Origin of the sequence: Aeribacillus sp. FSL K6-8210, from assembly GCF_037963925.1 — a bacterium.
GTDB lineage: Bacteria > Bacillota > Bacilli > Bacillales > Aeribacillaceae > Aeribacillus > Aeribacillus composti.
On sequence record NZ_CP150172.1, the window covers coordinates 2,182,816 to 2,240,486 of the forward strand.

Here is a 57,671-nt window from a genome sequence, read left to right on the forward strand (position 1 = left end):
GAAGTCGAATCTAGAACTTCGCCCGATGTACCATCGAGTGGAATCTCGTATTCGAGGCCATATCATGGTTTGTTTCCTTGCGCTTGTCATGGAATCCTTTTTGGCCTATAAGCTAAAAGAAATAGGATGCCAAACAAGTGTAAAGGATATTTTGCATGATGTAAGCCAGATGAAGGCCTCGAAAATACGCGTGAATGGTGAAGAGCAAATCGTTCGTACAGAATTACAAGGTCAAGCAAATCTAGCATTTGAAGCACTTGTCACACAAGCGCCTCCTAGAGTATTAGAAAAAAACACGTGCCACTAACAAGTGTAGTGGTACGGTGTTGTGGGTAAAGTCCAAAACACCAGTATTTTCGGGCTTTTCTTTAGTGTACTCTGTCAAACTTGAGTGTCGATTTCCTGCCAAAAAAAGAAAAACACCCGAAAGAGTGTTCATATTGGTATATCTAATCCTGTTTTTCATTTGTTGGACTAATCATTGTGCAAAATAAAAAAAGTGTGGTCGTCCAAATGCAACCACATTTTTTTAATGCCAAAAACAAAATAAACATGTTGTTATTTCAGTATTAATATTGTGTGTTCTTGTTCCCAAGAGTGTACTTTAGTGTTGATTCTGTACTTGCTTTTATTTTTGCTTTTCAAAAGAAAATCCTTATATATTTGTAAATATCAATGCTTTTTATAGTTTTAACTTTCATTCCAAAAATATTGGAAGAACTAAGTAAAATTCTTTTATTATTTTTATCTTTACAAAATTTAAAGTTCTGTTTGCTTAACTGTTCCGCCCTCAAACACACGATATTCCTTGTGTTTATTGTTTTTATCAATATAATAAGTTAGAAAAATAATTTATAATTCCTTCATCTGTCCATAATATGAACAATTGCATCCGCAAATCTCCATTTTTAGACCTTTTTCATCCACCGTATCGAATCCCCATTTCTTGAAAATCCTTCTGTTCCCCAAAAACATAGCCTTCTTTGATTACATAATCATATCTCCATACTTTATGACTTTCCAAAGCACTAGTACCAATAGCATTTGGTTCCTCTAATAAATTCTTTACTTTTTCTTGAGTCATCCCTATCTTTAAGTTATTCTTTATAAAATCGTTATCAATTTGGTTTTCAGCTTTTTTTAAAAGGTTTCTCCTCTTGTCTTTCTTCTTTTTCACTATTTTCTTTTGTTGCTTTCTCATTTTGAACTGCATTTCTGGTTCCTTTTCTTTCTCATTCGTTTCATTAGTTACATTTTCTTTTAAAACTTCTTCCCCTTTTTCTTGATCATCACTTTCCTCAGTTACATTTTCTTTTACATCGCTTTCCGTTTAGAGTCATTTTTGATATTAGGTCAATAAAGTAGACACAAAAATTTATAGATTTTTTTTCGCAGCTACCGCGCTATCGCTTGGTGGCCTTTTAAAAATAATTACGACGTTGTCCTAATTATTTTTAAAAGGTAAATTTTCGGGTCTAACTATTCTATTAATATGTTCATTAAGCTCCCTTTTTATAGTACATACGTTCGTATTCAGATGGCGAAAAATACTCTGTTGCGGAGTGAATACGTTTATTATTGTAAAATATTTCTATATACTCAAATATGCTCTTTTTTGCTTCCTCCCTTGTTTTATAACGAGTCTGATAGATTAGTTCTTTTTTTATAACCCCATGAAATGATTCAATACAAGCGTTGTCATAACAATTTCCTTTGCGGCTCATGCTACATTTCATTCCGTATTCCATTAGCTTAGCTTGATAGTCATTTGAAGCATATTGACTCCCTCGATCAGAATGATGGAGGATAGAACCCTGTGGTTGTTGACGCTGATAGGCTTGCTTTAAAGCACTTAACACTAGCTCCTTTTTCATGGAACAGTCTATATGCCAGCCGACTATTTTCCTTGAATACAAATCCATCATACTAGCTAGATAAAGCCAACCTTCATCCGTTGGAATGTATGTGATATCAGCTACCCATACTTCATTTGGTTTCGTAACAGTAAAATGTTGGTTTAAGACATTTTCGTGGACCGGATGGTTATGTTTTGAGTTAGTAGTTGCCTTATGCTTTTTCACGGTACGAGACTTCATTCCCTCTTCATTCATTATGCGGGAAACCGTCTTCTGTGAAACCTTAATTCCTCCATGATTAAGCTTTTTGGTAACCTTGGGACTCCCATACAGTTGGCGGGATTCGATATACACACGACGCACTTCCTGCGTCAATTCTTCTCGACGCTCTTGTCTAGCACTTTTGGGACGATCACGCCATTTATAATAACCGCTTCGAGAAACTTTCAATACTTCGCACATCTTCTCCAATCGGTAATCGAAGCGATGTTTATGGATAAATGAATATTTTACCGATGGTCTTTCGCGAAGAAGTGCATCGCCTTTTTTAAGATGGAGTTTTCCTCCTCCAGATCCCGAATACGTTTCTTCAGTTCACGAACTTCGTGGTCTTCGGATCGAAACGTTTGGGTTTCTGATATTTCAGGTTCTTGCTTATATTTTTTCATCCAGCCGTGAAGAGTATTTTCGTTAATTTTGAGCTCACGAGCCACTTGTGCAACGGATTTCGCTTCCTCCAAAATATAACGAACAGTTTGACGCTTAAAGTCTTCCTCGTACCGCCTTTGTTTTTTTGTCATGTAGACACCTCATTTTTCAGTCTATTATTACTATAATAATCTGTGTCTACTTTTTAGTCTAACATCATTTTTTTGCTTTTCACCATCATTGTTTTCAATAACCTCTTTTCCCTCTTCTTCCTCAGCTACCTTAAAAGAAGTGGATGATGATTCATCAGCATCAGCCGTTACATCCTTGTTGCTCGTACTGCATCCCCCAAGAATACTAATAAAAAAACGAATAAAATGTTTTTCAATTAAAATGATCCCCTTAAAAAATTTGATTCATCACCACTTTTTGTGATTTTGGCAAAAAAGAAGAAAGCACTTTCGAAAACTTGGCAATAATGTTAGCTACCACATATTCGTCTGTCATGGCAAGGGATGAGAGTCCGAAAGCGCTCACGGATGAAATTCAAAAAAATGGTTCGCTAACCTATGACTTACATCTGTTTTCAGCGAATCAAAAAGTTCCCACAAAGTCTTGACTGACTCTGTTTTAATCTGGTGCTTCCATACACATGCAATATGTGATATTATTACGAATGTATGTTCTTATTGGTGATTATGATGAAAAATTGAAAAAAAGAGGTGTGTTTTATGATTTTAGGAGTTCATGCTTATTTAAGAATGGATGGTAATGGAAAAGAAGCAGTGAAATTTTATGAAAATGCACTAGATGCAGAAGTTCTGGGAGTTCAAACTTACGGTGAATTGCCTGAAAACCCAGAATTCGCTCTTCCTGCTGAAGCAAAAGATCGAGTAATACATGCACAATTAAGAGTCGGAAATACGTTTCTTATGCTATCTGATACATTTCCAGGTCAACCATATCAACTTGGTTCACAAGTTGAAGTAGCGATCACTTTAAATGATGTAGAAAAATCAAAAGAAGTATTTGGAAAACTTCAGGAAGGTGGCGAAGTAATCATGCCACTTCAAGAAACTCACTGGAGTCCATCATATGGACAAGTTAGAGATAAATTCGGCATAACCTGGCAGATTTCAACAATAGTAGAATAATTTTTGTACTTTGGAAGATACATCCCCCTATTCTATTCTTTATTTTCTTACTATAAACGATTAAAGAACAATTGTTGAAATTAACTTATATTTCAAATACTTGGAAGCACCATTTAACTTATGCATAAATGGGTGCTTTTTTATTTTCAATTCTTATTTTACTCAACTAACTGCTTCTTCCTCTTTCAATTGTTTTTTAGACTTTTTACTAAACAAAAGAGTAAAAGAAGAAAAGGTACTTGTTCAAACGGTAAGATTTAAAAAGATTGTGATAAATTTACTTCAACTATCGTGTTCAATAGTTGAACAATACTGACAGAAAAGACCGATTTATTCATCTGGCCCGATCCATTAAGTCCTGGTTGACACCGATGTATTTTTAATGTTATGGCAAGCGATAAATGGTTAAATATCAACTACTCAAAATTCATGACTTGTACACCTCGATTCGCTGAGCAAAGGCAAGCTTATAAAAATGCCCTTGCTTTTAAACGATAGTACTTACTCTCGCTCTTTCCCATCTCATTATTATGATTTTTATATTATCCTAGATACCTAATATTCCCATAACCGTCGCTCGGCTTATTTCCAGAGCGTCGCTCGTTTCCTGCAAATTCCTTATCACTACAAACATCTTCCGTTCAGATCCTTGAGTGAAGCTAACCGCTACTTCTACTATCACAGATCAGGACTTTTACCCTAGCGCACAAAAAAAGGAATCGGACATCCGTCCGACTCTTTTACCATAAAATTTCTACATTTATTTTACTAACCGCTCAACTTGATTAACAACATTTTCAACCGTAAAGCCGTATTCTTCAATGATTTTATTGCCGTTTCCGGATGCACCAAATGTGTCGATTGCCATTACGATGCCGTGGTCGCCGACATATTTTTTCCACCCGAGCGGAGAAGCCATTTCAATTGCGACTCTTGCTTTTATCGTTGTTGGTAACACTTCATTTTTATAAGCCTCATCTTGTTTTTCAAATCGATCCCAAGACGGCATACTGATCACATTAACTTCAATTCCTTTTTCTTTCAATGCTTTTTGTGCGTGAACAGCCAGCTGCACTTCAGAACCAGTCGCAATCAACAATGCATCAGGTACTTCTTTTTCTCCTTTACTTATTACGTAAGCACCGCGTTTTACCCCTTCATAAGCAAGCTCTTTCGTACCTTCCAATGTCGGCAAGTTTTGTCTTGTTAAAATTAATGCGGTTGGCTGATCTTTACTTTCAAGGGCAAGGCGCCATGCCGCTTGGACTTCGTTACCGTCTGCAGGGCGTATAACCAGAAGATTTGGAATGGAACGCAATCCGGCTAATTGTTCAATCGGTTCATGCGTCGGACCGTCTTCACCGACAGCAATGGAATCATGGGTAAACACATACGTAACCGGTACGTTCATAAGAGCTGCCAAACGAATGGCCGGTTTTAAATAGTCACTGAATACTAAGAATGTTCCTCCGTACACTTTCACCCCGCCGTGAAGTGCCATTCCGTTTAATACCGCACCCATACCGAATTCGCGAACACCAAACCAAATGTTCCGTCCGGCATAATTTTCGGCAGAAAAGTCACCTTCTCCGTTTAAGTAAGTTTTGTTTGATTCTGCAAGGTCCGCACTGCCGCCAAATAGGTATGGTACGTTTTTCGCAAGGGCGTTTAACACTTTTCCGGAAGACGCACGTGTTGCAAGAGTATCAAAACCTGGTGTAAATTCCGGCAATTTTTGATCCCAATCGTCCGGAAGCTCTCCGTTTATTGCTGCTTCCAATTCTACGGCAAGTTCCGGGTACTTTTCTTTATAAGTGGCAAACAATTGATTCCAAGTATCCTCAGTAGCTTTGCCCGGCTCAATTATTTTCTTATGAAAATCTGCATAAACTTCTTCCGGCACATGGAAATCCGGATGATTCCAACCGTAAAATTTTTTCGTTAATTGTATTTCCTCTTTACCTAACGGTGCACCATGAACTTTGGACGTACCGGCTTTATTCGGTGAACCGTAACCGATCACGGTTTTTACTTCAATTAATGTCGGTTGTTCCGTATTTTCCCGGGCTTTTTTAATCGCATCATAAATCTCTTTCGTATCATTTCCGTCTTCTACTCGTAAAACTTGCCATCCGTATGCTTCAAAACGTTTTGCCGTTTGATCGGAAAAAGAGCGGTTTAAGTCACCGTCAAGGGAAATATCATTGGAATCATATAAAACAATAAGTTTGCCTAATTTTAAATGACCAGCAAGCGACGCGGCTTCGTGAGAGATCCCTTCCATCAAGTCGCCGTCACTGACAAGGGCATATGTATTATGATCAATAACCGACAAATCTTCTTTATTATACTTACTTGCCAAAAATCTTTCTGCCATCGCCATTCCAACAGCCATCGCAATTCCTTGTCCCAATGGGCCTGTTGTTGCTTCCACGCCGTCTGTATGATGCACTTCGGGGTGACCCGGTGTTTTTGAACCGTATTGACGGAAGTTTTTCAAATCATCCATTGTTACGTTATAACCGGAAAGATGAAGTAAGCTGTACAAAAGTGCCGAACCGTGACCTGCTGATAAAACAAAGCGATCTCTATTGAACCATTTTGAATTTTTCGGGTTATGTTTCATAAATTCCGTCCAAAGAACGTAAGCCAACGGAGCCGCCCCCATCGGTAATCCGGGATGTCCGGAGTTGGCTTTTTCGATCATGTCAATGGACAAAGTACGAATTGTATTAATGGATAATTGTTCTATGGAAACTGTGTTGACCATTGGTGTTCCTCCTTACATTTTATAAATGCCTAAGAGCAATCGGTCAACTTCCGATTGCCCTTTTCTTTCAAATAAAATTAACCCTTTATCGGAACGTTCTTCCAATCCTCTAAAAATTGTTCAATTCCTTTATCTGTTAATGGATGTCCCCATAGTTTGGGGAATAGGTTACCCGGGATTGTTACAATATCAGCACCGACAACTGCTGCTTCTTCGACATGTTCAAGGCTACGAACACTTGCCGTAATAATTTCTGTTTTAAAATTGTAATTGGAAAGTACGACTTTTAAGCTTCTAATTAATTGAAGACCATCTGTACCGATATCATCAAGTCTCCCTACGAATGGGCTTACATAAGTGGCACCGGCTTTAGCAGCCATTAAGCCTTGGGCAACTGTGAAAATTAAAGTAACATTTGTTTTGATTCCTTCTTTTGAAAGAATATTAACCGCTTCCAATCCCGCTTCAGTCATCGGAATTTTTACAACAACATTAGGCGCCCAACCGGCCAATACGCGTGCTTCCTTCACCATTTCTTCGGTAGTCAACTCGATAACTTCAGCACTAACTGGTCCGTCCACAATACTACAAATCTCTTTAATAACTTCCTCAAAATCTCTTCCTTCGCGGGCAATAATTGTCGGATTTGTCGTTACACCGTCGACTAATCCAAGACTTGCTACTCGTTTTATCTCTTCAATATTAGCTGTGTCAAGGAAAAATTTCATGTTACTACCTCCTCGTATACTAAGTTTCAGAAAGTTTTTTTATCGAATTTCCAGTCCGATACGCTCCTTGACAATCGCATATCTTGGGTGGTTGCCTTTGTGGGAGGGGCGCGCCCCTCCCACAAAGGGTTGAGCGTACCGGGGTTGGACTTTTCGCAATGTTCCTGGATAATGGTCTTAGGATCATCGGGGATACTCTTCTCACTCCTGTAGCTTTGACTACTTGTAAAGTCTGTCTCCTCGGCCCCTGTTTGGACGTCTAACCCGCAGGCTGTTCCCGTTGGTTTTCCCCATGCTGGAAGGAGCAGCTTCCAGGGCAGCCCATGGTCCAACGTGAGTTCTCATATGCGAGGGTGACTGGTCAACAGGCGCGATCCGGGGGCATCCCGAAGAGTCCTACCCCTCGATCCTACAACAATAGGAGGTGATCTCATGAAACTCTACGTCGGGATCGACGTGAGCTCACGCGACTTAGCCACCTGCATTATGGATCATGAAGGAAATACGTGCGCACGCTTCAAAGTGGATAATCATCTTCTGGGCGCCACCTTCCTTCGGGATCAAATCCTCCTGTGGGCTAACAAGCGAAAGCCAACCGAAATTCTGATCGGGATGGAAGCCACCTCGGTCTACAGTTGGCATCCAGCTATGTTTTTCCACCAGCAGGAGGCCTTGCAGGCTTGGAACGTCAAGGTGTTTACGATCAATCCAAAGCTCATTCGCAAGTTTAAAGAAGCCTATGTCGACTTGGAGAAAACGGATGACATCGATGCTTGGATCATTGCGGATCGGCTTCGCTTCGGCCGTCTGAAGATGACGGCTGTCCTCAAGGAGCAGTTTCTCGCGCTTCAGCGACTGACACGCATGCGATATCATCTCGTCCACCAGTTAACCCGTGAGAAACAGTATTTTCTCCAGCACTTGTTTTACAAATGCAGTTCCTTTACCCAAGAGGTGGACAGTTCGATCTTCGGACATGCCATTCTCGAACTGCTGCTTGAGTCGTGGAGCCTCGATGACATCTGCCAAATGGATGTCAAGCAGTTGGCCGACTTCCTGCGCCAAAAAGGGCGCAATCGCTTTGCCGATCCGGAATGCATCGCCAAGTCGATTCAAAAGGCGGCCCGTTCGTCGTATCGGTTGTCCAAGTGTGTCGAGGATTCCATCGACTTGCTGTTAGGGCTGTCGATTCAATCAATCCGCAGCCTGCAATCGCAGCTCAAAGAGCTCGATAAAGCCATTACCCGCCATCTTGAAGGCATTCCGAACACACTGCAAACCATCCCAGGCATCGGACCGGTTTATACCGCAGGCATCCTGGCCGAAATCGGGCAAATCGAGCGGTTTCACAACCAGGCCGCCTTGGCAAAATATGCCGGCTTGACATGGTCCAAGCACCAATCGGGCCGTTTTCAAGCCGAGGACACCTCCCTCATTCGTTCCGGCAATCGCTATCTCCGTTACTACCTAGTGGAGGCTGCCAACTCGGTGCAACGGCATGATGCGACGTTTCGTGCGTACTACCGGAAGAAGTATGAGGAAGTGCCCAAACACCAACATAAACGAGCCCTCGTCCTCACCGCTAGAAAACTCGTGCGTGTGATCGATGCGCTGCTACGCAACGGTCAAATCTACACGCCAAGAAAGGGGGAAGATCGATAAGAGGATCGATCTGGTATACCAATATCAACCTTTAGACCCAGTTTATTACATGTACCAATACTGGGTTTCTTCAGTATTGCCTTTTTTCGGATCATCGGACAAGGGAATTTCCAATTTCTATGATTTTTCACCTTGACATATTACCGCAGGACTTATACTGTTAGAGCTGCCTTTCTTGTGAAAAAATGCTCAGTTTCGGTATATCGCATTTTTTTATCTCTTCCCAGTAGCATTGCATTAAGTTAATTTTAATTTGTCAAGCCCAATTTTATGTTAAATTTCATCTTTTTGGATATAAAAAAACTCCTTATAATTAGGATTGGCAGTCCTATCCAAATCCTAAGAATAAGGAGAAACCATTATGGATAAGAATACCACAGAATCCACAATAAATGAACTATTTAAAGAGATCGATCCAATAACTTTTTCAAAACTAATTAATGTGATTGACGTTGACAAATACATTAAAAAATTAACGGCGTATAAGTTTTTACAACTTTGTATCATCGCTCAGTTAAACGAATTGGAAAGCTTAACAAAATTGGCCAAACATTTGAAAGACAAGGAAGAGTTGCAGACATATCTGGAATTTGATGCAATTAGTACTTCGCAACTTTCTCGCAAATTAGGCCAATTATCCCCTCAACTGTTTGAAAAAGTATTTAAATATCTGGTCTTAAAGATCCAAGGGCAAATGAAAAATGCCCCGATCATCCGAAACATTGGTCGTCTTCTGGTCATTGATTCTACCACGATGAGCATGAGTTTGAGCCAATATCCATGGGCAACTTTTCGTAAGACAAAGGCTGGTGTTCGACTCCATTTAAAGGTTGTTGTAACGAAGGATATCACTGTTCCGGATCAAGGGATTATCTTACCCGCGAAACATGCCGATCGCACACAGATGGACGAACTCATTGAAATCGATCCAAATGCGATTTACTTGTTTGATCGAGGGTATGTCGATTACAAACAGTTCGACCGCTTATGCCGAGAAGGGGTGCGATTCATTACCCGGCTTAAAAAGAACGCAGAGATTGAAGTTTTATCGGAACGGATTCCCAATCCAGAACGTTTGATTTATAGGGATCAGATTGTCATTTTAGGAAATGACCGTAATCATACCAAAATGACTCATCCTCTCCGATTGATCGAAACGGTCGACAGCGAAGGGAATCCCGTGATCATCATAACCAATTGCTTTGATCTTTCTGCGGAAGAGATTGCAGATTTATACCGATATCGCTGGAAGATAGAGACCTTCTTTAAATGGATGAAACAGCACCTTAAGATAAAAAGATTTTATGGAAAAAGTCAAAATGCCGTTTACAATCAAATTTGGATCGCCCTAATCACCTATTGCTTACAGGCCATGCTCCAATTAAAAGTGAATCACGATGGTCCTTTATTAGAGATCAAGCGAACTTTACAGAATCTGCTTTTTAAAGGTTTTGACTGTTTTGTTCGCTCCCTTTTTAAAAAGCCAATTCGAACGTCCAACGGTCGGAAAAAATACCATTGGGAAAAAGATTTTGAAACCATCGTGTACCAATTTGAAGAAGGGGAGGTGGAACACCTAGACGATTTAGTTTATGATCCAATGTTTCTGTAATATATTACCAAATTGTGGAAATGGACTGCCGATTAAGACGTCATTGTCCTTTTAAGCTTGCTTAGAAAGATTGTATGTCTGAATATTCAGTTACATGAAATAACTGGAATTTTTATTGAGCTTGACAAACATTAAATTTTTTTATGCAACGCTACTGATCTCTTCCGTTAATTAATAATGAATGAGTAATAAACTTATTTTTGTCTTGACGAATCCCTCTTATTAACATGTTGTTTGTAATACCCGTTGCAATAAAAAGACAATCATCAGCATTGACTAAATCGTTAAGGATAAGCGCTTGTTCAGGATCTGATAACCCCATTTTTTTACATCTCTCATACTCCTCTTTTGTTCTCGGCAGGAGTCTAGCCTGCATATCACCGCCTAAACTTTTTATACCGACAGCTGCCAAAACTCCTTCAGGAGCACCTCCAATGCCGATAAACATATCAATATTTAAATGTTCTACACATGTGGAAATCGCAGGAATAACATCACCTTCTTCAAATAAAAGTACCTTCCCACCAAGACTACGAATACTATCTATCATTCCTTGATGGCGTTCCCTCCCTTGAATAATGACTGTTAATTCATTTACTTGCTTTCCACTTGCTTCCGCTACAGCATATAAATTATCTTCCAATGATTGATTGATATCAATTATACCTTTTGCTCTAGGTCCGGTAGCGATTTTTTCCATATACATATCCGGAGCATTGAGCAAAGCGCCCTTAGGAGTCGCGGCGATAACGGCTATAGCGTCATTTTGACCATTTATGGTTGGAGTTGTGCCATCAATTGGATCGACGGCTAAATCAATTTCAGGACCGCTTCCATTACCGACCCGTTCTCCAATATAAAGCATTGGTGCTTCATCTATTTCACCTTCACCAATCACTACTGTACCGGACATGGGGATCTGATTTAACAAGGTACGCATTGATTCTGTTGCTGCTCTGTCCGCTTCCATCTTATTCCCGCTTCCAACCCATGCAAACGAAGCCAATGCCGCTGTTTCAGTCACATTTAAAAAATCGAACATTAATCGATGCACTGACGTCCACCCCTTTTTAAATAAAACAATGACATATTTAGCAACCACATGAACCGGCAATAGCTTGTTGACCTTGTTCGGTTAAAAATTGTTTTTCTTTCTTTACAATTTTATCTATCTTCCGTTGAGAGCCGCCTTGCCATTCAACGTTTAAGTAAGCGGATACAACTTTCTTTGCCACTTCCGGTCCAATAATTTGTGCACCCATTGTAAGAATTTGCGCATCGTTACTTACAGCGGAATAGACATCATGAGCTAATGCTGCACGGATACCCGGAAATTTATTCGCAGCAATACATACACCAATTCCTGTACCGCAAATAAGAATACCGCGTTCTATCTCCCCTTTGTTGACCCCTTCTGCCACTTTAAATGCAACGTCAGGATAATCAATTGCATCTATCGAATAACAGCCGTAATCTATAACCTCATGTCCTAATTCCTCTATAAAATTTTTTATTATTTCTTTTAATTCAAAACCATTATGATCACATCCGATTCCAATTTTCATATTTGTTTCCCCTTTCAAATTCATCTTAATTTTTTTATTTTTTACTATCCATTATCATTTTATTATATTTACTTTTTATTTTCAAGTTTTATTTTCGTTTATTTTCGTTTCGATAATATAAACAAAACTTTTTATTATTTTTAAATTTTTATTTACTTGCCATATTGCAAATAATCGTTTAAACTGATATAAGTATTATTATGGTTGTTTTTATTTGTTTTTAATTACTTTTACTTATTAATGAAACGTTATTGATACAATTTATGTAGGTTAGGAGGGATAAAAAATGAATAAATTATTTGCGACAGAAAGAAGACAGTTAATTTTAAATATATTACGGGAGAAAAAAAGAGTAACTGTTAAAGACTTAGCTAAATATGTAAACGTTTCCGAGGCGACATTACGGGCTGATTTAAACATATTAGAAGAAGAGGGGCTTTTAACTCGTACACATGGCGGTGCTGTTTTGAATGAAGATCTTCCTGCAAAAAAGAGTTTCTCTGAGAGGGAAAAGAAAAACCGAGAATCCAAAATTGCCATTGCTAAAAAGGCAATTGATTTAATTTCTCATAAAGATTGTATACTTCTTGATGCGAGTACAACATCTCTTGAATTAGCTCGGCTTTTACGTGGGTCAAACAAACATATTACAGTCGTAACAAACGGCCTTTCTCAAGTATTGGAACTAAAGGAGAACCCGGTAATTAATGTTATATTAATCGGCGGTATCGCAAGAATGGGATCCATGGCAATCGAAGGACTCCTTGGTAAAAGCGTGTTGGACAAAATTAATATTGATACATTGTTTACATCAGCTAGTGGTTTTACAGTTGAAGAGGGACTTACCGATTTTAATGTGTATGAAGTTGAATTAAAAAGAGTGATGGTTGAAAAGGCAAACAAAGTTGTTGCCCTATTGGATTCATCAAAAATCGGAACAAGTTCAATTGCAACCTTTGCTACTTGTGAGGAAATTGATACATTAATTACTGATCAAAATGTTTCAAGCGATTTATATAATCAGCTGATTAATTATAACATAAAAATTTTATAAAAATTTTTCAAAATAGAGGTGCATAATATTATTATTTTTGGCTGCATCTCTTTTTTATGTAAGAGTAAAATAATCCAACCTGTTTATCAGAGTAAGGATGTATTATTTGGATGTAAGGTTATTAAAAACACGACAATATAAGGCTACCACGTCTTTAACTTCATACAGAATCATGCTGTTTACCCCCCGAAATACGCTTCTACAACGACCGGGTCATTTTGCAGTTGTTTGGGCGTGCCTCTGGCGATAATCGCCCCCTGGCTTAATACGATGATGTCGTTCGTCAGTTGGTACAAGGTCGGCATGTCATGGCTAACCAACAGAATCGTCTTTCCTTGTTGATGAAGTTCCCGGATGCCGTTGACCATGACTTGCTTTAAGTTCGGGTGAACGCCGGCAAACGGTTCGTCCAGCAAAATAATATCCGGGTCGTTCATCAATGACCGGGCAAATTCCAGCAGCTTTTGCTGCCCCCCAGACAGTGCCTTGGCCAGCGAGTGCTCTCTCCCTCCCAAACCGACCCAACTGAGCAGTTTGCTTGCTTTTTCCTCCAACGCCGATCGTTTGTCATTCAAGTGCAGGACAGGCGTTAGCATGTTCTCCAAAATGGTGTTCTCCTGGAATATCTTGGGCACTTGGAAGGTTCGCGACAGGCCTTTGCGAATGATCTGGTAGGTTGGTTTGCCGAGAATGCTCTCTCCATTCAGGATAATGTCCCCTTTCTCTGGGACATAGACGCCAATCAGGCAGTTCAGGAAACTGGATTTCCCAGCCCCGTTTGGCCCAATAATGCCAAGCAGGCTTCCTTTGCTGATGTTTAGGCTGACCTGATTGACCGCGCGATGGCCGCCAAAACTTTTTTCAATGTTTCGGATGTCGAGGACGGAGTGTGTCATACGAATCACCTCAGAAATGACCGTGATCTTGGGAAGCGTTGGTGAATCGCGCCAACAATTCCCGCCGGCAAAAACATGACGAGCAACAGAAGAACCAAACCCAACAAGAATACGTCAAACGTCGGGAAATAAGCCCAGACGAAATCGTCGATATTGTAGAGAACCAACGTTCCGAGCACGGGCCCTACCACCGTGCCAAATCCGCCGAACATCCCGTACAGGATCGCTTTTGCCGTGATCATGACGTTGAAGCCCGTTTCGGGGTCGATAATTGCCGTGTACCAAGTGTCAATCGCCCCCGCCATCGCTGGAAAGATGGAGCAAATGACCCAAGCGTACAATTTCATGCGTGTCGTGTGGACACCGAGTACTTCCGCGCCAAATTGATCCTGCTTGATAGAACGAAGAGCAATGCCCAGCTTTGATTTCGTCACGAGAAATGCCACGACGACCGTGATGATCGAAAGCACGAGCATGCTGTAGAAGCTGGCTGTCGGGTTGTACACCGACGTGAGGCTGAACCCCGAGCTCCCTCCGCCGATCTCAGTGGGGAGATTGGAGATGATCGTTTTTAACGCGAGCGCACAGGAAAAGTTAACAATCGCAAAGTAAATCCCTTTCAGACGCAAGGTCGGGAAGAACAAAACCGCAAGCAGCACGCCCATCAATCCTGAGCAGAGAATGGATAAAAACGGGGATATGTGCAGCTTGGTCACGAGAAAGGCCGTTGTATACCCACCAATCCCATAGAAGGCGACAAAGCCGAACGGCAGATATCCGGTCAGTCCGTAAATGATGTTAAAAGACGATGCCATCGTGATCCAAAAGAGAACATAGAAGAGAAACGACACTTTGTAGTCATAGATCGGCACGAGGAGCAAAAGGCCAATCACTGCCGCAAGTAGCAGCCAAAGCAACATTTGATAACGTTTCATTTTGCTCAACTCCAACAATCGTATTCATCCAGTAGGCTGACGCCCAGCCCGTGTTGTTGCATTGCAGCTACATGACCATCGTCAATACAAACCGGCTCTTTTACGATATCGTACTCATGCAGGTAGTGGCCGATCGCCAAATCACTCGCATAGGTTACATTCGGCGTGCTGCAGGCAAAGTGGACGCTTGCCGCAGTGCCGACGGACAGCTCCAAGTTGCTGCCGACCGTGCAGGGGATTCCCGCCGCTTCTGCTACCGCGGCGATTTTCCGGGCGGGGAGCAGCCCCCCTACCTTCCCGATCTTGATATTGAACAGATCAGCCGCCCGCCTGCGCGCGATTTCCACCGCACTGTGCAAATAGAACAGGGATTCATCCGCCATCACCGGCGTGTCGAGTGCTTCCGCGATCCGGCACATGCCGTCCAGATCGTGGGCTTTAACCGGCTGCTCAATACTTTCGATATCAAATTTTTCCATTCTGCGGAGCACCTTGATCGCCTCGTCGAAACTGTACCCCTGGTTGGCGTCAATCCGGATGCGAATCTCTGTGCCAAACTCACTCCTCACCCGCGCAAGCACTTCCAGATCGCGCTCAGGCGACTTGCCAACCTTCAGTTTAAAAGTGGTGACGCCAAGTGCGAGAAACTGGCGGATCTCTTCGGAGACTGAGGAATAATCCTTGATTGAGGCGACCCAGGTGACTGGAGCCTTGCTGCGGTATAACCCGCCTAAATATTGATAAAGCGGAATTTGCAGCGCCTTGCCGATCGCATCGTGTACAGCGATGTCGACAGCCGACTTCGCCGAACCGTTGCCGTAAATGGCTTCGTTCATCTGCTGGTGAATCCGTTCCACGTCAAACAAATTGGTTCCGATCAGCCGCGGAGCCAGGTACTCGGTAATGACCAGTCCTACCTGCTTGGCTTCTTCCCCCATAAACCCTGGGGAGGGAGAGACTTCGCCGTACCCTACCACATCCCCCGCTTTGATCCGTACCAACAGATGTCTCCTTGTTCGGGCGGCGTAATACGATATCTGCCACTGATCTTTCAGTGGCACTTCCAGCACTTTGATTTCGACGCTCTCAATCGGCAGCTTGTCCATCGCCCTCATCCTCTCTGGTGCTATTCTAAGGTGCAAATTTCCCGATACATCTCTGGCCGGTAATCGCGGTACATGTGCAACAGGTTGCGCATCTCTTCCACCTGTGCCAAATCCAACTCGGCCGTAATGGTTTCTTCTTGATCGCCCGCGGCCTGAAGAATCTCTCCGCTGGGTGCGACGATGAGACTTTTTCCGAAGAAAGTCACGTCGTTTTCCGTCCCGACCCGGTTGGATGTGACGACGAAACAACCATTTTCATAAGCCCGGATGACATGCTGGGCTTCCCAAATGGCGGGAAAATTGGCGTAATTTCCGGCAGCGTTGGCGATAAAGAGCACATCTGCGCCTTTCAACGCAAGCACCCGGGCCGCTTCCGGGAACAGGCGATCCTGACAGATCAGGCAGCCGAATTTCCCCCATTCCGTATCAAACACCGGAAAGTCGTACCCCGGTCGAAAGTAGAATTTTTCGATGGAACGAACAGCAGGAATGTGCACTTTCCGGTATCTGCCGGCGATCTGTCCGGTTCGGTCAATATAGAGCATGGTGTTGTAGTAACGACTGCCCGCCTTTTCAAAATAGGGCAGCAAAATCGCTGATTGGTGCTCCTTGGCGATGCTGCAAAAACGGGCAATGCTGGGACTGTCTTCAGCAATAGCGTACGCAAAGTATTCCGGATTTCGGGAAGCAGGAAAGTACTCCGTGGAAAACAGCTCCGGCAGCAAAATCATTTCGCTCCCATTTCGCGCGGTCTGCCGCACAAGCTCAAGCGCCTTTTCCTCATTCGCTGCTTGATTTCCCACCTCCACCGCATATTGGACAACCGCAACCTGCACCTTTCGCGCCATGTTAATCGTCAGCTCCTCTCCATGGATTGATCGATGCGTAATACCGTTTCGAAGATCATGTCCGTTGCCGTTGCAATATCACGGATGTCCGTATACTCTTCCGGACAGTGACTTTTTCCGTCCTTGCTGGGCACAAAGACCATGCCCGCTTTTGTCACCGAAGCAAGGTGGGTAGCATCGTGACCGGCAAAACTGGACAACATCATATACGACAGTTTTTTTTGCTCACAAACGTTCTGCATGTGGCTGATGACGTCCGGGTCCATCGGCACCGGATCTTGGTCCAGCATATTGGTAATGACCGCATCCACACCCCGCCGCTCCTTGAGCTCGCTCAGTTTCCGGTGGATTTCATCCCGTGTCTGATAGATTTTTTCTTTGCTTCCTGCACGCAGCTCGACGACCAACTCAGTTTGGCCGGGAATGATGTTGACGGCGTTGGGGAAAATGTCCATTTGCCCCACTGTGCCAACGATGCCGTTTTTTCGGCATGTCTGGTCAATAAAGGTGATCAGATCTGCGGCAGCAACCAGCGCATCTTTGCGGTCTTCCATCATCGTTGTGCCTGCGTGGTTTAATTCGCCAATGATTTTGATATGATCCCGATAAATTCCCACAATGTCGGTCACAATGGCAATCGGTACGCCGCTCTTAACCATTCTCATCCCCTGTTCGATATGCAATTCGATAAAGCAGGTGTACGCTCCCGGCGCAACGGAGTACCCCTCCTTCATCGCCTCCAAGTCGCCGCCGACTCGCAGCACAGCGTCCTTGAGCGCATCTTGGTTCCTGCCCACAACATCGATTAAGTGCTCATAGCGCAGTTTCCCGGTAAGCGTGCGGCTGCCGAGCGTCGACAAACCGTAGGGATTCGGTTCCTCCGCCGTAAAGCTGACCAACTCGATCGGGTGGTTCGTCTCAATCTGGTGCTCGTCCAGCATCTCAATGATTTCCAGCGCCACCAGCACCCCCAGCATGCCGTCGTACTTTCCACCGTTTGGGACCGAATCAATGTGTGATCCCAGCAAAATCGACGGCTTTGCATCGTATTTCCCTTTGCGCTTGGCAAAAATGTTGCCGATCGGATCGACCGTCACCTGCAGCTGTCGCTCCTGCAACAGCTGAATCAACGTTTGGCGCGCCTCTACATCAGCGAGGCTGAACGAAGGACGGTCTACCCCACCCCGCTCGTTTTGCCCAATCTTTCCAAAATCCTCAATCCGTTGCAGGATGCGGCTTGGGTTACATGTGATCATCTACAATCGTTACCCCTTTTTGAAGAAGATTTGTTTTCGCTGCGATACTTTTTCAAAGCTGTCCAGCATCTCCCGGGTACGGTCGAGATCAACCCGGCCGATCATGTCCAACAGGAGACTGAGCATGCAGAAGCTGGTGACGTACGAATCAAACAACATCGACATGCTCATCGGCGTCACAATCGTGCACTCCGTAATGCCCCAGTTCTCCAGGGTGTAACTGTCGGTGATGGTAAAATAGGAGAACTTTTCCTGCTTGAGAAACTGGATTACTTCGATGATCTCCCGCGGGTAGCGGGGAAACGCGAACGCAATGACCAGCGACGAATCCCGGTCCAGCTTGTGCAGGATGTCGTATACTTCACTGCCCCCGTTCGTGCATACCCGAACATCGGGGTGAATTTTCCGCAAGAAAAAGTGAAAGTACAACGCGAGCGGACTGCCGGTCCGGAACCCAAGTATACAGATCGTTTTCGCTTTTGCGATCTGCTGAGCAATGCGATTTAACTTTTCTTCCGTGTTTTCTTCCAGGAGTTTCGTCAGATTTTCAATCTCACGGTTGACCAAAATCTCCATATTGGAATGCTTTTTTCCAGAGGAAATTTGATAGCGATCCACGCCGGTAATCTCATTTCGGACGATCTCCTGGATCACTTTCATGAAATGGGAAAAACTTTGAAAACCTAAGGTGTTCGTGACAAACCGCGTCACCGTCGGCTGGCTGACCCCCACGTTCTCCGCTAATTCCGAAGCCGTCATAAACACGATCGAGTTCTGATGGGTCAAAATATACTCGGCGATGCGCCGATTGTTGGCCGTTGACTTTTCCGAGTGCAGCACCTCGTGCAACTTTTCCCTTAACGCCAATCCAATCCGTTCTGTTTGCATATTTACATTCATTTCCCCTACGAATGAATATTTACATACATTTTTCTTTCTCCTCATTATAGTTAAAGAAGTTCGATTTGTCTATAAAATTATTAACTTTTTTCTGATGCCCTTGCGTCCTTGGCCGGTATTTCATGACGATGCTGCACCCCGCTTGGTCTGGGAGGGCAAAAATCGAGTAGGAGGGGGTGACTAACCCCCGACCTCTCACACCACCGTACGTACCGTTCGGTATACGGCGGTTCAATTAAGTATGACGTAGTGCTTGATATCTTTCGAATAGACTTCTTAACCCTCGACGCTTCCAATAGGAGTTGTCGAGGGTTTTGTGTAGGATGGGACTGCAGGCAATCCGCCAATATTTCTTGCGTGTATTGCCCCATTCGAATGCTTTATGGCTTGGAACTTCTAATCCTCTGAGTTTCCGAATTCTTGTTTTCGGGGTTTTCCATTCTTTCCACAAACACATCCGAAGCCTTCGTCTAATCCATTCATCAAATTCTTTGAACTTACTTGGTGTTTCTGCCAAGGCAAAATATCCGCACCATCCCATTAAATACTTATTCAGTTTCTCAATCCTTTTCTCCATTGGATACGGTTTCGACCTTGATGTAATTTCACGGATCTTGTTCTTCAAACGTTTCACACTTTCGTTCGCAATCCGTACCTTTGGAGTCTTATTGAGTGTGAAGCTGAAACCGAGAAACTTCCGTTTCCAAGGACGGTCTACCGCCGATTTCTCTTTATTTACCTTGAGCTTTAACTCCTTCTCTATAAAGTTCGTAATGGAGTTCATGACACGAATTCCTGCTTTCTTTGTTTTCACATAGATGTTACAGTCATCCGCATACCGAACAAACTTATGTCCACGTTTCTCAAGCTCTTTATCCAATTCATGAAGCATGATGTTTGATAAAAGTGGACTAAGCGGGCCGCCTTGAGGCGTTCCCATGTCCGTTTCCATTACCACTCCATTGATCATCACGCCTGATTGAAGATACCGGCGAATTACCTTCAGTAGAATTCGATCTTTGATCGTTTTCGCCAAGATCCCCATCAGTTTGTCGTGATTCACCTTGTCAAAGAATTTCTCTAGGTCTATATCGACTACCCAACGATATCCTTCTTTGATATAACCCTTTGCTTCCCTAACCGCATCATGTCCCCTTCTACCTGGTCGGAAACCATAGCTATGGTTCGAGAAGGTCGGATCAAAGATTTTCGTCAACACTTGGGCAATCGCTTGTTGGATGAAACGATCCGTCACGGTAGGGATCCCTAGAAGTCTTACTCCACCGTTCGGTTTCGGGATTTCGACTCGACGGACGGGTAAGGGCTTGTAGGTTCCTTCTCTCAACGACTGTCGAATGGAGTCCCAATTTTCGTAGAGGTGTCTTCGTAGGTCTTTTACGGACATGCCATCTACTCCGTGACCTCCTTTATTCTGTTCGACTCGTTTCAGTGCCGCCAGGAGATTTTCCCGTGACAAAATCATTTCCATCAACATTGATATCCTCTCCACGTGAACGAATTCTTCTATTTGTGCCATCTTCTGCTCCACCCTCTTGAAGTCCCCCGTGGGATTCACCACTTCCTCCTTCAAGTAAGTCCTATCGGATTGTCTGCTTCCACACAGAAGGTGAACGCCTAGCGATTCGTTCTCCTTAATTGTTCAGTCCTTCCTCTTCCATCTCGAGCTTGAAAGAGTACTATGACTTCTGCTGACTTCTGACTGTTCAGTTATCTATCACTAGATAGGTTACCAAGGTTACTTGGCGTGCCAGCCAGATCTCCCCGGGTAAGTACATGCACTTTCACACCATCTATCCGCCTCATTTACTCGATATGACCTTCGACAGAAAGAGCTTTGTTTTGTTTCGCAAACTCACTCAATCATACCTAGCCTTATATGAGGTTCGTGTTCCTCGGACCGGTGTTTTGCCTCCAGCTTCCTTCAGATTCCGCGTCACCACGGACACCCTTGCTCTTGGCTAACCTCTACTTCTGTCTTCGGGGTTCGGGACTTACACCCTATAGTTCATGTACATGCCGGGCGCACGAAAAAGGCTGCAAGAACGTACCTTTCTTGCAGCTCACAACCTTTTTTCTGGACGCGATTTATGGCTGAAGTTACTCAAAGATAGTCCCGTTTTTCTTTTTTCACCTTTGGCCATTTGCATCTTGGAACATGCTGTACCATCGTTTCAAAGATGATTCCCCATTGCAACTCTGATAAACACGCAACGGGAACGTCTTGTTTCATCCCAAGCTTTCTTTTTAAATATGCGATTTGCGGTGGCGTGAAGACACCGCGTAGCGCCCAATCGACAGAAGCGTGCGGTTCCTTCAGCACATAATCCGCCAGTCCCCGAAACGTGACATAATCTTTTATGGGAATAATCGGGGTCGCTTTTCTCTTTATCGTGATGATTGCCGAGTCCACTTTCGGCGGGGGAGAGAAGTGGTATCGGGAAATTTCCTTCACGAAGTTTATGTCAAAATACATCCTCCAAGCCGCAACATAACTGTCTTTCACAAACTTCGCTGTAAAGCGTTTAGCCGCTCCTTTTTCTATCACAAGAACCCCTCTTTGAAAGCCGGTTGAAGGTTTGTTCAGGAGCATTTTCATGATCGGCGTTGTAATGGAATACGGAATACTGGATACCACAATAAATTTTCCCTTGGGCAGACGCATTTGCAAAATGTCTTGTTGAATAATGGTGAGGTTGGGATATGGCATCGCTTTTTGTCTGAGAAATGCAACCCATTTGGCGTCATACTCTACAGCCAGCACTTTTCCCGCTCGTTCGGACAAAGGGAATGTTAACGCGCCTTTTCCAGCTCCTAATTCTACAACCGTCTCGTGCTCTTCAATGTTTGCTTTGTCGATAATTTCACGGATTACCTTTTTTTCATACATGAAATGCTGCCCCAAAAAATTGGGCGGTTCTCCACTGGTGAATCTTTTCTTATGCTGCTTTTGAATTTTACGAGGCATGGGATCTCTTCCTTTCCCAAAAAAATCACAAGCTCCTGCTTGTGAATCGGAGCAAAGGAAGATATAGCCTTACACGAGTAGATCTCATGCCACGAAAAGAATCGATCAACCAGTCAGGTATACTGGTATCAAGCCATGCAGAAAAATAGGACAAAAAAAGCAGCCCAAGCTGCTTTTTTTCATATGTGCGCCCGGCATGGGTGTAATCTCTAGGGTGAAAGTCCCGAGCCACGAAGGCAGAAGTAGTGGTTAGCCTAACGCAAGGGTGTCCGTGGTGACGCGGAATCTGAAGGAAGCGAGCGGCGAACTTCCGGTCTGAGGAACACGAACTTCATATAAGGCTAGGTATCATTGGATGAGTTTGCATAACAAAACAAAGTCCTTTCTGCCAAAGGTGATATAGAGTAAATGAAGCAGATAGATGGAAGGAAAGATTACACTCTTACCCGGGGAGGTCTGATGGATATGTGAAGTACCCTTCATAACCTACTTAGTGATAAGTAGCTGAACCATCAGAAGTCAGCAGAGGTCATAGTACGGATTGGTCTAGAACAATTCGGAAGGACCGAACAATTAAGAGAGAATAGCCCTTTGCATTCAGTGCGTCATGTTGAACACAGAAAACGTAGTACCTCACTTGAGGGAGGAAGCGGTGAATCCCGCAGGGGTCCTCTTGGAGGGTGGAGTGAGCACTGGCATAAGAAGACCAGCTATTCACGGAAGGAAGAATAACGATGCTCTTGAAACGAATCCTGTCACGGGAGAATATGCTTTTAGCTTTACAAAGAGTAGAAAAGAATAAAGGTAGCCATGGAGTAGATATGATGCCCGTACAAAACCTACGTCAGCACATAGTCGAAAACTGGATATCCATTAAAGAAGCCATTCTCAAGGGTACCTATGAACCAATGCCTGTCCGACGAGTCGAAATCCCGAAACCCGATGGCGGTGTTCGGTTATTAGGTATTCCAACCGTGACAGACCGTTTGATTCAACAAGCAATAGCCCAAGTACTATCCAGGATATATGACCCTATGTTCTCCGAACATAGTTATGGGTTTCGTCCAAATCGAAGTGCCCATGACGCAGTAAGGAAAGCAAAAGGTTATATCAGGGATGGTTATAGATGGGTAGTGGACATGGATTTAGAAAAGTTCTTCGATCGAGTGAATCATGACAGGCTGATGAACACATTAGCCAAGACGATTAAAGAAAAGCCACTATTGAAGCTAATCCGCAAATATCTACAAGCTGGTGTCATGATTAATGGTGTGGTTTCAAGTACAGAACAAGGGACGCCGCAAGGTGGCCCTCTAAGCCCTCTACTTTCGAATATTGCACTAGATGAACTAGACAAAGAATTAGAGAAAAGAGGACATAAGTTTGTTCGTTATGCCGATGATTGCAATATTTATGTGAAGTCGAAACGAGCTGGGGAACGAACAATGGCTAGTGTTCAACGATTTATTGAGGGGAAACTACGTCTAAAGGTCAACGAGAAAAAATCGGCGGTTGACCGACCATGGAAACGGAAGTTTCTTGGATTTAGTTTTACATCTTCAGAAGAGCCAAAAGTTCGAATCGCCAGAGAGAGTATAAAACGAATGAAGAAAAAGGTACGAGAAATTACATCAAGAAAGATGCCATACCCAATGGAATATCGAATTGAGAAATTGAATCAATATTTAATTGGTTGGTGTGGATATTTTGCATTAGCAGACACAAAGAGTATCTTTGGAAAATTAGATAGCTGGATACGACGAAGACTCCGGATGTGTTTATGGAAAAGCTGGAAAAAGCCAAAAACCAGAATACGCAACCTCATAAAGTTAGGAGTTCCTAGCTGGAAAGCCTATGAATGGGGGAACAGTCGTAAAGGTTACTGGCGAATTTCAAAAAGTCCCATATTACACAAAACCCTTGGAAACCCCTATTGGAGTAACCAAGGGCTTAAAAGTCTACAAAAACGTTATGAATTCTTGCGTCATCTATCTTAATTGAACCGCCGTATACGGAACCGTACGTACGGTGGTGTGAGAGGACGGGGGTTAATCTCCCCCTCCTACTCGATTGCATCAATATCGATTCGCTTGAGAAATTATGAAAAAAGGGCAGACTTCTCCCGTTTGCTCCGCCTACACAAGCAGAGCCTTTGAACGTATGAAATTACTCGTTCAAAGCTGGGTAACGAAGTCTGGCAGAATACACGTTTCATAAGCCTCCTTTGCGGAATGCATGGATTCGCCGTGATTATAGCATCACGGATCACCCACTTCAGAATAACACAAAATCAACAGCAGTCCAAGCCACCCGGCGGCTTCAGATGCATGACACGATTTGTCACAATCGTAATCCGATCATCCTCCGCAGCACCATTCCTCGGTTTTTTTGAATGTATTTGGCTCACTCGTCTGTTCCAAGTTATCGGAGGACAAGCGAAGCAGCAGCAAACGCTTTGCCTCACGAATGTTCAACGTACTCCACAATCGTTCCGTCCGGATGTTGCACCGTCATGTTCCGCCCGGTCGGAACTTGCGCCGGTTCCTTTAAAATAACCGCGCCGCTGTTTTCCAAAAACGTTTTGAACTCATCCAGCGAGTCAACCAAAAACGTCGTGGACGTTTGTCGAAAGGGAGCCAAATCCTCTTCTTTGCCGCTGATGAGCAAGATGTCGCCAATGGAGGCCAATTCCAAACCAACTTCCGGCATGGCAAAGCGCCTGTTCAGAGGCTCGCCGGTCAATTTTTGATAATAGTCAATCGCAGCGGAAAGGTCATGTACGTAAATTCTGACCATCTTTTTCAGTATACGCATCTTCGCTCTCCTCTCCTTAAAACTTCCGCATAATACATATTTCGACAAAAGGAGTGGTAAATCCTTCATTTCCCATCGGAGTGAGAGCGTTACGGTGTGTACGCGAAGATGTCGCGCTTTAGCCGGCACCCGGACACGCTAACTGTCACCGATAAGCGGCCATTGCTTCCGCTTTTGTGCGGTGGATTGTGCCAAACGGATGTTCAGGCGGAGCATAAATGGCGTACAGTTTCAACGGAACATTACCGGTATTGCGCACATTATGCCACGTCCCCGCGGGGATCATGATCGCATCATCGTCAGACACCCTACGTGTAAACGTGAGCCGATCTCTCTGCGGCCCCATTTGCACCAGTCCCTGTCCTTCTTCAATACGGATAAACTGATCGACATTGGGATGCACTTCCAGACCGATATCGCCCCCCACCTCGATGCTCATCAACGTCACCTGCAGATGATTTCCGGTCCATAAGGCGGTTCGATAATTTCGATTTTGCTCGGCGGCTCGCTCAATATTGACGACAAACGGTTGCCCGCCGTAATCTCTCAGTTCGATTTGCGGGTATTGGACAGGCCGCAAATTGCCAGGATAAGCGCCGCCATACAGGTTCTCGTCTCCCCAGTCCGAAGGCGGAGCCCAGTAACAGGGGGTGGGATAGTACCACTGCAAACCGTAATACGGATACACGTAATACGGGTTCATGTTCGTGTTCACCTCTGCCATTGAAGTGTTGGAATCTGCAGGCATTGTATGTGTTTGCCCAGCTATGCGTGACAAGGAAAAGCCAAGAACAACCCACTGCCTTTTGGTTTCAAGGAAAAATGCGATTTCATAATAGTCTAAGTAAACTATTCTAATCAGACTAAGGTCGGATGGCTTTCCCCGTCTTCGTGCCGTTTTTGCATCATGCCTTCCCTCTAAAATGAAGAGGAGCAATGCGACAATCCAAAAATTGGCTGAAAACGAAAGACATTGATGCAAGGAAAGGGGGAACGTGACGGAATGAAAGGAATGAGCGTTTTGAGAAAAGCTAAGCGCGCCGTGATCATCGGCTGCGGAATTGCCGGACCCGCTACTGCGCTCTTCTTGCAACGGGCGGGGATTGAAGCGGAGATTTACGAAGCGTCCGAACTGGGCGAAGCGGAAACCGGACTGTTTTTAAACGTAGCCCGCAACGGCATGCGCATCTTGCAAGAACTGGGACTGGACGATGAGGTGCGCAGGTTGGGAATCGAAATGTATACACTGCGCATGATGAACAGCAATGGAAAACTGCTCGGCACGGTGGGACCGAAAACGGGCGAGCCACAAGGCTACACGCTCAAACGACAGGAGCTGCACCATGTGCTTCGCGAGGCAGCGCAGCGCAACGGAATTCCCATCACGTTTGGAAAACGATTGCAGTCGCTGGAAACCAACGCGACGGAGGGAGCCGTCACCGCGCATTTTACAGACAGCAGCACAGCGACCGGTGATTTTATCGTCGGCTGCGACGGGATCCATTCGCGAACACGGAAATGCATCCTGCCCGATGCACCCCCGCCGACGTATACCGGTCTGATCAGCTTCGGCGGTTACCTGCACAAGGATCAGGTGCCGCATGTTCCCGGCGCACAGCATCTCATCTTTGGCAAAAAAGCGTTTTTCGGCTACCTCGTCCATCGGTCTGGCGAGGTATACTGGTTCGGCAACCTCGATTATCCGGGGCTCCCGACGCGCCGAGAGCTGATGTCCATTCCGCAAAACGTGTGGCGAGAAAAAATAGAAGCGTTGTACAAAGACGATGTGTCCCCCGTTCCGGACATTGTGCGTGAAACTCCCGGCGACATTTTGTTTTACCCAATCTACGACATGCCGCCGCTCCCCCGTTGGCACGTCAACCGTATCGTACTGGTGGGAGACGCCGTGCATGCGACGTCCCCCAATGCCGGGCAAGGCGCGTCGCTCGCCTTGGAGGATGCGATGGTACTGGCCAAGTGTGTCCGGGACATCCCCGATCTCGACGAAGCGTTTCACCGCTACCGGGAACTGCGCAAAGAACGGGTGGAGCGGATTGTGCGGTATTCGCGGCAGCTCGGCAGCCGGAAGCATGCGACCCATCCTGTGCAAGTGTTTTTCCGCGATTTGCTGCTGCCGTTCTTTTTGCGGCAAGCGAGCAAGCAGTCGTTCGCGTGGCTGTACGATTACCACATCGATTGGAAGCAGACGGTGTCCAACTGACGCTACCGTTCGCTTCCCACCGCACACGATCTAGATCGGCGATTCCGTCGCGTATATGATAAAGACAGAGGAGGAATCGCACGTGGCTCAACGAAAACCGACGAATCTGCTGGCGCTCGCCGTACTATCCCTGCTGAACGAAAAGCCGATGCACCCGTACGAAATCGGGGCGACGATGCGTCAGCGCAAGCTATCCGATGTGATTAAACTGAATACCGGCTCCCTCTATGCGGTAGTGGAGTCCCTGTTGCGCGGCGGTTGGATTGAGCCGATTGCCACGGAGCGGGAAGGGCGCCATCCGGAACGGACGATATATGCGCCTACGGAAGCGGGAAAAGAGCTGTTCTTCACCTGGCTTCGCTCGCTGATCCGCACCCCGGCGAAAGAATACCCGCAGTTTGCTGCCGGACTAGCCTTTCTCGGACACCTCGCGCCGGATGAGGTGATACAGCTGCTGGAGGAACGCCGCAGACAGCTTGCCAATCAAATCAGCGAAACGCGCGCTGCCCAAAACGCCGCTGCGGAAGCTGGCGTGGACCGGCTGTTCCTGATCGAAACGGAATACACGCTGGCCATGCTGGAAGCCGAACACAACTGGGTAGCAGCGATTATCGAGGAAATCCGCGCCGGAACCCTGACCAAACATTGGAGGACGTGAGCAGGACCGCGTCGTTCGCCGTCCGCTCACGTCCTCTCCTGTTCTGGTGTTTCGCGAACCTCTGGTGCGCGTTTATCCTTTAACAAACCCCAGCTCGTTGCCATCCAAATCACGGATGGTAAACTTTTTGGACCCCCAAGGCGTGTCGAACAGTTCTTCCACTACGTCCACGTTATCCTTCAACCGCTCCCACAAGCCTTCCACATCCTCGACGTTAAAATTAAACCGCCCGTGGGAAGGTACGTTGGGATCTTCCATGATCGAAAAGATCGCACCTTCTCCTAATTCAAACTGCGCGTAATTCGGTTTCTCGGGAGGCCATGTGTCCGTAACCTTGAACCCCAGCACATCCTCATACCATTTGACTGCGCGCTGCAAATCGGAAACGTTGATTCTGACATGGGTTAACCGTGTTTTCATCCAACTTCCTCCCTCAATTAAAACAAATGGATTTATAAAAAATTTTTCTACAAAAACGATAATAATCCTCCCCCATCGTTTCAACTCAGGGCGTCACAACGGCTGCACGAAGCCATGAATCCACGAAGGTCGTGAAGGTCGGATCCACACGGTCAGACGAGCGGTAGACCAGCCACAAATCGTTTTCCACCGGCTCTGGAGATCTCCACAGTTCGTACAACTCCCCCTTTTTCAACTCGTCCGCTACGAGGTATTCCGGCAAGACACTGATCCCGTGCCCTTGGAGCACCAAGGATTTGATCACACGCAAATCGGGAACGATGAATCTTGGCTTTAGCGTACATCGCTCTCCAAACGCGGCAAACCAAAATCTGCGAATAATAGGGAGTTCCGGAGCGTAACTAATCCAGTCCAGCCGCTCCAACCGCTGCCGTATATCATCACGGTCATACCCGTCGCTCGGCACCGGCCGGTTCCCCACGAGTTTAAACGTCTCCGTCATCAATCTGGTAAAAGTCAGTCCGGAAGTGGCAACGTGCTGGGTGGCGATCAGCAGGTCGATATCATTGTTTTTTAGCGCTTGAATCAGCGGCTTTGTCTCCCCAAAGGTAAACGAGAGCGTATACGGACTTTCCGGCAATCTGGCGATCAAGTATTCATGGATCCATTCCGACGGCCCCCCGATCCGCAGCGTCGGGGGAGTGGAAGGATGACGGAAATCGCCGCTGATCTTTTCCAGGCGGTCGACGGCTTGCACGATTTGCCCGTAAAGCATGTGCCCTCGTTCCGTCGGCACCATCTGTCTGGGCGTCCTGCGGAAAAGCGGCTCGCCGATCTCCGCTTCCAGGGCGGCCAGGTGTTGGCTCAACGCAGGCTGGGTCATGAACCGGGCCTGCGCCGCTCTCGAGATGGAACCGTGGCGGTATATCGCGACAAACGATCTGTACCATTCAAAATTAGTCATAATTTTTTTTATACCCCATCCCCTTTTGTATTATTTGAATTATAGCAATGGAAAAAGTATACTGCAATTAGCACAACCGGTTGTGTCGTTGAAAGGAACATAGGAGGGTGAACGAATGGCGCAGAAACGTGTTTTGATGGTCGTCACAAGCCATGCCCAGATCACGGAAGGTCATCCTACGGGACTGTGGCTGTCCGAATTCGCGGAACCCTACGAAATTTTTAAGGAAAGAGGGTTTGCAATAACGGTCGCCAGTATCAAAGGCGGCTACGTCCCGATCGACCCGCGCAGTCTCAACGAGGAAAGTAAGGCAAAATGGCCGGACGCGATTCGCGAATTGGAGGCGACGCCCCCGCTCAGCGAGATTTCTGCGGAAGGATTCGATGCGTTGTTCCTGCCAGGCGGACATGGAACCATGTTTGATTTTCCCGATGATGCTGTGCTCCAGACCAGAGTCCGAGAGTTTGTCGAGTCCGATCGCGTCGTCGCGGCTGTATGTCATGGCCCGGCCGGGTTGGTTCATGTGAAACTCTCCTCCGGCGAATACCTGGTTAAGGGCAAAAAGGTGACGTCGTTCACCAACGAGGAAGAACGCGCTGTCCAGCTAGACCCTTATATGCCTTTTCTCTTGGAAGATCGCTTGCGAGAGAACGGCGCAATATTCGTAGCCGCTCCAATGTGGTCCAATCACGTAGAGGTGGACGGCAAGCTGGTCACCGGACAGAATCCCCAATTGGGAGAGGCAACGGCGAAAAAAGTGAGCGAACTGCTGGAAGCCGGCTCCTGAAGACCGCGCCGGCTTCTTGTCTTTTCACCTGAATAGGAGCCAGTTCCCTTTCGCTTTTGCACGATTTTCTTTATCATATATGGTAGAAAAGCATTGGTTCTCATGTAAATGTATCTGTCTTTGTGCAGAAAAAAAGTATGAGGGGATGAGTTTTCCATGAAAAGATTGGTCGCATGTACAAAAGAGCATTCCTTCTGGGTTTACCTTGGCGCAGCCGCTACCGCGTTGATCCTGTTCTTGAAATAATCCCATTCATCGCTTGGATGCAATTGTTGGAGGACAATACGAACGTTTCGTTCTCAAATCCGCGGTGCCCACAACATGATGAAAACGCCCACCAAGCAAACCAATGCCCCGATCCAGTCATAGAGATCGGGCGTTTTCTTGTCTACTAACCATCCCCAAAACCCCGCAAGAACAATAAACACTCCCCCGTAAGCGGCGTAGACGCGGCCAAAGTTGGGAAAGCTTTGCAGTGTGGGAATGATCCCGTACAGGACGAGGATCATCCCTCCCAGCGCGCCGACCCACAGCGGCTTGGCTTCCCGTAACCAGAGCCAGACAAGATACCCGCCTCCGATTTCCGCCAGACCCGCTGCTAGAAACAATGCGATTGCCTTTGCCATTTTGTCTCTCCCTTTTTCAGTTCCGTCCGAGATGCTTGCTCACCGTCTGACTTTAGACGCCATAATGAATCATGTGTTTGTTTTGTTCTTTTGCCTGCAGAATTTTTGCGGCAAGTTCGCGCAGCTCTGATGATTGGTGGTAATCCTTTGCAGCTGTGACGACATCATAAAATAACGGCAATGATTCAGGCGGAATAATCGTAACTCCCCAATAAGCCAAACCATGTGCAGGGCGGGTGAATGAATGGAAGTACGTCTTCATCTTTAATAGATGCGGATGCAAGTCATTGATCACATCATCGTCAACCGAAATGCACTGGTACTTGTGCGGCTCGTAATCGTTGTATTCTCTTGTTTTGTCCAATTCGTCCAGAATTCCAAATTCATGCGTACAAGGCATTGGCGATCCCCTCCCTTTGCTATTCATTTCCATTATGCCAAAAAATCGTCGGGAGTCTGGTCGACTTTGTATACAGCATCGATTGACTCCCAGTCCCGCGTCGGGCGGAGAGTTTTTGGCGCACAAAAAACCTAAGCCCGCAAACCGGACTCAGGTTGCGCATCGGTTCCGCATACCTTTTTCGTCCTCCGCTGGAATTTCGCACACTTCACTGCGATAATACGGGTAATCCATTTGTTTTTGAATTTTCGCAACAACCTCTTTACCAGCAAGCAGTTCACAGACGTATAAACCCAAGTCTACGGAGGTGGCGACGCCTCCGCCTGTGATGGTATTGCCATCTCGGACAATCCGCTTTGTTTCCACTTGCTCCGTGTATGCGGCAAGCAGCTCCAGCGCATTCGGATGCGTCGTCGCCTTTTTTCCCTTCAAGAAACCCGCGGCTCCCAAAAGCAAGGAACCGGTGCAGACGGCAACTTTATACGGCACATCTTTCGCTGTTTGTAACCAGGCGATAAACGCCGTGTCGTGGATCAGCGTTCGGGTGCCCATCCCGCCTGGCACATAGATAAGATCATAGCCCGCCAGATTGGGACGAACGCAAGGGATCTTGTACGTCACTCCCCGGTCATCGCTCACCTGCTCGTCGTACGCACAGATGTCCCAGCTGAGATTGTCGATAAACCCCATGCTTTTCAGCCGGGTCACTCCGTCGTAAAACCCGATGAAATCCAGCGAGGTCATCGTTTCAAACAGAATAATGGCCAGTTTCATGTTGAATATCACCTTTTTTCTTTTGTCAAAACGAAGCAAAGCCGAGCCAATCGTAGGCATGAGGCCTGACTTCTTGCTCGGCTGTGGGAGGTGTTGTGATTCGGTTACGGTATTTTTTTCCCTAAGATCAGCAAATCCCGTTTCACGCCGTCCAATGTAGCGACTTCCGGCAAATGCGCCCACTTCACAAACCCCAAACTGGTAAACAAACGCAAGCTCGGTTCATTGTGAGCAAAGATAAAACCAAGCAGCGTGTCAATTCCCAACTTCGGACATTCCGCGAAGACCCTCGTTAAAATCTGTTTTCCCAGTCCTTTCCCGCGGAAATCTTCATGAAGGTAAATGCTGACTTCAGCCGTTGCACGATAAGCCGGCCGGCCGTAGAACGATTGCAGACTGACCCAGCCGCAAATGCTGCCCTCGTGCTCGACAACCCACAATGGTCGTCTTTCGGGGTGATGTTCATAAAACCACGTTAATCGATCCTCGACAGATACCGGCTCCGTATCAGCCGTGACCATTCTGCTGGGGATGGTCGCATTGTAGATCTCCACAATCATGGGCAAATCGTCAATACTGGCATGCCTGAATGTAAGATTATCGATCAAGAAAATCACCTGCGCGTAGATTGTTTATATCATATATAGTACATGTCTTTGTTTCCTTCAACTTAAAAGAAAAAGAGGACTCGTCCAGTATTCCGCCCGACCCGAAAACCGCTCAACAAGCGATCCGTGACGCACCCCAACATGCCGCGGCTGGTATCGTCATTGTCCACTTCTGTCACTGATTCGCGGCAACCGGACATGAATCTACTTTTTCACCAGCGTATACGTGTTTTCTTCACCTTCTGCTACGGCGTTGAAATACGTCGTTCCGTTGAATTCGAAATGGATCGCGTAGGTGATTCCGCCTCCCCCGTCTCTCACGCCGCGTATCTGTATGAGGCCTTCTGCAGGTATAGTGAACCTTTGGGGATCGTGCTTGATCATAAACGCATCGGTCAAAGGGGTACCGTTATGGAGAATTTGCACGTAATCGCCGTCCTCGGCAGCATAGTCCCATACCCAGATCGCCGTTTCTCCCCCTTCCTGTTGAATTTCAAGTGTATAATTCTGTGGTTCAAAGTATTCATCATTGGTCAACAGAACGGCACCCAGAGGCAAGGAGGTGGATACCCTATTAGCCAAAGCCTTTATCGCCGCATCACCGGTAACCATCGTCGATCCGGAACTTGCGTTGAATATGCCAAATCCGATAATGGACACCACAAAAATTGCGATGCCCATGCCTCCGAACCAGATTAACGACCTGTCCGCCCGCTTCTTTTGCTTTCTTCGCTGCCATCCCTGCTTCGCTTCCGTGCTCCACACCCATTCGCTTCGTACCGTTTTCCAGCCTTCTGACCACTCTCTTGGGACGTCTGCATTTTTCTTTGAACTCGAATCCGATTGCGACGGGCCGAAAAACGAAGAGGCATCTTTTTGATTCCTTTCGCTTTTTGTTCGTTTCCAATCTTTATCGTTACTCATGACTTCCTCCCACAAATTTTACCGGACGTTTGTAAAAATAAAAGCACATCGCCAAACGACACACAATCATTTGCGCGATCATCAAGATGAAGAATTGTGTGTGTCTGACGCTGTTTTGCACCTCATAACCGTAATTTAGAATCAAAATCGCTACGGTGAAAATGAGGCCGTTGATATACATGATCGTTAAATAGGACTTACCTCCTTAAAAATGAATTTACGATTTCCCTACTTTCTACTTACTACTTATCACTTACTACTTACTATATGCGATTACAAAAAAATGCAACCCCATATTTATGATCCAGGAAGACAACCTCAACCAAAAATACTGAAGGATGATCAAATGCTTATGTAAATCGATTAGAATAATCCGGTTCAGTTATGTAAAAGTTTCAGCCATCGACGTACCATGGAATGACTTATTCCCAATTCTTTTGCCACCGCTTTGTATCCCATACCCTCTTTCAAATATAAATCCACAGCTTTCTTTTTAAACTTTGCATCATATGTTTTTCGTATTTTCCACATAGAAAAATCCCCTCCATAGTAGACAGATTAATGGGCTTTCTTTTTCTGTCTACTATAAGGGGATCATATCAAAAGGCCGTGCTTTTTGTTAAAAGCTTTTCTTCATAATTTAAGATGAAAACTCCTCATAGTTAAGATAAAACGACTTGGACTACTATACGTTGCGACACATATTAGCGTTTCAATTCCTCATAGTTAAGATAAAAACTCAGACAATTAATAAAGGGAATTAATCTCCCTTTATCAAGTTTCAATTCCTCATAGTTAAGATAAAAACGTTTGGGATATACAAGATGTTCGAGAATTCGATCGTTTCAATTCCTCATAGTTAAGATAAAAACTCAAGGAGGAATTAAAATGGTTTCACTGGATTTCATGTTTCAATTCCTCATAGTTAAGATAAAAACTCCAAGAATCCTTGCTGATATGAAAAAGCAAGAACAAGTTTCAATTCCTCATAGTTAAGATAAAAACGTGTATGAAGCTAGAGCGAAAAATATCATGCGGAAGCGTTTCAATTCCTCATAGTTAAGATAAAAACGCTCTTGTTCTTCTTCTGTCATTTCCCAATATGGCTTAGTTTCAATTCCTCATAGTTAAGATAAAAACTGAATTCGATCGGTGTATATTCGGTGATCATCATTGTTTCAATTCCTCATAGTTAAGATAAAAACCAAGAAGTCATGGATTTAGTTAATGAAATGATAACGGAAAGTTTCAATTCCTCATAGTTAAGATAAAAACTTCCGTCCAAATCGCACGTTCCCACTCAAACTGCTCGTTTCAATTCCTCATAGTTAAGATAAAAACTCACTTGCTAGTCGGTTCCCACACTGCGGGCATATGTTTCAATTCCTCATAGTTAAGATAAAAACAATTATTTCCTGTTTTGCTACAAGCAGGTATTCAAAGTTTCAATTCCTCATAGTTAAGATAAAAACCCCAAAAAAAGTTGTTAAATAAGCATTTCATTTTTAATGCTTGACTGGTTATTTTTATTTTAGCGAAAAGGGGAATTTTTATCAAATCTTTGATTTGCGTAGGCTCAATGAAGATTTGAAAGAGTCGTCGATCCCCGGGGATTTTTGCCCGATTGGGGGTCGACGACTCTTTTTTATTTCCGTTTAAAACAGATTTCAAAGTTTGACTGCCGACAATGAAATCCATGTTGTATCAACCATTTTACCTGACCCATCTGTTTTAATAAAGTAAACATCCGGCTCATTCCCTTCTCATCCAATTGAAGGAAGAGTGAGACCATATTTAACATTTCATTCAGGAAAATTGGTTTAGGTCTATTCGATCGGTTCCTATGACCTAAAATAAGAACATGATCTGAAAAATGATTGGTGATTTTTTCTGTTTGAGGTGTTTCTCTTTGTACTCCAGCGGGCTTAAATACCCAAGTGTTCCATGGATTCTAATATATTAAACCAATGAACATAATCATCTCATTTCAGTTTCAATTGGTCTAAATTTCCGAAATATCTACCCTTAACAAATTCTGTTTTGATAATTTTAAAGGTTGCTTCAGCTACTGCGTTGTCATAGGGACAACCCTTCATGCTTAATGACCGATTAATCTAAAAAGTATCTAGAGCTTCATCAATTGTCTTTTTCTTGAATTCATTGCCTCTGTCTATGTGGAATAATTGAATTTGCCGTAAATCTGCTTTCACTTTTGATCAAGATTCGATGCGTAAATATGAAGAATACACCTCATCAATTATGGAGTAATTTTTTTCAATTTTTGTGGGTGCTTTTTATTGAAAGTTAGATTTATTGTTTTCACCCACAAATATAAAACCCCTCCAACGCTTGAGCGTCAAGGGGTTTCGGGATTAATATTGAGTGATGTATTGTTCGCGCTCCCATGGGTGCACTTGTGTGCGGAACATATCCCATTCGATCTCTTTTGCTTCGACGAAATGTTCGAATAAATGGGATCCTAAAGCACTGACAATGACTTCGTTTTGTTTTAAGTTTTCAAGTGCCTCATATAATGTTGCTGGAAGGTCGACAATGCCGTTTTCGATGCGTTCTTCTTTTGTCATCACATAAATGTTGCGATCTACTGGTTTTGGCGGAGTTAATTTGTTTTTAATGCCATCGAGACCAGCTTTCAAGAGTACAGCCATGGCAAGGTATGGGTTTGCAGATGGGTCAACGCTGCGCACTTCAATACGAGTGCTCATGCCGCGAGATGCAGGAATCCGGATTAACGGGCTTCTGTTGCGGCCGGACCATGCAACATAGCAAGGAGCTTCGTAGCCAGGCACTAAACGTTTGTAAGAGTTGACAGTTGGGTTTGTCACAGCTGTAAAGCTTGTTGCATGTTTGATGACACCTGCAATGAATTGTAAAGCTGTTTCGCTTAATCCATCTTCTGTATTTGGATCGTAGAATGCATTTTCACCATTGCGGAATAAAGAAAGGTTGCAGTGCATACCTGAACCGTTGACGCCGAACAATGGTTTTGGCATGAATGTTGCGTGCAAGCCGTGTTTACGGGCAATGGTTTTCACAACAAGCTTAAATGTTTGAATGTCATCACAAGCTTTGATGGCATCTGCATATTTAAAGTCAATTTCATGCTGACCAGGTGCTACTTCGTGGTGGGAAGCTTCGATTTCAAATCCCATTTCCTCAAGTTCCAACACAATGTCGCGGCGGCAGTTCTCGCCTAAATCAGTCGGCGCAAGATCAAAATATCCGCCATTATCATTCAATTCTAATGTTGGTTCACCCTTTTCATCCAGTTTGAATAAGAAAAATTCCGGCTCAGCACCTAAATTAAATGCTGTAAATCCGAGCTCTTCCATTTCCTTCAGCACTCGTTTTAAGTTGTTGCGCGGATCTCCTTCAAAAGGCGTTCCATCAGGATTGTAAATATCGCAAATTAAGCGGGCAACTTTCCCTTTTTCCGCTGTCCATGGGAAAATGACAAACGTATCTAAATCAGGATACAGATACATATCAGATTCCTCAATGCGGACAAATCCTTCAATAGATGATCCGTCAAACATCATTTTGTTATCCAACGCTTTTTCTAATTGGGAAACAGGGATTTCAACGTTTTTAATCGTTCCCAAAATGTCAGTGAACTGCAGGCGGATAAATTTTACGTTTTCTTCTTGGACTAAACGAATAATATCTTCTTTTGTGTACTTTGGCATATTATTTCTCCTCTCATATATAAAAAATAAATTTATATAGCGATATTATCAATGAAAGAACCGTGAAAGGTCTCCTTGTCTTAATGTTGCACGGTTCATTCTTCCAGCATGGAGAAGTTCTTCCTTTAATAGTTTGCGAAGTTCGGCATCAGATAAATCTGATTTTTCTTTTGCCAATGAGGATCTTTCGAAAGTTTGTCTTTCTTGTTCGTTTTCTTTATACGCAAATATTTGCTTAATACCTGCCATATTGACACCCTGCTCAATCAACGATTTAATTTCAAGCAATCTATCGACATCATTGAAGGAAAATAACCGGCGATTGCCTTCCGTTCTCGCAGGGGAAATAAGACCATGTTCTTCATAATATCTTATTTGTCTGGCAGATAGTTCCGTCAGCTGTTTTACGATGCTGATTGGAAACAACGGCATGGAACGGCGGTCTTGATCATTCATGCTCTTTTAGCCCCTCCTTCCTTTTGCTTACCTACATTATAGATGAATGTAAGATATCATGTCAATATAATGTCATAAAATTTAACATGGTTTTTTATACAAGGAAAACTTTATCGTTTGACAGTCCATTTAACGAATCGAGAATTGGCAAATATGATCGGAACGTCCCTAGAAACCGTAAGCAGAACGCTGAACCAGATGAAATGTTTTTTTATAGTTCGACTAATCGTTTTTCTATTAATTCATTGACGGCATGGAAAATAGCGATTTTGACATGTTCAAACGTCAAGCCTCCCTGCACATATGCCACATATGGAGGACGAATCGGTCCATCCGCTGAAAGCTCGATGCTGGAGCCTTGGACAAAAGTCCCGGCCGCCATGATGACTTGATCGCTATAACCCGGCATTTCATTTGGAACCGGTGTTACATGCGAGTTTATGGGCGATGCAGATTGAATCGCTTGGCAAAACGCAATCATCATATCTGCATTATCAAACTGAACGGACTGAACTAGATCTGATCTTTTCTCATTCCAGCTAGGATTGACTCGCAACCCGATTTCTTCCAGCATTGCAGCGGTAAAAATCGCTCCTTTTAGCGCTTGTCCAACAACATGCGGAGCGAGAAAAATACCTTGAAACATCTCATGAAGACTGTAAAGCATTGCACCGGCTTCCCTTCCGATACCTGGCGAAGTGAGCCGGTACGCGCAAGCTTCCACGAGCTCTTCTTTTCCAACGATGTATCCTCCCGTTTTCACAAGCCCTCCTCCAGGATTTTTTATAAGAGAGCCTGCAATAAGATCAGCACCTGCATGTCCCGGCTCCTGATCTTCGGTAAACTCACCGTAGCAATTATCGACAAAAACAACAATTTTTTCATTGATTGATTTGATGAAAGAAACCATTTCCTTAATTTCCTGAATGGAAAATGACGGTCTGACATCATATCCTCTAGAACGTTGAATTCCGATCATTTTTGTTTTATCACTGATTGCCGCTTTTACTCGGTCAAAATCAACTCGTCCTTCAGGAGTCAGATCAATTGTTTGATAAGAAATGCCAAATTCTTTTAAAGAGCCTGTCCCCTTTCCGCGAATACCGACAATTTCTTCAAGCGTATCATACGGCTTTCCGGTAATATAGATAAGTTCATCGCCGGGCCTTAATACGCCGAAGAGAGCCGTTGAAATGGCGTGTGTACCAGAAATGATTTGCGGCCGGACAAGTCCTTTTTCACATCCAAAAATATCAGCATAAACATCTTCCAATGTATCCCTGCCGATATCATCATATCCGTATCCTGTTGAGGGAATAAAATGGGAATCGCTCACCCGATGCTTTTGAAAGCTTCTGAGCACGCGAAGCTGATTTACTTCCACTACTTTGTCAATTTCTTCGTGAAATGGTTTTATTTTTTTTTCTACTTTTTGAGCTATGTCCATAATTTTTTTTCCATGTGTAAAATATTGAAACATCTGTAAAACCCTTTCTACTTATTCTTCATAATTTGATCATATACTGGATGGTCGCGAAACACTAGACCAGAAACGATATAGTGCTGATTTTGTTCGTCAAATTGCAAGGTTGAAACGAGCGTATTTGCTTTTAACAACGATAGACGTTTCCCATCACCTGTTGGAACGGAGACAACGTAAGGATGCATTTTTTTCTTTAATTTTTCTTCAATAGCTGTTTTTAACCGTTCTATATCTTTGTCGCAAAAAGCAGAAATGACAATATAGTCTTCCTTTAAAGAAGGAAAGAAATGCTCTAATTGTTGATCTTTTTTATTGTACACTGTTAAAACAGGCAATCCGTCCGTTCCTAATTCTTTTAATAATTCATTCACAGTGTTTTCATGCTGAATATAGTCAGGATGAGAGCTGTCGACGATATGTAAAAGCAAATCTGCTTCCTTTATTTCTTCTAACGTAGAACGAAAAGCAGCGATAAGGCTTGTTGGCAGCTGCTGGATAAAGCCGACAGTATCAGTCATGAGCACCTTCATGCCGGATGGGAGAAACATTTTCCTTGTCATAGGATCCAATGTGGCAAACACCATATCCTCCTGAAATGAATCAGCAGCTGTCAGCTTATTGAACAGCGTTGACTTTCCTGCGTTGGTATAGCCAACAAGAGCGATTTGAGTTTGATGATTTCTCTTTCTTTGCGAACGATAACGCTCGCGATGGGAAACAATATGGGACAGCTGTTGTTTTATATCGTGAATGCGATTTCGGATGTGCCTTTGATCCGTTTCAAGCTTCGTTTCTCCCGGACCTCTTGTCCCGATTCCTCCTCCTTGCCGAGATAGATTCAATCCATGTCCCGAAAGTCTCGGAAGCAAATATTCAAGCTGTGCCAGCTCAACTTGAAGTTTCCCTTCTCTTGACTTCGCCCTTTTTGAAAAAATATCCAAAATTAGCTGAGTCCGATCGATCACTTTTACCTCTAACAGACGAGCTAAATTTCGCAGCTGGCTGGGCGACAGCTCATTATTGAAAATAACGGTATTTGCCTCTGTCGTTTCGATAAGCTGTTTAATCTCATCAACTTTTCCCTTTCCAATATATGTAGATGGTTCGGCCCTCAGTCGATTTTGTGTGCAAACAGCTGCGACTTGGCCGCCCGCAGCAGCCGTGAGCGATTTCAGCTCTTCCATTAAATAAAAAAACTGTTCTTCATCGGTTTCCATGAACTTGACGCCAACGAGAATCACCTGTTCTTTCTCTTCCACTCGTCTTCTTCCTCCAATTATGCTGCAAATTTATAAGCTATGCGTTATGAATTAAACCTTCGATAAACGGTTCAATGGTAAGGTTATCAAATTTAAATCATCTTTAGTGCACTTTAAGACAAAAGAAACGTATTAAATTCAAAAGTAAGATGATCAAACTCAATTCATCTTCAGCACATTTCAAAACAAAACGTACAGAGTTCAAATTCAAATCATCTTCAGCACACTTCAACACTAGAAACGTTTCTAAGTTCAAAATTAGGATACAAACTCCAATCATTCTTTAGCGCACTTCAAGACAATAACGTACTCTGTTCAAAGGTAGGATCATTTAGCACATTTCAACTTTAGAAACATTATTAAGTTCAAAGGTAGGATGATCAAACTCAATTCATCTTCAGCACATTTCAAAACAAAACGTACTGAGTTCAAATTCAAATCAGCTTCAGCACACTTCAACACTAGAAACGTTTCTAAGTTCAAAATTAGGATACAAACTCCAATCATCCTTAGCGCACTTCAAGACTAGAAACGTTGCTAAGTTCAATGTTAGGACTCAACTAAATCATCTTCAGTATGCTTTAAAAACAGAAACGTATTGAGTCAAAATAAAGATTATCAAACTTAAATCATCAACGCACTTCAACGCTAGAAAAATTTATTGAATCAACGTTAAGAGTATCAAATTCTAATCGTTTCAGCCAATTAAATGGCTGCCGTCATTCTTTTCTAAACTATGTGAGAAAAATAAACGAATTTGTGTAAATTATGTGCAGCAATGAAACAGGAGCTTTCTTCAAAACCCATTTAAATAAAGATTTATCAATCAATTCTTTTCAATAATCAAGTAAAGCAGCCTAGGGGCTGCTTATACGTTTAATATTAAATCTTCTTCTTTTACAAGAAGCAAATCTTCCTTGCCAAACTTATCAGAAAGCAGGAGCCTCATTGCCTGTGCCCGTATAGATTTTTCGATAATGTTGCGAACATATCTTCCATTTGAAAAGTTCGTTGGGTGAGTCGCATATTTCACTTTTAGCAAATGCTCTTTCAATTTGCATTCAGCTCCATGGCTAAATCGATACTCTTTGTCCTTCATCATTAATTTTGCTATTTCCATCAGCTCATCGACTGAATAGTCTGGGAAATCAACTACGATCGGAAAACGGGATTCGAGTCCGGGATTTAAAGATAAAAAACGATCCATTTCCCTTGGATATCCAGCTAAAATTAACACAAAATCATGCTGTCTGTCTTCCATATGTTTGACAAGGGTGTCAATTGCTTCTTTTCCGAAATCTTTTTCTCCTCCGCGGGCTAAACTGTATGCCTCATCAATAAAAAGAATTCCGCCAAGTGATTTTTTGATCAAATCGCGCGTTTTCTGCGCTGTATGGCCGATATATTCACCTACTAAATCAGCCCGCTCCGCTTCAATTAAGTGTCCTTTCGATAAAACATTCATTTGGAAAAAAAGCTTTCCGATCAATCGCGCGATCGTTGTTTTTCCCGTTCCGGGATTCCCTTTAAACAGCATATGAAGCGCTTGCCTTCCGGTTTTTAACCCCTGTTCTTCTCTTTTTTTATTCACAAAAATCCATGCATATATTTCCTTTAATAATCTTTTCACTTCTTCCATTCCAACTAATGCGCCCATCTCCTGTTCAATCTCTTTTAATACACTGTGTTCGACAGCCGCTTTGGAAATGGAAAGATCATATGTTGCGATTTTTTCCTTTTTACCTTCAAGTTCAGTTTTGCTTTGTCCTAAGACAATATTCATTTGGCCGTTATTTTTGAAGGTGACCGCTCGCTCCACAGGCTTCACCTCATTTTTATATTTATCTTCTAAATTACATCTACTTTGTTTAAAGGAACATGTCATGGAAAAAGGTTGTTATTATTAATATTTATGCTGAAAGCCAAGTAGTACAAACCTTCTTTTCATCTATGTCTTCATAAAAACTAAGCAGTATTTTTCTGAAGCCTGGGTGGCTTGCGGCCTGGACAAGTACAGATTCTAGGACAGGTCAGTTAAATATTAGCGAAGGGCAAAAATAACGACCATTCAAATTATCTGCGTTTAGACGATAATTAGGAAAACATGGATTGAAGATAGAAAAATACCTGACATATCGGAACCGCTGCCACGAAACCTTTCCTTCTCATGAAAAAACCGGAGATCATCTCCGGTTTTTTCGTCATGCTTCAATGTCAATTTGTACATTTCTTTGCGGTGCAAATGTTGAGATCGCATGCTTGTAAATGAGCTGCTGTTTTCCCTCTGATTCGATAAGGACCGTAAAATTATCAAATGCTTTTACTTGTCCTCTAATTTGGAAACCGTTTAATAAAAACACGGTCACGTAAGTGCCATCTTTTCGTAACTGATTTAACACTTGATCTTGAATGTTTATCGGTTGCTTCATCATTCGTCCTCCTCATATCCTCTATATTTATTATTTCTTCTCAGAAAGAAGCTTTCCTGCTATATAATGAAAAATTTCACTAACTTTTTCTTCCATCGCGACAGGCGGAGTCATATCAAACCATTTGACATTCATTTTGTTTCGAAACCATGTTAGTTGCCTTTTCGCATATCTTCTTGTGTTTTTTTTCAACGTTTCAATTGCTTCTGCAAGAGAAGCCTTGTCATCAAAAAAATCGTATAATTCTTTATATCCAATCGCCTGCGCAGATTGTACACCGCGAACTCCAGAATCATACAGCGATTTTGCTTCTTCAATCAAACCTTCCTCAATCATTTCGTCAACTCTTTTATCAATGCGTTGATACAATACATCGCGGTCCATCGTAAGGCCGATAATGGCAGTATGATAGCGCTCATTTGCTTCATGCGTCTTTATATGCTCGCTCATTTTTTTTCCTGTTTTATAGTAAATTTCTAAAGCACGGATGACTCTCCTAGCATTGTTTGGATGAATTCGTTCTGCACTGTCAGGGTCGATTTCCTGTAAACGTTCGTGTAATGCTAAATTCCCATGCTCATGCAAAAAATTTTCCAGTTCTTTTCTTATTTCAGGGTCAGATTGAATATCGGAAAATTGGTAATCATCATATAGAACCGCTTGAATGTACAAGCCTGTTCCCCCAACAATCATCGGCATTTTTCCGCGCTTTGTTATCGAGGCAATTGCTTTTCTCGCAAGCTCTTGAAACTCGGCAACGGAGAATTCTTCCGAAGGATTCTTTAAGTCAATTAAATGATGGGGGATTCCTTCCATTTCATGCTCTTTTATCTTTGCTGTTCCGATATCCATTCCTTTATAAATCTGCATGGAATCGCCGCTGATAATTTCGCCGTTTAATTTTTTGGCTAATTCAATGCTTAGTTTCGTCTTTCCGACAGCAGTTGGGCCAATTAAAACAACAAGTCTATCCTTTTCTTCCATATTGACCACACTTTCAAAAAATACTCACTGTTTCATCGTATCATGATTTTTAAGAAAACACCAATGTATTATACCCTTTTTCATCATAGAGTATACTCTTTTCAATTGATTTCATATTCTCTTTATACTGCTCTAATCCGAAAAAAACAACTTTTGTCCAATCATTGCCCTCATCTCCATTTACCTCATAACTTGACAACGATCTTTTACATGCAGCAGAAAACTATTACATAACCCTCTTAAACATTTTTTCCAGCTCATAGGTGGAAAAATGAATGATGATCGGCCGGCCATGAGGGCAAGTAAATGGATCTGACGCTTTTCTTAGCGATTCTAGCAACGCGAATATTTCTTCATTGTTTAAATATTTATTCGCTTTAATTGATCCTTTGCAGCTCATCATGATGGCTGCATCTTCTCTAAGCTTGTGGATATCCGTCTTTTTTTCATCAAGCACCTGCTGGATCAGCTCTTCAATAATTTCTTTTTCTTCACCTTGCGGAAACCATGTTGGATGAGATCGAATGATATAGGTGTTCGGTCCAAAATTCTCCAAAAACACTCCGACCTCAGCCAGCTCTTCTTTATGCTCTTCGATCACCATGACTTCATCAGAGGAAAAGCTCAGTGTTAGGGGAACAAGCATTTCCTGCACTTCGCTCGCCACTTCCCCAACTTTTTCGCGAAAATATTCATATTTGATTCTTTCTTGGGCAGCATGCTGATCGATTATATATAATCCTTTTTCATTTTGCGCCAAAATGTAAGTGCCGTGCATCTGTCCAATTGGATACATTGGAGGAACTCGGCTTTCATCCAACCTATTATTGTCCGAAACCTTCTCTTCATGTTCTTCGTTGTTATTTGGCAAATACTCTTGTACTTCAGTTTCTCCATCGACAACTGGAGGTTCAGCTATTTTTTCAGAGGAAAAGGATTGTTGCTGCTCTTCATCCGCTCCTCTATGATCAATCGAATACAAATCATCTTCGTTCCATTGATTGTCAGCCGTTTTTGGTTGAAACGTCCATTCTGGATCCTGTTTTTCCTCATTGATCAGATGTTCAAATTGGATCTCCTGCTGCACATTTACCGGGTGCTCTTTTTTCTTTTTGACAGTATCAGAGGTTGGGATAAGCTCTTTTTTCTTAAATGCATCCTGGATGCCTTTTGCGATGACTTCAAATAATTCCGCTTCTTTGCTGATTCTGACCTCCAGTTTGGCAGGATGAACATTTACGTCCACTAAGATCGGATCCATTTCAATATGAAGATAGACGACCGGAAAACGCCCTATAGGCAGGAGCGTATGGTACCCTTCTTCCACCGCCTTCGTAATGGAATGATTTTTAATAAATCTTCCGTTGATCATCGTAGAAATATAGTTTTTGGATGCTCTTGTCACTTCCGGCAACGATAAATAGCCGCGTATGTCAAAATCAAGCGAACGGAAATGGACTGGAAACATTTTTTTCGCAATGGGAACCCCGTAAATCGCTGCAAGAACTTGCCTTACATCTCCTTTGCCGTTCGTATATAGAAGCCGCCGGCCGTTATGCGTAAATTTAAACGATATGTTTGGATAGCTCAGCGCAAGACGATTGACTATGTCGGTTATTCTCCCAAGCTCCGTATTCAAGCTTTTCATATACTTCAATCGCGCCGGCGTATTGAAAAACAGGTTCGTGACCGTAATGTCCGTTCCTTTTCGACTTGATGCTGTCTCTTTTGCTGTTACCTTCCCGCCGATTAAAGTAATTTTCGTCCCGGGTTTATCCCCAGTGCTAGTTTTCATTTCCAGATGAGAAACGGCGGCAATCGAAGGCAGCGCTTCGCCCCGGAAACCGAGAGTTCGGATGCGGAATAAATCCGCTTCATCTTTAATTTTGCTTGTTGCATGCCGCTTAAACGCCTTTTCGCAATCATCTGGCTCCATTCCGTCCCCATTGTCCACGACGCGAATTTTGCTCAAACCGCCTTCTTCCGCCTCAATTTCTATCACTGTGCTGTTTGCATCAATCGCATTTTCGACTAGTTCTTTCACAACAGAAGCCGGCCGCTCCACGACTTCCCCAGCGGCAATTTTGTTGGATAAACTAGCATCCATAAGGATGATTTTTCCCATCATCATCACCTATTTCAATTTCTTTTGGATGTCATACAGTGTGTTTAATGCTTCAAGAGGCGTCATATCCAATAGATCTAAGGAAGAAATGATGGAGAGCACCTCTTTTTCCTTTGATGAAAGCTTTTTCCCTGCCGGCTCTTTTTTCTTCTCTGCTATTTCATCGCCGAATAAAGAAAGCTGGCTTGGCTCCGCAGAATACTCGATGCTCCGTTCCACCGAATGCTCGATGACGGATGGTGTATGTTTCTCTTTCTGATTGTCTCCTTCCAGTTTGCTCAATATTTCTTTTGCCCTTTGGATAAGAATTTCAGGAAGCTCCGCAAGCTCAGCAACATGAATTCCGTAGCTTTGATCAGCCGCCCCTTCATCCACTTTATGGAGAAAAACAACCTTTCCGTTTTCCTCTATTGCCTTAACATGGACGTTCTGCACATTTTGCAATTCATCTCCGAGCACGGTTAATTCGTGATAATGGGTCGAGAACAATGTTTTGGCTCCGATGTGGTCGTGAATGTATTCGATTATCGCTTGAGCAAGCGCCATGCCGTCATATGTCGATGTCCCGCGCCCGATTTCATCAAATAAAATCAAGCTTTGATTCGTGGCATGTACAATCGCATTTTTGGCTTCCAGCATTTCCACCATAAACGTACTTTGCCCTGATACTAAATCGTCCGCCGCTCCAATTCTAGTAAAAATTTGGTCAAAGATCGGCAGAACCGCTTCGCTGGCAGGGACAAAGCAGCCGATTTGCGCCAAAACAGCCGTTAAAGCAATTTGCCGCATGTACGTACTTTTTCCTGACATGTTTGGACCGGTAATTAAAAGAATGTTCCTTCCTTCTTTCATCCAGCAATCATTCGGAACATAGTTTTCGGATTCCATCACTTTTTCTACGACTGGATGACGACCATCTTTAATGTAAAGCTCGGAGTCGGAAAAGGACGGTTTCGTATAATGTCGTTCTTCGCTGATTACAGCAAAGCATTGCAGGCAGTCAAGCTCGGCAATCTTTTTAGCCAAGAGCTGCAATCTAGGAATATATTGCTTTACTTCGTCGCGAATTTGCACGAACAATTCATACTCAAGATCAACGATTTTTTCTTCCGCTTCTAAAATCAATGCTTCTTTCTCTTTCAGCTCTGGTGTCACATAACGTTCGGCATTGGCCAGCGTCTGTTTCCGTTCATATCTTCCTTCATCCAAAAGATGAAGATTCGCTTTCGTTACTTCAATATAATATCCAAACACTTTGTTGTAGCCGATTTTAAGCGATTTAATTCCTGTCAGCTCTCTTTCTCTCTTTTCCAGCTCTGCTATCCACGTTTTTCCGTTTCTCGCTGCATCTCTGTAGCGATCCAATTCTTCGTTAAATCCGTCCTTAATGATGTTCCCTTCTTTGACTGAAATTGGCGGGTTTTCGATGATTGCTTTTTGAAGCAACTCCTTCAAGCTTTCACAAGGATCAATTTCTTTTTTTATTTGCTCCGAATCAGCAATTCCTAACGAAGCAACGATTGTGCGGATCTCAGGAATTTTTTCAAGCGACTTTTTCAATTGAATCAGATCTCTTGCGTTTGCATTTCCGAACGCAATTTTTCCCGACAGTCTTTCTAAGTCATATACTTCCTTCAGCAATTCCCTTAGTTCTTCTCTTTCGATATAGCGGTCGATCAACATTCCAACGATATTTTGCCGCTTTTCAATTTCTTTTTTGTCAATAAGAGGACGGTCAATCCATTGCTTCAGCAGACGCGCGCCCATAGCTGTTTTCGTCTCATCTAGCAGCCAAAGAAGGGAGCCTTTTTTTCCTTTCGACCGAATCGTCTCGGTCAGCTCCAAATTTCTTTTCGAGTACATATCAATTTTCAAATATTGATTTAATTGATAAAACTCCACCTTTTGCAAATGCTCTAGCGTCCGTTTTTGCGTCCGTTCTAAATAGTTGTATAGCCTTGCAAACGTTATTTTCAGCCGCTGATCTTGCAAATGTCCTGCAATGCTGTCTAATTTTTCAAGATAAGCTGCGTCTTTTTCAATCGAAAATGTCACAGGCTGTCTTTCTAATATCATTTTTTTCAGTTTCTCAGGAAAATCATCTGCCACTACAATCTCTTTCACTTGGCGGGAATAAAGCTCGCCCAAGCAGTCCTCCATTGTGGAGAGAAGGGTGACATATGATTCCCCTGTCGTAATATCTGTCAAAGCTAGGCCGAAAAGCGCTTCAAAGACCGTAACGGAAGCAATATATTGGTTGTCTTTCTCGCCTAGCCCTTTTCCTTCCATTAATGTCCCTGGTGTAATGAGCTGAACGACTTCCCGCTTCACAACACCTTTTGCTTGTTTCGGATCTTCTGTTTGTTCACAAATCGCCACCTTATAGCCCTTTTCAATGAGCTGTTCGATGTAGCTTGAGGCTGAGTGATACGGCACCCCGCACATCGGGATTCTTTCCTCGCCCCCGCCATCACGGCTTGTTAACGTAATTTCCAATTCTTGAGAAGCCTTGATGGCATCCTCAAAAAACATTTCATAAAAATCGCCTAAACGAAAAAATAAAAAGGCATCCTGATAGTCTGCCTTGATGTTTAAATATTGCTGTATCATTGGCGTGTATTGTGCCATGTTCATCCCCCGACTGTATGTAAAAGTTAACATCTTTTATTATAGCACAAACTCTTTATTCCGAAAAAAACTTATTCGCTCAAATAACCTATGACAAAACAATAAAACTAATAAGCACGTACATGATTATTCGCAATTTTGTTTATTGCGTCAACCTTTGACATAAAAAATAAAGAAGCATGTTCATGATTAATGGCGGATTTGTTTATTCCTTTAAACTTTTGACATAAAAAATTAAGAAGCAGGTGCGTGATTATCGCAAATTAGTTTTTTCCGTTAAACCTTTGACATAAAAAACTAGGAAGCAAGGGCACGATTATTCGCAGATTATTTATTCCGTCAAACATTTGACTAAAAAACAAGGAAACCAGCGCGTGATTATCGCAAATTAGTTTTTTCCGTCAAATCTTTGACATAAAAAACAGGAAGCTAGTACACGATTATTCACAGATTTGTTTATGCCGCCAAACCTTTGACATAAAAAAACTAGGAAGCAGCCCTCCTAGTTTTTTATTATTCTTCTGGCTCACCTTCTAAAAGCTCTGGCGTCAAATCTTCTATTTCATCCTCTAAATCCTCTTCCCAATCATCCCATTCCTCATCGGATTCAGACAAGTTGCTAGGATGGACGGAGACGACCACTTTCGTTTCTCCGATGACCTCTGCTAAAAATTCTCTTTCTACTTGAACCACAATGTTTTCGCCGTTTGGAGAAATGGTGACTTCCAGACAATTCGGCTGCTGCAAAACACGGGCAACCACTTCGTTCTCGTCATCTAAATAGTTGTCATCTTTATATCGTAATTTTAACACATCTGTATACTTGACACGCTCTGTAACTACTTCTGTTTTCGTATTTTCATCAAATGAATACCAAACGTTAATATCATATGTTCCCTCGATTTCAACTGTTTTCCCCCGTTTTTGCGCATCATATTTATGGTTAATAATCCAACCACCCAAAATACTTGCTGGTTTCTTCTCAGGACTAATCGTATGTGTTGCTTGAGTAAACTTTCGACCTTTTGCTACTACCGCTTTCGTTATGATTTCCCTATATTCTGCCATTTGCCAAACCCTCCTCAAAACGATCGTAAAAAGATTTTCGCTAGGACAAGCTCGATATTTTCATAAATCCTTCTAGTTCATTCTATGCATGAGCCAGAAAATATGTACCAAAAATTAAAAAAGACGCTGACGCGTCTTTAAACAAAATGAGGGAGGGTTGGCCGAAATCATAGAAATACCGATTGTTCATAAGCTCAAACGGTTTTTATTTTTTCAAAAATAGCCTGAAAACCTTAATACGATTAATGGCAAGATCCATGTTTATTCCGAATTTGGGCGCCTGTTTCACCCGTTAACAGATTACCTCCAGTTGAACGAATAATTTCATTTGTCACATGGTTTGAAATTGTATTCGCTACTAATTGAAGAAGATCGTTAACTTCAATTTGCGATTCTTTAAATTGCTGGACGATCGGAATTTGATCTAATTCTTCATACAGGCTGTCAATTTTCTCCTCCACTTGTTTGAGAGCTTCATGCTTTCCGAAATGCTGAAAATTGACGGCTTGTTTTTGCAGGCTTTTAATGCTGGCAATCATTTCCCGAACTTTTTGATTTTCGTTAATTTGTTCTTCCGCTTTTTTAAAGAAGTCAACTTGCTCTGTTTCGGCTATCATTTGCGCCAGTTCTTTTGCCTTTTCTAAAATATCGTCTTTCGTATACGCCATTACAATGTCACCCCAATTTGCTCTTCCACCATTTCTCCATCAAGAGTCCAGGTTTTGGCTTTTGTAATTTTTACTTTTACAAGCTGACCAATCGCCGATTTCGGACCTTTAAAGTTAACTAGTTTATTTTTTCTCGTATACCCTGCCAAAATGTCAGGATTGTTTTTGCTCTCGCCTTCAACTAATACCTCAACGACTTTGCCTTCATATTCTTTCATTTTTTGGGCGGAAATTTCGTTGACTAATGCATTTAATCGCTGCAGCCGTTCTTTTTTCACTTCCATCGGGACATTATCTTTCATTTTAGCAGCAGGCGTTCCTTCCCGAGGCGAATAAATGAACGTATAGGCACTGTCAAAGCCGACTTCGCGATAGAGGGAGAGTGTTTCTTCAAACTGCTCATCCGTCTCATTTGGAAAGCCGACAATGATATCAGTCGTTAACGAAACGTTTGGAATCGCCTTTTTAATTTTTTGCACTAATTCTAAATACTGTTCGCGCGTATATTTGCGTGCCATCAATTTCAATATTTCCGAGCTGCCTGACTGCACCGGAAGATGGATATGATCGACAAGGTTGCCGCCTTTGGCCAAAACTTCAATTAAACGGTCGTCAAAATCTTTCGGGTGACTTGTGGTAAAACGAATTCTGGCGATATCGATTTTTCGAAGCTCGTCCATTAAATCGCCTAGGCCGTATTTGATATCGTCAAAATCTTTCCCGTAGGCATTTACGTTTTGACCAAGTAACGTGATTTCTTTATACCCTTGCGCTGCAAGGTGGCGAACTTCTTGAATAATATCCTCCGGTCTGCGGCTCCGTTCTTTGCCTCGAGTGTACGGAACAATGCAATATGTGCAAAATTTGTCGCAGCCGTACATAATATTGACCCAAGCTTTAATATTTCCTTTCCGGACTTTCGGAAGGTTTTCAATCACATCGCCTTCTTTTGACCAAACCTCCACGACCATTTCCTTCGACATGTACGCTTCATTCAACAAATGCGGAAGGCGGTGAATGTTGTGTGTTCCAAAAATTAAATCAACATATTGGTACTGCTTTAAAATTTTGTTGACAACAGATTCTTCTTGGGACATGCAGCCGCAAACACCTAAGATAAGATCCGGCTTTTCCATTTTGAGCGGCTTCAAATGCCCAATTTCCCCAAATACTTTGTTTTCAGCGTTTTCCCTGATCGCACATGTGTTTAACAAAATAACATCAGCATCTTCTGTGCTGTCAGTCGGCTTATATCCGAGCTGCATAAAAATACCGGCCATCACTTCCGTATCATGTTCATTCATTTGACATCCGTATGTGCGAATATAAAACTTTCTGCCTTCTCCCATTCCTTTTAAATGTTCAGGAATGACAAAATCTTTATGGTATTTCACTTCTTCTTTTCCGCGCTTTTTCGCATCTTTTAAAGAAGGCGGAATGTAAACACGCTCGAAATACTTACTGTAATCCTTCTCGGATTTTTTGTCCGAAGGATTCACAAACGTGGTTGCTAATCGTTGTTTTTCATTCATGGCGCATTACTCCTTCATGTTTAAAAGTGTACACTGTTTTATAGTATATCGTGTTAAGTAGCAGAACACAATATTGCACCATTATTTTATAATAAAGACACTTTTTTTAAAAATTTTCGATACAAGATTTCTAGAAATAAGCTAAAAGTAGATTTCTTCCTTTAACAATTGAAATCAAAAAAAGAGAGAGGGGAACCCCTCTCCTACATAAACTCTGCTACTAATTCGTCAAATTTTTCTTTGCTAAGTTTCAGTTCAGCTTTTGCAAGCGGCACTTCGCCGAATCCTGGAACAAGCTCTTCATATGGTTTTTGTTCTTTATTTTGATAAATAAGACCTGTTACAAGACCGTTATATTCCATTAACGTTTGCATGGCAAGTTTTTTGTCAGAAGGATCATATCCTTCAATATCTTTCAGCTTTGTTAAATTCTCTTTAAACCAGTCGTATGTGTTCACTTTGTTATAAGTAACGCAAGGACTGAACACGTTGATAAAGGAAAAGCCTTTATGCTGAATTGCTTGTTCGATCAAGGAAGTTAAATCTTTTAAATCTGTCGAAAAGCTTTGCGCAACAAACGTAGCACCTGCTGTTAACGCCAATTCCATTACGGACAGCGGAGATTCAATTGAACCTTGCGGGGTGCTTTTTGTTTTAAAACCGACATCACTTCTTGGGGACGTTTGTCCTTTTGTTAACCCGTAAATTTGGTTGTCCATCACAATATACGTAATGTCGATATTTCTTCTCATCGAATGAATGGTATGCGCCGTACCAATAGCAAACCCATCGCCGTCACCGCCAGCTGCTATGACCGTTAAATCTTGGTTCGCCATTTTTACGCCTTGTGCGATCGGCAGCGCACGACCGTGAATTCCATGGAAGCCGTAAGAATATATATAACCTGAAATCCTTCCTGAGCATCCAATTCCGGAAATGACTGCAAGCTGATGCGGTTCCAAACCGACATTAGCCGCTGCCCTCTGTATAGCTGCTTGAACCGAGAAATCGCCGCAACCCGGACACCAATTCGGTTTGACATTGTTGCGAAAATCTTTAAAAGTGGCCATTTAGAACAACACTCCTTGTTTTGTGAACTCCTTGCTTTGCGTATAAATTTCATTCGGCAGGAACGGGTTTCCGTCATATTTTAATAGAGATTGAATTTTGTCAGCAAATCCGACATTCATTTTTATAAGATTTGCTAATTGTCCTGTTGCATTATGCTCCACAACGATGACTTGTTTAGCCTTTTCAATGAGCGGGCGAATTTCCTCTTTCGGGAATGGATGAATGAGACGGATGTGCGCATGGTTCACTTTCACTCCGTCTTCTTCTAGACGTTCCATCGCTTCCTCAATGGCCCCTCTTGTCGAAATGTAGCCAATGAACAAAATATCCGGCTCTTCATGCTTGTCATTTTTATGAACTTTATTGTTGAACTCTATTTGTTCTAATTTGCGAAGCCGTTTTTCCATTTGCGCCTTTCTGTTTGCGGCAGCTTCCGAAGGTTTTCCGGTTTCATCGTGCTCAACACCTGTCACATGGTGGATGCCGTTTTTCATTCCAGGAATCACTCGCGGCGATATACCGTCTTCTGTTATTTCATAGCGTTTGAAATACCCTTGATTGCCTGCTTCCGGAACTAATTCTTCATTTAATAGTTTTCCGCGCCGAATTTGGATAGATTCATAGGAAAGAGGTTCAACCGTTTGCTTACCAAGAGAAAGCTGCAAATCAGAAAGTACAATCACAGGGCATTGGTACTCTTCCGCTAAGTTAAACGCCTCAACGGTATCATAAAATGCTTCTTCCACCGTGCTCGGTGCAATAACAATTTTTGGTATCTCTCCATGTGTTCCGTAAATCATAGCCATTAAATCCGATTGCTCCTGCTTAGTTGGAAGTCCAGTGCTCGGACCACCGCGCTGTGTATCAACTATGACTAGCGGAGTTTCCGTCATGCCTGACAGACCGATCGATTCCATCATTAATGATAAACCTGGACCAGCAGAGGAAGTAAATGCCCTAGCGCCAGCATAGTTGGCTCCAATCGCCATTGTGGCTGCAGCGATTTCGTCTTCCGTCTGAATGACAGCTCCTCCTAAATCTGGAAGCTTTTTAATCAAATATTCCATAATTTCCGAAGCGGGAGTAATCGGATAGGCAGCCATAAAGCGTGCACCAGCGGCAATCGCACCTAGAGCGATGGCGTCGTTTCCAATCATGAACATCCGCTTTTGACCATCCGCTTTTTCCAAATAAAGATCTGAACGGTCAAACCCTAATTCTTCTTTTAAATATTGGGCGCCTTTTCTAATCGCCTCCATGTTGTTTAAGACGACTTGATCGCCTTTTCTTCCGTAAGTGTCTTGTACAACTTCCTGAAATAATGACGGGTCAAGATTCAAAATTGCGCTTGTTGCACCGATTGCAACCATGTTCTTCATTAAAGATGTTCCCAGCTCTGAAGCGATTTCCGTAAAAGGTACTGAATATAAGGAAACATTGCTTCCTTCAGGGATTTTCGGTCCAAACTTTGCATCGGCAAGAATAACTCCGCCGTCCCGCAATTCGTGAAAATTAAAATCGATCGTTTCTTGGTCAAAAGCAACAAGAATATCTAAATCATCGCTTATCGTTCGAACTTTCTTCGTGCTGACACGAATTTTATTGTTTGTATGTCCCCCTTTAATTCGTGAAGAAAAGTGGCGGTATCCATATAGGTAATAACCAAGCCGGTTGAGCGTAATTGCAAAGACTTCTCCTGTACTTTCGATTCCTTCTCCTTGCTGCCCACCGACTTTCCATGAGAGTTGGTTTACCATTTCTATGTTACACTCCTTTGGATCTAAAATATCTTTATCATTTCCGGTATTTTAGAGGCCCACTGCCCTGCCGAAAAGTCTATGATGATGAATTATGCTATTTTTAGCCATAATAACCTTGTTCTGGCAGCAAAACCACCATACCTTAAAATTTTTGGGATAATCCTAAACGATTTCAATTTTATCCCTAAATAATCAAAATTACAAGTTTAAATGCTTGTAATGACAAAAAATTTTAAATATTCACCATTCTTCATTTCTGTATAATGAAATTATAATAAAACCGATAAATATTATCAACATTTTAAGCAAAAAACAGTCTGCAACCGATAAGGAGTGCAGACTGTTTAGCTAATTTATTTAAAACATGTTATCTCGGCTCAACAATCAATTTAATGGCTGTTCGTTCTTCACCGTCTATTTGAATATCTGTAAATGCCGGAATACAAATTAAGTCAACACCACTCGGAGCTACAAATCCTCTTGCTATCGCTACCGCTTTTACAGCTTGATTCAATGCTCCAGCTCCAATCGCTTGAATTTCGGCGGCTCCACGCTCCCTTAGCACCCCTGCTAGCGCTCCGGCGACAGAATTCGGATTAGATTTTGCTGAAACTTTTAATATTTCCATTTCCTAGTTCCCCCTTCATTTTTTACAATGGTTCGTGAAAATTTATTGGAACAAATGCTGTTAGATGCATTGTTCAAAAGACCCATCACCTCTTGAACAATTGGTTCCATCCCATAGTTACTATATTCCCTAAAGTTTAGCAGTATTCCTGCTTATTTTTAATTTTTTTTATTTAATTTCAGTAGCGTTGCATAAAAAATAAAAACATTTTATGCAGAATTTTCTGAATAAAATATTTTATGATAAACGAAAAACAAGGCAGTAACCAACTAAAGGTGATCACTATCCATTTGGTAATAAATGTATTTGTTTTATTGTTACATGGCTACTGCGCTTCGCCGACTTTTTTCAACTCATTCCCGTTGAATTCGTTCCACCCACACGGTACTTGGTTTCCAAAGAAAAACGCGAAGCCAACGATAAATCTGAGTGAGAGAATGTTTCGATTTCATTTCAAGTTGAATAAGAATGAGTAAACAGTAAGAAATCAGAGCTAAGTAAACCTGATTTTCTACAGCTTCTGGACTCGTTCCATAAAGATGTTTGAGTGTTAAACGTTGCTTAATCCACTTAAAAAATAGTTCAATGGCCCATCGAGAACGATAGATATCACCAAGTTCTTCTGGATTTAGGTCGAATCGGTTCGTAATGATTCGAATTCGATTCCCGTCCGAATCGAATGTTTCGATTAATCGAAAGACATTTCCCTTCGTTTTTGTGGTGTCCCAATGACCACCATCGAATCAGATAAAATAGAGGAATTGGATGGGACAGAGAATGATTCAAGAAATCGAACATAGGCATTCTTTTTCAGACGGGAGGCGAAAAAGAGGCCTTTATCACAGTAATAATCGAACTTTTCGTAGTCTACATAACCACGATCAAACACGTACATGGCATCTGTTTCGTCGATCAGTTGTTCCATTTGTGTTCGATCATTGTTCCCTGCTGGGGTCATGACCATTTTTTCCGGATAAACCGTATCTTCATTGACAAACACCAGTCGTAAATGAACCTTAATTCCCGACTTCGTTTTGCGAAACGTAGCCCATTGATATTTTTTCAGATTCAGTGAAATGGTCGTAGAATCCACGATTTTTAAGCCACTCACCTGACTGGAGGAATTCGTGGACATCTGGCGGATTTGATTCACTAAATCCAGAAAAATTTCTGCGGGTCATTCGGGTTTTACTTGGCGATGTTTTCGAGAAAGTTGTGAAGCACTAATAGATGTCAATCCTAATTCTCGCTGAAAATCATCCAGTAACGCATCATCGGCGATGGCGCGCAGTCCTTCTCGTTGTTGAAGTTGAGCATGCAAAAACAAAAGTAAATACGCTTTTGTGGTTAATTTTTTCGTATATTTATCTTGTTTCATCTCTTCAATTCTTTGTGTAAATTTAACAGAATTGAGAGGAGTGACCCATTTACCAAATGAAGAAAATAGTGTATCCTTGTCCATAGGCTTCATCCTTTATATTGGATTTGGACAGGGACCACCTGTACCATCCATTATAAAGGATTTTTTTATGGACTTTTTTCAATTCGGAATTTTCGAATTAAATTAATGCAACGCTAGTGATTTAATTTATTCAAAATAAACGTGATCATCATTGATTAATATTCGTTTGATCGATTTCGCTTTGCCGGTTCCTTCCTCAATTTCCACTAATACGGCATTCAATTGTCCTCTGCCTTCATTGATTTCAAACCGAACAGGGAGATTCGTTAAAAATTTTTTTAATACTGCTTCCCTGTCAACTCCTAAAATACCGTCATATGGTCCTGTCATCCCGGCATCGGTAATAAATGCCGTTCCTTTATCTAAAATTCTTTCATCGGCAGTTTGAACGTGTGTATGAGTGCCAACCACTGCGGAAACTTTCCCATCCAAATACCAGCCCATCGCTTGTTTTTCGCTCGTTGCTTCCGCATGAAAATCAACAAAAATATATGGAGTTCTTTTCTTCGCTTCTTGAATCAATTCATCCGCTTTCCGAAAAGGGCAATCGATTGCCGGCAAAAATGTTCTTCCCTGGAGGTTTATGACTGCAAGCTCTTTTCCATCCGCTTCCACGTACACGATTCCTTTTCCTGGTGTGCCTTCAGGAAAGTTAGCCGGTCGAACCAACGCTTTTGCTTCATCGATAAATTCAAAAATTTCTTTTTTATCCCAAGTATGGTTGCCCATTGTCACTGCCTGAACTCCCAATGAAAGAAGCTTCTGGTAAATTTTCATAGTTATTCCTTTGCCATGTGCAGAATTTTCACCATTGACAATTGTTACTTCAGGATTATATTTTTTCTTCAGCTTCGGCAAATATTGTTCAACCATTTCTCTCCCTTTTGCTCCTACCACATCGCCTACAAATAAAACTTTCATGATGAATTCCTTTCTAAATGTTTATTATATAGTTTTGCATAAATTGAAAAAAAAATAAAGCGGCACATTTTCATGTACCACTTTATTTGGCATATTCAACCGCACGAGTTTCCCTAATGACGGTCACTTTAATATGTCCAGGGTAGTCAAGCTCTTCTTCGATCCGCTTGCGAATATCTCTTGCTAATCGATGAGCTTCTAAATCATCTATTGCATCCGGTTTTACCATGATGCGAACTTCGCGGCCTGCTTGAATGGCGTACGATTTTTCCACACCTTCAAACGACTCGGAAATTTCCTCCAATTTTTCAAGCCTGC

52 protein-coding genes, 3 pseudogenes and 1 CRISPR repeat array (2 of these 56 only partly in view) are annotated in these 57,671 nt (G+C 42.9%); of the genes and pseudogenes, 10 read left to right on the top strand and 45 right to left on the bottom strand.

Annotation, left to right across the window (positions count from 1 at the left end; translation table 11 throughout):
- A protein-coding gene (locus tag NSQ41_RS10400; protein ID WP_339209877.1) for a transposase crosses the window boundary here: on the top strand, positions 1-307 show its 3' portion. The gene continues 623 nt to the left of window position 1, outside the view; only the last 307 of its 930 coding nucleotides appear in the window; its start codon lies beyond the left edge, outside the window; its stop codon occupies positions 305-307.
- A gap of 612 nt (positions 308-919) precedes the next feature.
- Here NSQ41_RS10400 and NSQ41_RS10405 read toward each other — a convergent pair.
- Both NSQ41_RS10405 and NSQ41_RS10410 read right to left on the bottom strand, forming a co-directional pair.
- Positions 920-1,201 (bottom strand): hypothetical protein, encoded by a 282-nt coding sequence (locus tag NSQ41_RS10405; protein WP_133309096.1) that lies wholly within the window; start codon positions 1,199-1,201, stop codon positions 920-922.
- Between the two features lie 298 nt (positions 1,202-1,499).
- Positions 1,500-2,656, bottom strand: a protein-coding gene (locus NSQ41_RS10410) for an IS3 family transposase (protein WP_339209878.1) whose coding sequence is annotated in 2 segments (ribosomal slippage) — positions 1,500-2,398 and positions 2,398-2,656 — 1,158 coding nt in all. Because the reading frame shifts where the segments join, the coding sequence is not laid out codon by codon here.
- A gap of 579 nt (positions 2,657-3,235) precedes the next feature.
- Between NSQ41_RS10410 and NSQ41_RS10415 the strand changes: the two genes are divergently transcribed.
- Positions 3,236-3,658 (top strand): VOC family protein, encoded by a 423-nt coding sequence (locus NSQ41_RS10415; RefSeq protein WP_063388747.1) that lies wholly within the window; start codon positions 3,236-3,238, stop codon positions 3,656-3,658.
- 760 nt (positions 3,659-4,418) lie between these two features.
- Here NSQ41_RS10415 and tkt read toward each other — a convergent pair.
- Together tkt and fsa are read right to left on the bottom strand one after the other, a co-directional pair.
- On the bottom strand, positions 4,419-6,428 hold the full coding sequence (gene tkt / locus NSQ41_RS10420) for a transketolase (protein WP_339209879.1): 2,010 nt from the start codon (positions 6,426-6,428) through the stop codon (positions 4,419-4,421).
- Positions 6,429-6,505: 77 nt separating this feature from the next.
- The gene (gene fsa / locus NSQ41_RS10425) at positions 6,506-7,156 is read right to left on the bottom strand and encodes a fructose-6-phosphate aldolase (protein WP_339209880.1); all 651 of its coding nucleotides are present in this window, start codon (positions 7,154-7,156) and stop codon (positions 6,506-6,508) included.
- A gap of 432 nt (positions 7,157-7,588) precedes the next feature.
- On the opposite strand from fsa, the gene NSQ41_RS10430 reads away from it, so the two are divergent.
- Positions 7,589-8,818 carry an IS110 family transposase gene (locus NSQ41_RS10430; RefSeq protein ID WP_027725928.1) on the top strand — a complete coding sequence of 410 codons (1,230 nt, stop codon included), beginning with the start codon at positions 7,589-7,591 and terminating at the stop codon, positions 8,816-8,818.
- Positions 8,819-9,179: 361 nt separating this feature from the next.
- Entirely contained in the window at positions 9,180-10,430 is a 1,251-nt protein-coding gene (locus tag NSQ41_RS10435) for an IS4 family transposase (protein WP_339192832.1), read from the top strand.
- A 151-nt stretch (positions 10,431-10,581) separates the two neighbouring features.
- Here NSQ41_RS10435 and glpX read toward each other — a convergent pair whose 3' ends face one another.
- Together glpX and rpiB are read right to left on the bottom strand one after the other, a co-directional pair.
- Positions 10,582-11,484, bottom strand: a complete 903-nt coding sequence (glpX, locus tag NSQ41_RS10440; RefSeq protein ID WP_339209881.1) for a class II fructose-bisphosphatase — start codon at positions 11,482-11,484, stop codon at positions 10,582-10,584.
- Between the two features lie 37 nt (positions 11,485-11,521).
- Complete coding sequence (gene rpiB / locus NSQ41_RS10445; protein WP_339209882.1) at positions 11,522-11,995, bottom strand: ribose 5-phosphate isomerase B; 474 nt, start codon at positions 11,993-11,995, stop codon at positions 11,522-11,524.
- A 286-nt stretch (positions 11,996-12,281) separates the two neighbouring features.
- Between rpiB and NSQ41_RS10450 the strand changes: the two genes are divergently transcribed.
- Complete coding sequence (locus tag NSQ41_RS10450; RefSeq protein ID WP_339209883.1) at positions 12,282-13,049, top strand: DeoR/GlpR family DNA-binding transcription regulator; 768 nt, start codon at positions 12,282-12,284, stop codon at positions 13,047-13,049.
- Positions 13,050-13,228: 179 nt separating this feature from the next.
- On the opposite strand, the gene NSQ41_RS10455 is transcribed toward NSQ41_RS10450, so the two are convergent.
- The 8 genes from NSQ41_RS10455 to erm all read right to left on the bottom strand — a co-directional run bounded on the left by NSQ41_RS10455 (position 13,229) and on the right by erm (position 21,976).
- Positions 13,229-13,945, bottom strand: a complete 717-nt coding sequence (locus tag NSQ41_RS10455; RefSeq protein WP_339209885.1) for an ABC transporter ATP-binding protein — start codon at positions 13,943-13,945, stop codon at positions 13,229-13,231.
- A gap of 5 nt (positions 13,946-13,950) precedes the next feature.
- On the bottom strand, positions 13,951-14,880 hold the full coding sequence (locus tag NSQ41_RS10460; protein WP_339209886.1) for a branched-chain amino acid ABC transporter permease: 930 nt from the start codon (positions 14,878-14,880) through the stop codon (positions 13,951-13,953).
- A 5-nt stretch (positions 14,881-14,885) separates the two neighbouring features.
- The gene (locus NSQ41_RS10465; RefSeq protein ID WP_339209887.1) at positions 14,886-15,986 is read right to left on the bottom strand and encodes an enolase C-terminal domain-like protein; all 1,101 of its coding nucleotides are present in this window, start codon (positions 15,984-15,986) and stop codon (positions 14,886-14,888) included.
- 20 nt (positions 15,987-16,006) lie between these two features.
- On the bottom strand, positions 16,007-16,834 hold the full coding sequence (locus tag NSQ41_RS10470; protein ID WP_339209888.1) for a nitrilase-related carbon-nitrogen hydrolase: 828 nt from the start codon (positions 16,832-16,834) through the stop codon (positions 16,007-16,009).
- An 8-nt stretch (positions 16,835-16,842) separates the two neighbouring features.
- A complete protein-coding gene (locus NSQ41_RS10475) occupies positions 16,843-18,090 on the bottom strand; it encodes a M20 family metallo-hydrolase (protein ID WP_339209889.1) in 1,248 nt (415 codons plus the stop codon).
- 9 nt (positions 18,091-18,099) lie between these two features.
- Positions 18,100-18,990, bottom strand: coding sequence for a MurR/RpiR family transcriptional regulator (locus NSQ41_RS10480; protein ID WP_339209890.1), 891 nt, complete (start codon positions 18,988-18,990; stop codon positions 18,100-18,102).
- Between the two features lie 235 nt (positions 18,991-19,225).
- Positions 19,226-20,485, bottom strand: coding sequence for a group II intron reverse transcriptase/maturase (gene ltrA / locus NSQ41_RS10485; RefSeq protein WP_094245397.1), 1,260 nt, complete (start codon positions 20,483-20,485; stop codon positions 19,226-19,228).
- A 627-nt stretch (positions 20,486-21,112) separates the two neighbouring features.
- Positions 21,113-21,976, bottom strand: a complete 864-nt coding sequence (gene erm / locus NSQ41_RS10490; RefSeq protein ID WP_339192904.1) for a 23S ribosomal RNA methyltransferase Erm — start codon at positions 21,974-21,976, stop codon at positions 21,113-21,115.
- Positions 21,977-22,710: 734 nt separating this feature from the next.
- Here erm and ltrA (NSQ41_RS10495) point away from each other — a divergent pair.
- Complete coding sequence (gene ltrA / locus NSQ41_RS10495) at positions 22,711-23,973, top strand: group II intron reverse transcriptase/maturase (protein ID WP_327848818.1); 1,263 nt, start codon at positions 22,711-22,713, stop codon at positions 23,971-23,973.
- A gap of 463 nt (positions 23,974-24,436) precedes the next feature.
- Here ltrA (NSQ41_RS10495) and NSQ41_RS10500 read toward each other — a convergent pair whose 3' ends face one another.
- Both NSQ41_RS10500 and NSQ41_RS10505 read right to left on the bottom strand, forming a co-directional pair.
- Positions 24,437-24,790, bottom strand: a complete 354-nt coding sequence (locus NSQ41_RS10500; RefSeq protein WP_339192905.1) for a VOC family protein — start codon at positions 24,788-24,790, stop codon at positions 24,437-24,439.
- 145 nt (positions 24,791-24,935) lie between these two features.
- Complete coding sequence (locus NSQ41_RS10505; RefSeq protein ID WP_339192906.1) at positions 24,936-25,493, bottom strand: cupin domain-containing protein; 558 nt, start codon at positions 25,491-25,493, stop codon at positions 24,936-24,938.
- 300 nt (positions 25,494-25,793) lie between these two features.
- On the opposite strand from NSQ41_RS10505, the gene NSQ41_RS10510 reads away from it, so the two are divergent.
- Together NSQ41_RS10510 and NSQ41_RS10515 are read left to right on the top strand one after the other, a co-directional pair.
- Positions 25,794-27,011: an NAD(P)/FAD-dependent oxidoreductase gene (locus NSQ41_RS10510; protein ID WP_339192907.1), complete on the top strand. Its 1,218-nt coding sequence runs from the start codon at positions 25,794-25,796 to the stop codon at positions 27,009-27,011.
- An 82-nt stretch (positions 27,012-27,093) separates the two neighbouring features.
- A complete protein-coding gene (locus NSQ41_RS10515; RefSeq protein ID WP_339192908.1) occupies positions 27,094-27,669 on the top strand; it encodes a PadR family transcriptional regulator in 576 nt (191 codons plus the stop codon).
- A 72-nt stretch (positions 27,670-27,741) separates the two neighbouring features.
- On the opposite strand, the gene NSQ41_RS10520 is transcribed toward NSQ41_RS10515, so the two are convergent.
- Positions 27,742-28,089: a VOC family protein gene (locus NSQ41_RS10520; protein WP_339192909.1), complete on the bottom strand. Its 348-nt coding sequence runs from the start codon at positions 28,087-28,089 to the stop codon at positions 27,742-27,744.
- A gap of 85 nt (positions 28,090-28,174) precedes the next feature.
- The gene (locus NSQ41_RS10525) at positions 28,175-29,053 is read right to left on the bottom strand and encodes a LysR family transcriptional regulator (RefSeq protein WP_339209891.1); all 879 of its coding nucleotides are present in this window, start codon (positions 29,051-29,053) and stop codon (positions 28,175-28,177) included.
- A gap of 115 nt (positions 29,054-29,168) precedes the next feature.
- Here NSQ41_RS10525 and NSQ41_RS10530 point away from each other — a divergent pair, with 115 nt between their 5' ends.
- Entirely contained in the window at positions 29,169-29,840 is a 672-nt protein-coding gene (locus tag NSQ41_RS10530) for a type 1 glutamine amidotransferase domain-containing protein (protein WP_339209892.1), read from the top strand.
- A 299-nt stretch (positions 29,841-30,139) separates the two neighbouring features.
- Here NSQ41_RS10530 and NSQ41_RS10535 read toward each other — a convergent pair whose 3' ends face one another.
- From NSQ41_RS10535 to NSQ41_RS10575, 9 genes and pseudogenes are all read right to left on the bottom strand, one after another.
- Complete coding sequence (locus NSQ41_RS10535) at positions 30,140-30,466, bottom strand: YnfA family protein (RefSeq protein ID WP_339192913.1); 327 nt, start codon at positions 30,464-30,466, stop codon at positions 30,140-30,142.
- A gap of 52 nt (positions 30,467-30,518) precedes the next feature.
- On the bottom strand, positions 30,519-30,866 hold the full coding sequence (locus NSQ41_RS10540; protein ID WP_339192916.1) for a short-chain dehydrogenase: 348 nt from the start codon (positions 30,864-30,866) through the stop codon (positions 30,519-30,521).
- Between the two features lie 150 nt (positions 30,867-31,016).
- Positions 31,017-31,640, bottom strand: coding sequence for a DJ-1/PfpI family protein (locus NSQ41_RS10545; RefSeq protein ID WP_339192917.1), 624 nt, complete (start codon positions 31,638-31,640; stop codon positions 31,017-31,019).
- Between the two features lie 104 nt (positions 31,641-31,744).
- A complete protein-coding gene (locus NSQ41_RS10550; protein WP_339192918.1) occupies positions 31,745-32,248 on the bottom strand; it encodes an N-acetyltransferase family protein in 504 nt (167 codons plus the stop codon).
- A gap of 204 nt (positions 32,249-32,452) precedes the next feature.
- Positions 32,453-33,172, bottom strand: coding sequence for a hypothetical protein (locus NSQ41_RS10555; protein WP_339192919.1), 720 nt, complete (start codon positions 33,170-33,172; stop codon positions 32,453-32,455).
- A gap of 393 nt (positions 33,173-33,565) precedes the next feature.
- A pseudogene (locus NSQ41_RS10560) lies at positions 33,566-33,703 on the bottom strand (transposase); the annotation flags it as partial.
- 114 nt (positions 33,704-33,817) lie between these two features.
- A CRISPR array of direct repeats spans positions 33,818-34,644; the repeat unit is 30 nt; unit sequence GTTTCAATTCCTCATAGTTAAGATAAAAAC.
- Positions 34,645-35,020: 376 nt separating this feature from the next.
- Positions 35,021-35,382: pseudogene (locus NSQ41_RS10565) on the bottom strand (IS3 family transposase); the annotation flags it as partial.
- A gap of 162 nt (positions 35,383-35,544) precedes the next feature.
- Complete coding sequence (gene glnA / locus NSQ41_RS10570) at positions 35,545-36,879, bottom strand: type I glutamate--ammonia ligase (RefSeq protein ID WP_063386744.1); 1,335 nt, start codon at positions 36,877-36,879, stop codon at positions 35,545-35,547.
- A gap of 48 nt (positions 36,880-36,927) precedes the next feature.
- Positions 36,928-37,335, bottom strand: coding sequence for a MerR family transcriptional regulator (locus tag NSQ41_RS10575; protein ID WP_063386743.1), 408 nt, complete (start codon positions 37,333-37,335; stop codon positions 36,928-36,930).
- Positions 37,336-37,434: 99 nt separating this feature from the next.
- Between NSQ41_RS10575 and NSQ41_RS10580 the strand changes: the two are divergent.
- Positions 37,435-37,539 (top strand): annotated as a pseudogene (locus NSQ41_RS10580) (helix-turn-helix domain-containing protein); the annotation flags it as partial.
- 7 nt (positions 37,540-37,546) lie between these two features.
- Here NSQ41_RS10580 and NSQ41_RS10585 read toward each other — a convergent pair.
- The 18 genes from NSQ41_RS10585 to rny all read right to left on the bottom strand — a co-directional run.
- Entirely contained in the window at positions 37,547-38,815 is a 1,269-nt protein-coding gene (locus NSQ41_RS10585; RefSeq protein ID WP_063386742.1) for a methionine gamma-lyase family protein, read from the bottom strand.
- A gap of 14 nt (positions 38,816-38,829) precedes the next feature.
- Positions 38,830-40,035: a GTPase HflX gene (hflX, locus tag NSQ41_RS10590; RefSeq protein ID WP_339211613.1), complete on the bottom strand. Its 1,206-nt coding sequence runs from the start codon at positions 40,033-40,035 to the stop codon at positions 38,830-38,832.
- A 910-nt stretch (positions 40,036-40,945) separates the two neighbouring features.
- Positions 40,946-41,860 (bottom strand): stage V sporulation protein K, encoded by a 915-nt coding sequence (gene spoVK, locus NSQ41_RS10595; protein ID WP_232515765.1) that lies wholly within the window; start codon positions 41,858-41,860, stop codon positions 40,946-40,948.
- A gap of 418 nt (positions 41,861-42,278) precedes the next feature.
- Positions 42,279-42,506 carry an RNA chaperone Hfq gene (hfq, locus tag NSQ41_RS10600; protein WP_066246428.1) on the bottom strand — a complete coding sequence of 76 codons (228 nt, stop codon included), beginning with the start codon at positions 42,504-42,506 and terminating at the stop codon, positions 42,279-42,281.
- 30 nt (positions 42,507-42,536) lie between these two features.
- Complete coding sequence (gene miaA, locus NSQ41_RS10605) at positions 42,537-43,490, bottom strand: tRNA (adenosine(37)-N6)-dimethylallyltransferase MiaA (protein WP_339209893.1); 954 nt, start codon at positions 43,488-43,490, stop codon at positions 42,537-42,539.
- Positions 43,491-43,716: 226 nt separating this feature from the next.
- Complete coding sequence (mutL, locus tag NSQ41_RS10610) at positions 43,717-45,615, bottom strand: DNA mismatch repair endonuclease MutL (RefSeq protein ID WP_339209894.1); 1,899 nt, start codon at positions 45,613-45,615, stop codon at positions 43,717-43,719.
- Positions 45,616-45,624: 9 nt separating this feature from the next.
- Positions 45,625-48,243, bottom strand: a complete 2,619-nt coding sequence (gene mutS / locus NSQ41_RS10615) for a DNA mismatch repair protein MutS (protein ID WP_094246006.1) — start codon at positions 48,241-48,243, stop codon at positions 45,625-45,627.
- A gap of 513 nt (positions 48,244-48,756) precedes the next feature.
- Positions 48,757-49,311: an outer spore coat protein CotE gene (gene cotE / locus NSQ41_RS10620; RefSeq protein WP_339196461.1), complete on the bottom strand. Its 555-nt coding sequence runs from the start codon at positions 49,309-49,311 to the stop codon at positions 48,757-48,759.
- A gap of 242 nt (positions 49,312-49,553) precedes the next feature.
- Complete coding sequence (locus tag NSQ41_RS10625; protein ID WP_063386735.1) at positions 49,554-49,979, bottom strand: RicAFT regulatory complex protein RicA family protein; 426 nt, start codon at positions 49,977-49,979, stop codon at positions 49,554-49,556.
- On the bottom strand, positions 49,979-51,511 hold the full coding sequence (miaB, locus tag NSQ41_RS10630) for a tRNA (N6-isopentenyl adenosine(37)-C2)-methylthiotransferase MiaB (protein WP_094246007.1): 1,533 nt from the start codon (positions 51,509-51,511) through the stop codon (positions 49,979-49,981). Before miaB ends, NSQ41_RS10625 begins: the two co-directional genes overlap by 1 nt.
- 203 nt (positions 51,512-51,714) lie before the next feature.
- On the bottom strand, positions 51,715-52,581 hold the full coding sequence (locus NSQ41_RS10635) for a 2-oxoacid:ferredoxin oxidoreductase subunit beta (protein WP_063386733.1): 867 nt from the start codon (positions 52,579-52,581) through the stop codon (positions 51,715-51,717).
- Positions 52,582-54,339 carry a 2-oxoacid:acceptor oxidoreductase subunit alpha gene (locus tag NSQ41_RS10640; RefSeq protein WP_339209895.1) on the bottom strand — a complete coding sequence of 586 codons (1,758 nt, stop codon included), beginning with the start codon at positions 54,337-54,339 and terminating at the stop codon, positions 52,582-52,584.
- Positions 54,340-54,709: 370 nt separating this feature from the next.
- Entirely contained in the window at positions 54,710-54,970 is a 261-nt protein-coding gene (spoVS, locus tag NSQ41_RS10645) for a stage V sporulation protein SpoVS (RefSeq protein WP_003181955.1), read from the bottom strand.
- Between the two features lie 353 nt (positions 54,971-55,323).
- Positions 55,324-55,659: a transposase gene (locus NSQ41_RS10650; protein ID WP_339211614.1), complete on the bottom strand. Its 336-nt coding sequence runs from the start codon at positions 55,657-55,659 to the stop codon at positions 55,324-55,326.
- The gene (locus NSQ41_RS10655; RefSeq protein WP_339209896.1) at positions 55,659-56,063 is read right to left on the bottom strand and encodes a transposase; all 405 of its coding nucleotides are present in this window, start codon (positions 56,061-56,063) and stop codon (positions 55,659-55,661) included. The genes NSQ41_RS10650 and NSQ41_RS10655 overlap by 1 nt, the downstream gene beginning before the upstream one ends.
- Positions 56,064-56,147: 84 nt before the next feature.
- A complete protein-coding gene (locus NSQ41_RS10660) occupies positions 56,148-56,432 on the bottom strand; it encodes a DUF4372 domain-containing protein (protein ID WP_339209897.1) in 285 nt (94 codons plus the stop codon).
- Between the two features lie 126 nt (positions 56,433-56,558).
- The gene (locus NSQ41_RS10665; protein WP_339209898.1) at positions 56,559-57,353 is read right to left on the bottom strand and encodes a TIGR00282 family metallophosphoesterase; all 795 of its coding nucleotides are present in this window, start codon (positions 57,351-57,353) and stop codon (positions 56,559-56,561) included.
- 82 nt (positions 57,354-57,435) lie between these two features.
- Positions 57,436-57,671 carry the 3' portion of a ribonuclease Y gene (rny, locus tag NSQ41_RS10670; RefSeq protein WP_063386730.1) on the bottom strand. Its footprint extends 1,324 nt past the window's final position, so the window shows 236 of its 1,560 coding nt (coding positions 1,325-1,560); the start codon falls outside the window, past its right edge; it ends in the stop codon at positions 57,436-57,438.

What these genes read in the sequence shown, in the direction of transcription:
- NSQ41_RS10405 (WP_133309096.1), bottom strand. Translation starts at nt 1,201, where the DNA reads ATGAGAAAGCAACAAAAGAAAATAGTGAAAAAGAAGAAAGACAAGAGG.
- NSQ41_RS10415 (WP_063388747.1), top strand. Translation starts at nt 3,236, where the DNA reads ATGATTTTAGGAGTTCATGCTTATTTAAGAATGGATGGTAATGGAAAA.
- tkt (WP_339209879.1), bottom strand. Translation starts at nt 6,428, where the DNA reads ATGGTCAACACAGTTTCCATAGAACAATTATCCATTAATACAATTCGT.
- fsa (WP_339209880.1), bottom strand. Translation starts at nt 7,156, where the DNA reads ATGAAATTTTTCCTTGACACAGCTAATATTGAAGAGATAAAACGAGTA.
- NSQ41_RS10430 (WP_027725928.1), top strand. Translation starts at nt 7,589, where the DNA reads ATGAAACTCTACGTCGGGATCGACGTGAGCTCACGCGACTTAGCCACC.
- NSQ41_RS10435 (WP_339192832.1), top strand. Translation starts at nt 9,180, where the DNA reads ATGGATAAGAATACCACAGAATCCACAATAAATGAACTATTTAAAGAG.
- rpiB (WP_339209882.1), bottom strand. Translation starts at nt 11,995, where the DNA reads ATGAAAATTGGAATCGGATGTGATCATAATGGTTTTGAATTAAAAGAA.
- NSQ41_RS10450 (WP_339209883.1), top strand. Translation starts at nt 12,282, where the DNA reads ATGAATAAATTATTTGCGACAGAAAGAAGACAGTTAATTTTAAATATA.
- NSQ41_RS10455 (WP_339209885.1), bottom strand. Translation starts at nt 13,945, where the DNA reads ATGACACACTCCGTCCTCGACATCCGAAACATTGAAAAAAGTTTTGGC.
- NSQ41_RS10460 (WP_339209886.1), bottom strand. Translation starts at nt 14,880, where the DNA reads ATGAAACGTTATCAAATGTTGCTTTGGCTGCTACTTGCGGCAGTGATT.
- NSQ41_RS10465 (WP_339209887.1), bottom strand. Translation starts at nt 15,986, where the DNA reads ATGGACAAGCTGCCGATTGAGAGCGTCGAAATCAAAGTGCTGGAAGTG.
- NSQ41_RS10470 (WP_339209888.1), bottom strand. Translation starts at nt 16,834, where the DNA reads ATGGCGCGAAAGGTGCAGGTTGCGGTTGTCCAATATGCGGTGGAGGTG.
- NSQ41_RS10475 (WP_339209889.1), bottom strand. Translation starts at nt 18,090, where the DNA reads ATGATCACATGTAACCCAAGCCGCATCCTGCAACGGATTGAGGATTTT.
- NSQ41_RS10480 (WP_339209890.1), bottom strand. Translation starts at nt 18,990, where the DNA reads ATGAATGTAAATATGCAAACAGAACGGATTGGATTGGCGTTAAGGGAA.
- ltrA (WP_094245397.1), bottom strand. Translation starts at nt 20,485, where the DNA reads ATGTTGATGGAAATGATTTTGTCACGGGAAAATCTCCTGGCGGCACTG.
- erm (WP_339192904.1), bottom strand. Translation starts at nt 21,976, where the DNA reads ATGCCTCGTAAAATTCAAAAGCAGCATAAGAAAAGATTCACCAGTGGA.
- ltrA (WP_327848818.1), top strand. Translation starts at nt 22,711, where the DNA reads ATGCTCTTGAAACGAATCCTGTCACGGGAGAATATGCTTTTAGCTTTA.
- NSQ41_RS10500 (WP_339192905.1), bottom strand. Translation starts at nt 24,790, where the DNA reads ATGCGTATACTGAAAAAGATGGTCAGAATTTACGTACATGACCTTTCC.
- NSQ41_RS10505 (WP_339192906.1), bottom strand. Translation starts at nt 25,493, where the DNA reads ATGAACCCGTATTACGTGTATCCGTATTACGGTTTGCAGTGGTACTAT.
- NSQ41_RS10510 (WP_339192907.1), top strand. Translation starts at nt 25,794, where the DNA reads ATGAAAGGAATGAGCGTTTTGAGAAAAGCTAAGCGCGCCGTGATCATC.
- NSQ41_RS10520 (WP_339192909.1), bottom strand. Translation starts at nt 28,089, where the DNA reads ATGAAAACACGGTTAACCCATGTCAGAATCAACGTTTCCGATTTGCAG.
- NSQ41_RS10525 (WP_339209891.1), bottom strand. Translation starts at nt 29,053, where the DNA reads ATGACTAATTTTGAATGGTACAGATCGTTTGTCGCGATATACCGCCAC.
- NSQ41_RS10530 (WP_339209892.1), top strand. Translation starts at nt 29,169, where the DNA reads ATGGCGCAGAAACGTGTTTTGATGGTCGTCACAAGCCATGCCCAGATC.
- NSQ41_RS10535 (WP_339192913.1), bottom strand. Translation starts at nt 30,466, where the DNA reads ATGGCAAAGGCAATCGCATTGTTTCTAGCAGCGGGTCTGGCGGAAATC.
- NSQ41_RS10540 (WP_339192916.1), bottom strand. Translation starts at nt 30,866, where the DNA reads ATGCCTTGTACGCATGAATTTGGAATTCTGGACGAATTGGACAAAACA.
- NSQ41_RS10545 (WP_339192917.1), bottom strand. Translation starts at nt 31,640, where the DNA reads ATGAAACTGGCCATTATTCTGTTTGAAACGATGACCTCGCTGGATTTC.
- NSQ41_RS10555 (WP_339192919.1), bottom strand. Translation starts at nt 33,172, where the DNA reads ATGAGTAACGATAAAGATTGGAAACGAACAAAAAGCGAAAGGAATCAA.
- glnA (WP_063386744.1), bottom strand. Translation starts at nt 36,879, where the DNA reads ATGCCAAAGTACACAAAAGAAGATATTATTCGTTTAGTCCAAGAAGAA.
- NSQ41_RS10575 (WP_063386743.1), bottom strand. Translation starts at nt 37,335, where the DNA reads ATGAATGATCAAGACCGCCGTTCCATGCCGTTGTTTCCAATCAGCATC.
- NSQ41_RS10585 (WP_063386742.1), bottom strand. Translation starts at nt 38,815, where the DNA reads ATGTTTCAATATTTTACACATGGAAAAAAAATTATGGACATAGCTCAA.
- hflX (WP_339211613.1), bottom strand. Translation starts at nt 40,035, where the DNA reads ATGGAAACCGATGAAGAACAGTTTTTTTATTTAATGGAAGAGCTGAAA.
- spoVK (WP_232515765.1), bottom strand. Translation starts at nt 41,860, where the DNA reads ATGAATATTGTCTTAGGACAAAGCAAAACTGAACTTGAAGGTAAAAAG.
- hfq (WP_066246428.1), bottom strand. Translation starts at nt 42,506, where the DNA reads ATGAAGCAACCGATAAACATTCAAGATCAAGTGTTAAATCAGTTACGA.
- miaA (WP_339209893.1), bottom strand. Translation starts at nt 43,490, where the DNA reads ATGGAAGAAAAGGATAGACTTGTTGTTTTAATTGGCCCAACTGCTGTC.
- mutL (WP_339209894.1), bottom strand. Translation starts at nt 45,615, where the DNA reads ATGGGAAAAATCATCCTTATGGATGCTAGTTTATCCAACAAAATTGCC.
- mutS (WP_094246006.1), bottom strand. Translation starts at nt 48,243, where the DNA reads ATGGCACAATACACGCCAATGATACAGCAATATTTAAACATCAAGGCA.
- cotE (WP_339196461.1), bottom strand. Translation starts at nt 49,311, where the DNA reads ATGGCAGAATATAGGGAAATCATAACGAAAGCGGTAGTAGCAAAAGGT.
- NSQ41_RS10625 (WP_063386735.1), bottom strand. Translation starts at nt 49,979, where the DNA reads ATGGCGTATACGAAAGACGATATTTTAGAAAAGGCAAAAGAACTGGCG.
- miaB (WP_094246007.1), bottom strand. Translation starts at nt 51,511, where the DNA reads ATGAATGAAAAACAACGATTAGCAACCACGTTTGTGAATCCTTCGGAC.
- NSQ41_RS10635 (WP_063386733.1), bottom strand. Translation starts at nt 52,581, where the DNA reads ATGGCCACTTTTAAAGATTTTCGCAACAATGTCAAACCGAATTGGTGT.
- NSQ41_RS10640 (WP_339209895.1), bottom strand. Translation starts at nt 54,339, where the DNA reads ATGGTAAACCAACTCTCATGGAAAGTCGGTGGGCAGCAAGGAGAAGGA.
- spoVS (WP_003181955.1), bottom strand. Translation starts at nt 54,970, where the DNA reads ATGGAAATATTAAAAGTTTCAGCAAAATCTAATCCGAATTCTGTCGCC.
- NSQ41_RS10660 (WP_339209897.1), bottom strand. Translation starts at nt 56,432, where the DNA reads ATGGACAAGGATACACTATTTTCTTCATTTGGTAAATGGGTCACTCCT.
- NSQ41_RS10665 (WP_339209898.1), bottom strand. Translation starts at nt 57,353, where the DNA reads ATGAAAGTTTTATTTGTAGGCGATGTGGTAGGAGCAAAAGGGAGAGAA.